The following is a 52,720-nucleotide window of genomic DNA, read 5'->3' on the forward strand; positions in this document are numbered from 1 at the left end:
CGGATGTTTGACAACCGGGGGAATCCATGTAGCCGCGTTAAGTAGTGAGCAACGCTACCATGAAACTTAACCAGACCACCATAAACACGGAAACCCAACATTAGCACCAAAATCGCCAAGCGTTGGGAATCTGTCTTAAACGCTTGTTATATTTTTTTTGACCTGTCAATTTCGGAAAATAGCGAAAAGAAAAAATCCTGGAATAACTGCAAGCAATGAAAACTAAAACCTTCTTTTATAAATACTTTAAAATCAGGTTTTAACTCTAAAAATTGTGACTGTTCAACGTAAGAGATTAACGATGTATTTCCTGACTTTACAGTTCCTTCACTGTGCACAAATGCATTTCTAATTTGTTGGATCCGTTGTATCTCTAACCAAACATCACTACAAGGAAAGTTAATCTGCACAACTTTCTCTAGATATTTTTTGGATTTATCTATTATTCCATGTGCTGATAAGTCTGAAAGTTTTATGGGATGCTCGATATTTTCTTCAAATATTTCACACACTTTATTTAAACCGTTTTCCAGAATCGTATATCCACTAATTAACTCAGACTTTCTCTGGATTAGTGGAAAGGTAACTGACAAGTCAAAAAAATCATCTTCTCTATAACACTTGAAGCCATTCGCATCCAACTCACTCAATTGTTCAGTTATTACTAAAAGCTCTTGGTTAAAAGAATCAACTTCAGACGCTAATAACAACTCAACTTTTTTAACATGATCTTTATAGAGATCTAATTCTTTTATTAAAAAGCTACAGATTGAAGAAAACTTCACATTATTTTGCATATTAGGCTAAATCCTCGTAAAAATATAACGCCTGCATAACACGTTTACTACCATGCAAATTAAGCCTAAAATTACCACTTAATATGGTAAACTCAAAGAAACCTAGAATGCCGAATGTAGAAAATCGTGTTGATGCATTTATTATATCGTGTACTTAATTTTTAACTGGTACTGCAAAAAGAGTATCAATATACGCGTTAACTGGCTCAGGTAATAAGTCTTGAGGATGATCGCCACCCAATGTTGCAAGTCCGCTTGAACCATCAATAATCGCCGAGCTTAGTTCAACATTATTTTTAATATCCCAAGTTACAATTTTCACTTCAACTTTATCAGCTTTAGCCGACCATTCCGTTGCACGATCTTCCCAATGCATAATTGTTGGGTAAAACAAATAATCTGAACCATTACTTTCAGCAAGCTTAATCGATTCTTTAAATGATCCAGCTTCGTTAGCAACAGTGATATCGTTCATTTTAGTGAGTAAGCCAGATTTAATAACATTACTTAATAATACGCCTGAACCTTTATAGTCTTTCTCGCCATAACGTCCATCCTCTGATAATGCGATATAAACAGATGAACTAGCTGGTATTTTATTAACTACTTCAGTATTAGAAACATTTAAATTATGAGAGTCAGCGCAGCCCGCTAGAGTAGCAATAAAACCTAGAACCAATAATTTTTTCACAATAGTATCCTTATAAGAATTAGGGTTAAATATTACCACACAATACAGTTACCCAAAAAACGATATAACATTTTAATATCGTGCCAGCACGAATTGGTGCATTCAGAACACCTAAAGAACTATATATAACCAACTGAAAATTATACATATAATTAATTTTAGAACTAATCCCTAGTTGAAAACCGTGCAAGCACATATTACTTCCGATTCAAGGCACATTATCAATCAAAAACCTCCCTGTAGTTCTCTACTATTCAATAGCTTAGAAATAGTTGAACAATATAACTGTCATACTCATAAAGTGCAATGCACTTTATTGTGAATTCTACATTTACTAACCAATTTAGGTCAAGGTGATTGGTAAGAAAAATCATATCTAGAAGATGTAAATTCGGTCTAACGTTGGCTATGAGAGCGTGGAAGTTGCGTATCTTATACACTTAAAAACACGCTCTTCAGACTCATTCTTCAGTGCTTTTATTTTGTCTATTAGTCCATCTAGCCCTTTGCGGGATGGAGTGATAGGTCCGCACGCTTTAACTGCTGCTTCAGTTTGAGTAGATTTGGCCATGATTAAGAAATGATATCTACGCTAGATCAAAGATATAAATGGGGTCAGGTCCCTTTTTTGCTCTGACACGAAAGGAGCATTTATAATGCTAAGGATTACCAACTGTCTCGACAAGTAATCACAAATTCAAGACTCTGACTTAAGCTGATTTTCGACATTTACTGGCGACATCGCAACTTGCAATGCGCAGGTTGCGATGTTAGTTAATACCTTGTTTTAAAATGGATATTAGATCTTTTTAGGCTAATTTCTCCCCAACCCTCCAGTACAAATAACATTTTAAAACGCCCTCCACAGTACAGAATTCCATGGAAGGCTTTTCATCTTAGCGTTAGGTTAGATGTTGTCAGATAAGAACTGAATGACTCTGTCGCTGGCATCTTTACTATCTGGACAGTGACCAAATTCATCAGATATATAGACTTCTCCCTTGCTAGATAGTGCAGCGGTTTTCTTCACATCGTCTGGCATCGCAACAGGGTCTTTTTTTGTGTTGATAGCGAGAAGAGGCACATCAATCCTCGTCTTTCCATCAAACAGCCCTTTGTTGTTAAGAGAAAACTGAGGAGCCATTAGTTCGAAGTAAGACATATCTGAAACATCGCCACCAATTCTCGCAATGAAAGAATCTGATGACATTCGCGGGATAAACTTGAGTGTTTCAGTTTTGCCGATTGGTCCATCGACTAATGCGCATCGAGCAACAACGGCCTTTAAGCCTTCCTGGTTAAGCGCAAAATCCAAAAGAGATGGGCCTGCGCCAGAGGAGCCTAAAACTCCGATACGAGTGCTATCCACAATTTTATTTGAACTAAGGAAGTTAAATGCCGCGACATGGGAAGCCCGCTCATAACCAACTTCTATATGGTTTTTATAATCTAGGCCTGCACCTGGGATATCAAACGTTAATACGGCATAGCCTTTGTCGATTAACGGCTTAATACTGTGTTTGTGTTCGATTAGTGTTTTATCAACGCCGCCCGACCACATTATTGCAGGCAAGTTATTGGACCTTGTCGTTGGAAGGTGTAAAAGACCAACGATGCTTCGTCCGTCCTCTCTCTTCATCATAACCTTGTGCACCTTTTCACCGCGTATTGCTGCAGCTGTTAGGTACATTTCGACCGCTTTTTCCATTGCGACAATTTCATTCGGGCGTTGAAGGTTTGGGTAAGCAGCAACCAGATAAGCCGTTGATGCTCGATCGTAACTCTCCGCTAGATTATCCAGACGAGCTTGAACCTCAATGGCTTCTGCCGACTGGGTAAATTCGTAAGTCCAGAAACCTTGTCTATTCTCATTGTTACTGTCTAGCAATCCATCTGCTGTGCTCGATTTAAGACGCTTCACAGTCGACGTAAAATCGGCCTTTTCTAATCCCATTTTTTCCCATTCATCAACACGAAGAGAGCGGTAAAAGTGGTCTTGGTTTTGCGCTAGATCCGACTTAAAAGCGGTATGCGCTGTCATATTGTCATCTTCCGCAAACACTGGTGTCGCTGCCGCGCAAGAGATAAGGCTCGCGAGTAGAATTTTCTTCATATCGATCTCCTAGAACTTATATGTCGCGCCAACACCAATAATGAGCTCAGATTTTTCGTAAAACTCGATGTTTGATGTTGTCACGTCGTAGCCTGCAAGCGCGTTGAATGAAACATTCTCCCAGCCCATTAATTTGTCAAATTCGTATGCAGCAAAAGTCCCAATTTTGCTGTCTTTTTGTTTTTTATTAAAAAAGGCGTGCGTACCATCGAAGCTGACTGAACTGTATTTTCCTGATAGAGCGAAAGCGTGGCGACCATAAAATGCTTTGTACGTTAGCTCAGTGCCAAACTCGGTATTAGACATCGCGTCACCATCGGCAGAGAATGTTTTATACAATAGAGAAGGTTCAAGGATCGAATTAGAACTTAACTGATGAGTGTATGAAATCTTTGAATAGATGCCATCGCCATTTCTATCCAAGGATTTAATGGCTGAGCCAGTTTGGGAAGAACCTGAACTTTCTTCATCAAGTTCAATTGTGTAATAGGCAAAGTCCGCAGAAAAATTTGAATCTAAAATGTTGTCGTACTTTGCACGATAAGCACTACTTGAGAAATCGGTCACCTCGCGGTCATCACCAACAATAAATGGGTCTGCCCATGTTTCGCCACCTAAAGATGGTAGATAAGAAAGTGCAATAGATGAGTTTTCACCAAAGCCGTGCTTGTAGCCTAGCTCTAAAACGAAATCACCGACTGCCACATCTTCTCTAGATGTACCAGCAAACACTTGGTGATTGTTGTCCAAACCGAATGTGTAGCGAATTTGCCCAAGAGGAGCGGCAGCCAACCCCGACTCCGATTCCCCTTTGGTATTCAAGTCGCCCGTTTTTTTCTTTGTATCAGTGTTGAAGTTTGATGTTTCAGAGGTCATTCCAATTAGACCTGACACCTCGCCACTGAACCCAGATTCACCAAGCTCGTTTGCGTTAACCGCAAAAGATACTGACAGTGCAGTAGCCGTCAAAATTAGTTTTTTCATACGTTCTTTTCTATCCTTTTTGAAATAAAAGTGCAATGCATTTTAAGTGAATGATGATAGGCAACGTGTTGTGAAAAATAAGTGAAATTAAGCGCATCTGATGACTCATTTAAAGTGACATCACCATAAAAATGTCCATCGCAACGTTTCGGATAAAAGGCACCTAGTTAAACTGCGTTATATGAAAACAACTCACATTGTCCCCATAAGTGGGCAGCTATGTTTCTATTGCTTCTCCGGTTTAGTTGTCTAACTGTTGAGAAAGCTAAAATGACTAAGCATTTTTCTTGACTTAGGTTGTCTAGATTTACCATTTTTCCCCTCTGGGATTTTTATTTAGTTGCATGTTTTTTAAATACACCTTGCTCTAAAAAAAACATTATTATAAGGTGCGATGCACTTTATGTTGGAGGGAGATTATAGTTGAACGAGCTTAATGAATTATTAGAATCACTGAAGCCCTTCAATACAGGAACCTCTGAAGCGCACGAAGAATTTCGGGCAAACAGAGTACTTTCACCGGAGGAGCTCCTGTGTTTGATTTATCACGATTTGAAATCTTGGACTAAGGTCGAGCCTAATTCGGCCTCTGAAAAGCTACGAGATGCGCTTTACGTGCAGCTTAAACAAGCGCTTCCCGGTATTGAAAAAACTGAAAAGCCTAAAGATGTTGATATTGGTTGGATAATACAAGAGCACATCTGCGCAGAAACGGAAGATTACTCTTTTGGTGTTTACGAAGAGCCTGCTCTACTGCGTGTTCTTGTTCAACCGGGTCAGCCGATCCTCCCTTGCTTGGAAGATGAAGCTGTAGATTGCCAAACAGAGACAGAGCGATTGATGTCTAATTGCCCAGCTTTTGATCTAACGGATTCCAACAATAACGTTGAACAGTGCTTATTGGCGTTCTTTGACTATTACGCCTCGGCGCCGAAGGGAACCTTTCACTTAGGCTCCAAGCTCATCGATGATGTGGAACATTACATTACCGGTGACCTGGGGGGAGGGCGTTTATTCACTACGCCAGATGGTGAAGGTGGAATATCTGACAGTGGTGTGGTTATTGCGACCTTGATCATGTTTGATTTAGCCAAGCTCACAGGCGTGAGTGTGGTTGACAGTGATGATGCCTGCTCGTTTGAATGTATAGAGACCGAAGTAGGCAGTTACTACGAATGCACAACTATTGGTGATATAGCGTGCATATTGAATGACGTAAAATACAGAGTAATGAAAAATGATGAAAACGACCGCAGATGTTAAGCAAGCAGGTCATTGCCTATTTAGCATCCCACATGACGATACCTATCAGTTGGAGTACCCATACTTTGTTGACTTCTTCGCCAACAAGTCAAACATAGGCTTACCAGAGTTAATTGTTGGCAGCAACATGGTTTATGGATGGATGCCAACCATACTGAAAATCAAGTCAATTAATTTTGAACCTGCACTTAAGGCTTTGAATAAAGCAAACGGTGGAGAAATGCTAACGGATGAGGACTTCAAAGCCATTGTTGCGGTTGTAAACAACTCTTTAGTTGGTACTTCTAAGTTGCTGCACTTTGTAAATCCTGCCATTTATCCGATATGGGATAGTCGTGTCAGCCTTTGGCTTTTAGGCTCTAAAAGTAGCTCTCAACTTAACAGTATTCCCAATTACCGGAGTTACATGAGTTTGTGTGAACAATTGACTAATGATGATGAATTCCTGAAATTAACCAGTCAGTTTGAACAACATATTGGTTATGCCGTTACGCCTGTTCGTGTTGCTGAGTTAATCATGTTTACCTCTGGCAGAGTGTAGGCGGCACTTTTTTGCGTCTCTGGACTTTAGACGCTGTTTGCAACAATTTTCCGAGTATTCAAGCGGAAGATGTCAGAGAGGATTGAATCTAAGCTTTCAAAAGGGAAGGCTTAGCTCTCTTGGGAAACTGAAGCGCCGGCGTCGTTTGATGACGAGAACCAATACGCAAAAGTCTCTCGTAGCAGCGATAAGCGAGGGCTTATGGTTGAGCTAAGCAGATTACCTGTCGAGGTGTACGATGAAATCGTCCAATTTATCTAAGTTTTATGGGTTGTGCCATTAAGTGAGATTTTACAGACGACGAGATGATGCAACAGAACCTATTACAATAAATATACATATAAATGCTTATAATTGGTTGGCTTTTTCATAATCTATTGCTTAGTGGTCATGAACATTTAACCATCGTACTAACCAATTTTTCCTTCAATCACTTGGTGTCAAAATAAATTTGAGTCAACGAAAATAAGTTTGACCGTTTATGGTTTAAGGGTTTATTATTGCCCACAAATAAAGTGCAGTGCACTTTATTTGTGAATGTAACACGATATAAGCCATTTAAACTAATAAAAAATAGTGAATGAAAATATCTAACGGCGGGATTAAGAAACGTTTTTTGTGCTATTGAGACCTCCTAGGTTCCGTTTGGGTTTGCACTATCTGGCAGTAATTACATTTCATTACAAGTAGTTACATGAAAGTCGTGCTAGATGAAGCCAGCAGTGAATAACTATTAATTCAACTAGAAACTATCGGAATACACACGGTAAAACGAGAAGAAAAGCAATGTTAAGACTCACTCGAAAGGTTGGCCAATCTCTAACCATCACTGACGAAAACGGCACAATCGTAATGGAAGTAACAGTGTGCAAGATGAGCAGTGGACAGGTTGGCCTTGGTATCAGCAGTGACCGCGAAAAAGTAAGATCTATCGCACCGAAACTATGACGTCAGAACAAACGGAAGCATTAAATAATAACGCTTTCCCCAATAGAGACTCCGGCCCTTTGGCTATTAAATCAAAGAGATGAAAAATGAAAAAGCTACTTATCGCACTTGCCATTATGGCACCAATGTCTGCTAACGCTGGTGCACCAGCAAACGCAGGTAAAACATTCGCTCAAATAACAGCCTGTCACTTGGCTAGAGAGCTTGATGGCGGTGAAAAAGCTGGAGCTAACTTTGCAGTTATTGAAAAGTACAAAGTTGGTAAAAAAGGCGAGTGGTGGAAAAACCAAATGAAAAAGGCTCAAAAGAAGGAATTTCGCCGCTTGGATGACACCAACAAGTTAGAGCTAGCGATTATGTGCGGCATCATCAGGGATAAGTACCTTTAATGACACTATATGAATGCCTATTAGCGCTAAACATGACAGTGGGAGTAATCGTTATCTTATCTATTGTAGCGCTTTACCGATTTATCAAATTAAACATTGAGAACAACAACAGACACTAGAATGGAAAAAGCGCTTATGTGAGTTGCAACAATTCCTTAAGTGGCCGGTAACTCCTTTTTTATTTGGCCATTTAAAGTGCAGTGAACCTTAAGGTCGGGTTTATGTAAAAATGACCGTATTTATCACTAGCGCTTTATCTACTCCAATCTCAACAGAGAGTTACCTGGTTAGTGGCAGTCACAAGAACGCAGACGTGAGCACGGTTAGCTTCGACGTCGACGACTGCTGGTAACAACAACAGGATGGTAAGGGAACACCATTCACCAAAATTATTATCAAGTTGGCAAGTTCACAAATGAAAAAACTAACAGTCGCAATCACCGTTCCTTTTCTTTGCCTGGTAGCAAGCCAAGTAAATGCAAAATCTAACAAAGGTGTGAGCATCTATGACGACACTTACGTCATGCAGACGTACACCACGGATATAAACCAAGCAGTTTATGACGAGGCCTATGGTAGCGATATGGATGAGCTTAAGGAAATGGAGATCAAATACCAATTCTCACTATCTATACCTGTAGTGCAACTCAAGTACAGTTCGCTAATGGCTAGCTATACACAATTGTCATTATGGCAACTTGGTAACAAAGAAGCTTCAGCACCGTTTCGTGAAACCAATTACAAGCCCCAACTATTCATGATGCACCAGGGGAACTACGGTCCATTCAATAGCATCGAGTATGGATACCGCCACCAATCCAACGGCAAGGATGAGGGTACAAGCCGCTCCTGGGATATGGGTTTCTTAGCTCTAGAGCGAGTGAATACAAAGCTCGAATACGGATTGCAAGGTTGGTATGCGGCAAGTCTTAGTGATAACCCGGATATTAAAGACTTCATACCTCCCTATGAGATTTGGGCGAAATACCACTCAGGCATTGGCTACATAAAGATCAAGTCGGCGTACAACTTCACTACTGATAAGGGCCATGTTGAATTGGGGTACACACTTCCTCTTAACAAGTTCATTGGCCTATATGCGCAAGTGTTCGAAGGTTATGGCGAGTCGCTTATCGATTACAACCACCGTCAAACAAGAATTGGATTAGGTGTGACCATAGCGCCGGATCTCAAGATTTTGTAAACACACAAAGTAACGGAATGGCTTCACCCCGCTATGGTCGATAGACCAAGCAATTGACTACTTACAGAACGGGAAGATCCACGAGTTTGTATCCAACCGTGACGACCAAAGGTTTGAGAAACGTTGAGCATTGAACGAATACACCGAAATTGGTGGGAGCGCATTCTTTTGACTGCGAAATTTAAAAACTCCCAAACGGGGGAAGTAATAAGGATTTGGCGCTTTTGAAATTAAATATCCATAAACCGAGCATTCAGCAAGACATTAAGAACGCAACCAGCTTTATGAACGGAGCTCTTAAAAATCAAGGCTTAACAGCGAGGGTTAACGGGCAAAGCCAGATTGAGGTTAAGACCAACAACGGCGTAGTTCTGAAGCGCATCGAGGGCGCGGAAGTGGCTAAGAAAATGAATGGGGTTAACATTTATGTTTAAACAAAAAAATAATGGCTTCACGTTAATCGAATTGATTGTAGTAATCGTAGTTCTTGCAGTGCTAGCCGTGTCAGCTCTGCCGCGCTTTCTAAATATTCAAGATGACGCGAAAGTCGCTGTCATGGATGGCGTTAAAGGTTCATTGAGTGGTGGAGTAGGCATAGCTTACGGAAAATTGGCAGCGAATGGACTGGAAACCAAAACTTATACAGGACAGCCAAGTGGTCTCGATCCAAACTATCCAGACCTAACTGATATATTCCCCGACTGCACTACCGCTAACTGTGCATTTTATCGTGGCTACCCAAGTGCAAGGCGGGAGTCTCTCGCTATTGTGATTGGTGGTGTTGGTGAGGGGGAAGACTTGAATTTTGCTGACCTCGATGAACAGTTCGTCAACATCGATGGTAAATTAGCAATGCAGATAGCGATTACTGACGCCAAAAACATCAATAACAAGAAGTTGGTGAGTGGGAGCTGTCACGTGCTATACGCAATGTGGCTTAATGCTAATGAGCCACCAATAATCGAATTGGTGGGGTGCGAGTAATGTACTTGTTGTGATATGTCACTATTTTTACTAGAAAAACCGCTCTTAGGATTAGAAGGCCCAACACTCAACCATTATAACGGACGATCCTGTTGAACAAGTTTTTATTCACAACTCCCTGTCGCCCCATACGCATACGCACTAGACAATACAACAGAACCATCGGTTGTCATCAAATATTATGAAGAGTATTACATCACCTTCAATACCTAGCACACCTGACGATCACGATATCAAACACGACTAAGTACCCTAAGCCAAGTATGTATCGAGCTCTAAGGTAGTTGTTTTTGCTTAATTTAATCATTTATAACTCAGAAAATGAATAGGTAAGGTTAGCTAACCAATCTAAGAAAACTTATGGTAATTGCTAAAATAAAGTACAGCGCCCTTTATTTTAAGGTAAGATGTACTCTTACAAACATGTATTACTCGCAAAACCAAAAGAAACATAAAAATGAACAAGACAATTTTATCCGTAATGCTTACCACAGCCCTCGTTGGCTGTGGCTCTAGCGATGAGAAGCACTCGACCCCTCCAACTCCAGCTCCAACTATTGTAACTGGCGTTGCTGCTACAGGTGCGCCTATCTATGGTGAGATAACAGTTTTAGATACGAATGGAACAACGCAAGAATACGCGGCAGTAGAAGGCGGTAATTTTAAGTTTGAGAAAAGCAGCATCGCAGCCCCTGCAATTGTTAAAGCTGTGGGAGCAGCTGGAGGTGGCAGTCATGAGATCTACTCTCTTATCTTAACTAATCATCAAGAGATTGGCGTATCGAACATTACCCCTTTCACGCACATCTTGATCTCGAAGATAACAGGTAAGCCCGCAGATGAGGTTTACTCTGAATTCAACACATACAAAGCAGAGCTAACTATTGAAGCTCTCCAATCTGCACAGCAAGAACTGAAACAAGTTCTCAAACCGCTTCTTGATGGTGCGAATATTGCTGACGATTTTGATCTTATAAGCTCAGAGTTTGAAGCTAACTACCAAGATATCGATGCTATTTTGGATTTAGTCGACATTACGATCTCTAATATCGGAGCAACGCTGACCTATAAAGGCGATACAGACTACTCAGTAACGCTGGCTTGGAATGAAAGCTGGAGCAATAAATCTTTTCATAACGGCGCAGTCGAATTAGGGCCTGAAGATATCAAAGAGCCGCTTACCTACATCGTTGCAGCTGACAGTATTCTTGAATCTATGGTTATGCAAGAAACAAAGGATGAGTACTTAAAGTACGTTCACGAGGATGCGTTTTGGTTTGGGCAACCAAAGGAAGGTATGTTTGAGCAGCTCAAATCCATGCTCCCGAATGAAACAGACCCGATGAACCGCTATCGTGACTTTGTGATACAAGAAGTTGCCGATGATGACTCTTATCAACTGGCTTACACTGAGTGCTATCAAGACTCTCCTTTTGCAACATGTGGTCGTGCAAAAGCATGGTTTGCTAAGAATAGTGATGGTCAGATTCAGTTTATGGGTCGTAAAGATAAGCTACCTGTAAGCGTATCAGCAATCATTAAAGTGGGATTCTTTAACCCACACGACCGTACTCAAGGTAACTGGGCGATTGAAGTAGATGCCTTTCCGGATGCAAACACCGTTTGTGGCAAGATTCCGTCTAATTATGACAATACTTCGTGGTTTGCGGGTGTTCCAAAACTCGCAAAGATTTCGGATTACATGGAATTAGAAACGGTCATTGTTTCTGGGGATGGCATTGATGGCAACATTAACTTGGATAGTATTTATAAAGAAGTGACCGACGGAAAAATCACTGGATGTCACCTTGTTGATAGTAATTACGGTTATGTTCGATGGGATAATCAGTTTATGCCATACAGTTTAGTGATTGATGGCTATAAAGTTGCTCCTAACTCAGTGATTAATGACAACGCGAAATACGAAGTCACATACAAATATAAAGATGGCTCACCAGACACTAACGAACAAATATCTATTGGTAAGGGAAAGCAATCGAGTGATGATATGAGTAAATACATTGCTGAGCTGACCGACAGCCGTGCGAGTAGCGGTGATTTCTATATGAGCTGGACTCGAGAGTCTAAACTAGCGACGGATATCGATGTATGGGTTCAAGAGGTTGGTCAATCTGGGACTCAACGAGTGGCAGTTCCTGACGGAAAGACATCTGTCAGTGCGACAACCTTCAATGAGATTAAGCAAGCTACATTAGTTACGTTTGACGAATATGGTCGAAGTATTAGTGTTGGGTATACGTTTGAAGAATAACACGTTATTCAATTAGGATAAGACGACTGTTGCTCACACCGACAGCATCTTGATTAAAGAAGCCTCCATACCGGAGGCTTCTTTGTGTGCAAGTACAGCAGAGAACTCGATGTAACAGACAACCACAAGGAAAGTCAAATGCCTTGTCGTTGTCTTCGATGGGTAGCTTGTTTGAGGAATTAAATTTTTTCTCTTTAGCCTAAACAACAATATCTATTTGATGTAGCATAGATATCATTTCTTAAAAATGTCGAATCATGGCCAAATCTACCCAAGCAGAAGCAGCAATTACCCGCCAGAAAATAATAGATGCCGCTTTTAAAATATCAATCGAGAAAAGTTTTGAGTTCGTCACATTGGGTGAACTTGCCAAGCTCGTTGGCATCACCCGCTCTGGCGTGAATTGTCATTTTAAAAAGAAAGAAGACCTCATAAAAGTTCTTGAACCTATTTTTGCAAAGATGCTAGTAGCACCCCTAGATTTTAGTTCGACCGACGCATTTTATAAGTCATGGACGCAAACTCTAGATAGTGACCCTAATTTTAAAGCAGCAGTTAAAGCGTGCGGGCCTATCATTCCATCTCGTAAAGGGATTGATGGGTTAATAAATAAAATTGAAGCGCCAAAAATAGAAGCAGAAGAGTGCGTTTTTAAATGTATAGGGTACGCAACCTATACGCTCTCATAATATTTGTCATTGGTTGCGTTCTCTAGTCGCAACGGTGAACGTAAAATGTTTCGTCACTCGCTGTTTTCATCGTTATACGTTCCAAGTAACTCTCGAGCTTCTCGTGTCTATGCTTATGGGCCGCAGAGTCCTTGATTATCTTTATGACCTGTTCTAAGGCTTTGATTAGATCGTCTTTGTTGAGCGTAATCCCCACTTGACCATCTTTGATTCCGTGAGTGTCAGCCATGAAAGTCAATACTTCTGCAGAGACACCTCCAATTCTCGCAAAATAGTGAAGTAAATGCTGACATGAGCTGTCACAAATCGAAAAGCTCAAGAACTCAGGGTGGCCAGAGTTTAGGTCAAACATCGATTAGGCAGCCTTTGTGGCATTAAATTTTTTTACCAGTTGTTGATGGCCACTTTTAGCTATCTCCCAGGTTGGGTAACGGTTATGTAATTTGATTTTGTTGCCACTGAAGATAATTGTTTCAAAGAACTCCGGCGTATAACCATCAGTTCTATGATCAAGGGATAGGAACGCGGTGCTAATCAGCACCTCGCCAATGCGATCTACAGCGAGAGCACAACCTAAACCGTTACCGCTTTCTCTTAGCCATGCCTCGTACTCTTCCTGAGTCGCTTGTATTACTTCCTTTCTCTTATCTAAAACGTGTAGCATTCAATTGCCTATAATGTTGGCCGAGCTTTTTACTCGTTCGCATAACTCTCTTGCAGATTAAAGTGCACTGTACTTTATTTGGGTGATTATGAACTTTAATCCCAAACCGGTCAAACAAATATGAATTGAGTATCGGTTCAATAATACCTTTATGGAGGCATCATTAGGTCAAGCTGATATCCAAATAACACAATTGGTCAAATCGTTCGATTCGTTTATAATGAACGAAAAGGAGAATGTTATGCAATCACTTACAGCTAATACAGCTAAAACCAAATTTGGCGATTTGTTGATGAAAGTTCAACGTGAACCCATACAAATCAATAAGAACGGCTCGCCAGTTGCAGTGATGATGTCTTGTGAAGAGTATGAGCAACTTGAAGCCATGAAATTGATGTTCGTTAAATCACGCTTCGAACAAGCAGAAGCCGATGCTTTATCAGGTAACCTAGTCGATGGTAACGACTTCATGAATGCACTGGACCAAGGTAAGTTTGATTAATGACGCACTATAAGCTTTCTTCTGCAGCGCAATCTGATCTCATTGAGATTCGTCGCTATACATTAGAGCGATGGGGGCAAACACAATGGACCGCTTATTTTTCAGAATTAAAGCAATCAATGGAATTACTGGCTAGCAATAAGTTGCTCGGCATAGCGGTTTCAGAGTTGAGGCAAGATTACTTCCGTTTTCCTTTAAAGCACCATGTGATTTATTACACTCGAAAACAAGAGCACATCATTATTGCAGCGGTTCTTGGTAAGCACATGTCTCCGGCTAAGCACTTTTCATAGCTATCTTAGCCCTTTAGATAACTTGGGGTTAATCCATTCTCTTCATATAATCACGCGGCGTACTCGACGCTTCATCGATTAGTTTTAATCTACCGAAAGTCACCCCCTAAACTAAAACGCCTTGCTTACCCCTTAAGGCTGTATCCGGAATTTGTTAACCACAGGTGAACAAATTGAGCAAGCAGATCTAGAAGCCTTGGATTTCAAACTGAATAAAGTTGTTAGTGTTGCTGTTCCTAGAAACCTCGATTTTAGTACCATCAAATAATTCCGAAGTAAGTTTAGTCTCGGTAACTATATGCTCAAATAAACAGCGCTAACTCCAATTGTTGGTGCTGTTTTTACTTTCCTCTTACACTCTTTTCTAACATCGAACCTAGTATCAAATTTCTCTTTGTTATACAGGCAAGTCTCTCATTATGAAGAACTTCTTCGATAGCGAACTCATGCTCTCTAGCTCTTTGAATTTCGTTTTGCTATCGCTTGGGCTAACGCTCCTTTTTCATCTTCCGATTTGGTGTGGGTTCAACTTGAGCCGACGCAAATGGAAGCTTATGGATTATTTATGGCCGTTCTTGGCGGGTATCGGGATGCTGGGTGCAGTGTCTGAGATTCGTGCGAAAGTAGCGGGTGATTGGGTTGAAACAGAACAAACCAGAGCGGTAGCGATTTTAGAGTCGGTTCAGCAGTTTTCTTTGGATAAGCTGAGAAGTGATACCTGCACCGGTCAACCATCTTTGGATAATCACGCTCAGCACCATGAAGCGTGTTTGTGGTATTTGAATACGGCAATCACGTTTAAAGATGTCGATTTCACCTTGCTACCGAATGCATTGGATTTTACGGTCCCTGCGCCGAGCGTGTCGCTGGTGGAAAGCGACGCCGTGTGGGTGGATGGTATGTTGAGCCAGTATGAGAAGCAGAAAAACCAATACATAAAAACCAGAGAAGCGCAGGTGAAGCAGCCATTAGAAAGTATCTTCTGGTATGTGAGTCCTTACTTAGTGTGTTTCGCTATTGCGTTGCGTTTGACGAAAGTGACCGCAGAGCTCAAATTAGATAAGTGCGCATAGTTTGAGCACCTAGTTCTTATACCCAGATAGAAAAGGTGAAGTAATGAATGTGAGTGAGTTTTCTCGGTTGGTGGGTTTGTCCGCCCATACGCTTCGCTACTATGAAAAAATCGGCTTGTTGAAAAATGTTCAACGGAATAGTAGCGGTCATCGAGTCTATACATCGAAGGACGTTACCTGGATTGAGTTTGTGAAGCGGCTGAAAGACACCGCAATGCCACTGGATGAGATTTTAGAGTACGCAAAGCTAAGGGAGTTAGGGCCAGAATCGGCTTCGCAGCGCCAAGTGTTACTTGAACAACATCAACAGAATTTGCGAGCCCATATCGAAGAGCAGCAAAAGCACATGGCAGCGTTGGAAGAAAAAATTAGTTTGTATCGAGATGGAAAAGTCCGTTGACTTAGAGTCGACTCTAACTTGTAAGGTGTTCCTGTGAACTATAAATACAGGAACAGACTCATGAATCAATCACGTTTCGACATTGGCTTAGAAAGACTTAATCACATCGACGGAGAAGCAGGGCAACAGGTTATCGAAAGCCTGCAAGACATTTGCCCTGATCTTGCCAAGTATACTATCGAGTATCCCTTCGGAGACATCTATTCACGCCCCGGTTTGGATTTGAAATCACGAGAGATCGCGACCGTGGCTGCCCTGACCGTACTCGGTAATTGTGCCCCTCAGCTTAAGGTGCATTTGAATGCGGCACTCAATGTCGGATGCAGTAAAGAAGAGATTAAAGAAGTGATACTGCAGATGTCGGTGTATGCGGGATTCCCTTCGGCATTAAATGGCATGTTCGCATTTAAAGAGGTGCTTGCGGAGAGAAACACAGCTTGAGATAAATAGAAAATATAGTCTGAAAAGGGAGCGTCAACTTTGCTAAGTTGCGCTCCCTTTTTATTGATCGGCTGAGTTTTAAAAGTCGTAAACCTGAAGGTTCGCGGTTCTTTAAGACGACATAGACAGCGCGAACGACAACAAAATAGGCAAGGTGACCACACTCAGGAAGTTGCCGAACAACACCATGGACGCGACTTTAGGCGGCTCGACATTGAAGCGTTCTGCAAACAGGTAGTTCATCACGGCGGGTGGCAGCATGGTGAACAGCACCATCATTTGTAAATGCAGCGTTGGCAGTGGGATAAAGAAGTAGATGATGGTAAAGGCTATGGCTCCTGTAAACAGCGATTGAGCCGTACACAACAAGCCGACTTTTAATCCGCTTAGCCTTAAGTTGACCATTTGCGAGCCCAACGACAACAGCATGATAGGCACGGCAGCTTGGCCGAGTAGCGATGTCGCTTCATAGATTGGATTCCACACTGCAATGCCAGATAGGTTGAGCGTCATCGCTAATGCAGCCGCTAAGAATATCGGCATCTTGAGGATCTGTTTGATCGGATTACCTTCACTCAACAGCGCCAAGCCAACACTAATGTGCACGCATGCCGACACCACGAATAGCAATACAGCAGGGGCTAATGCGCTCTCGCCAAAGGTATACGTGAACAGGGGAATTGCAAGGTTGCCACTGTTGCGGAACATGTGTGGCGGAGCCCAAGCTTTGAAGTTGAGCTTAAAGATCTTACAGATTGGAATCATCAATAGTGCTGGCACCAACACCGCAACCAAAGAAGCGGTGATGAGTGGCAGTTGTTCGGTGTCGAGAGGCATGGTGGTCAGCGAGGCAAACACTAGCGCAGGAATACAGACATCCATGTTGATGCGATTGATCGGTTTGAAATCGGGCTTGAGCCAACGACCCACCGCAAAGCCAGCACTGGCTAAAGCAAAAACGGGAAACAGAATGCTGACGACCTGTTCGAACATAGAATTCCTTTCTAGATTGAGTGCTTCCATTTAGCTGAGAAACGAATGTTTTAGAGAGACGCTAAAGTGAAGTATGAAGTCGAGATGTATAAACATTAACCTATCAATATAATGACTTGGCGTCACCGAAGATCGTTGTCTGTGAGCGGTTAATTTATATTTCTTTGAATGAAGCACAAAAAAGACCAGTGGCATCAGCAACTGGTCTTTAAAGGCTAGATAAATCTGGACGGATTTTTAATTAACGACGGCTGTCGCTGTCTAGCGATTGTTACTCGGTTTTCAGTCTAGCTAACGAGCTTCTTGTAGTCTTTGAAATTCACATCGTAGGCTTTCTCACCGTAGATGTAAGTCTCGCTGACGGTTCTGTCGTCACCCAAACTCATTAGTACAAATAGTTTTTCTTCAAGCTTGGTGGCTTGTTCCATTCTGAAGCGCATCAGTTGGGTGGCGTGTAAGTCGAGTACCACGAAATCTGCTTCTTTACCGACTTCTAGGTTACCAATCTTGTCTTCTAAATGGAGCGAACGTGCGCCGCCTAGAGTTGCTAAGAACAGTGATTTGGCTGGGTGCAGTTTCTCTTGTTGAAGCTGCATGATCTTGTAGGCTTCGCTCATGGTTTGCAGAATTGAGAAGCTGGTGCCTGCGCCTACATCGGTACCCATGCCGACACGAATGCCGTGCTCTTCCATTTTCGGTAGCTTGAATAAGCCCGAGCCCAAAAATAGGTTTGAAGTTGGGCAGAAGGCGATGGCAGAATCGGTATCCGCGAGGCGCTTACACTCGCAGTCTGATAAGTGAATGCCGTGCGCGAATACCGAGCGTTTGTGCAGCAGACCATAGTGGTCATAGACATCTAGGTAACTGTCGCGCTCTGGGAACAGCGATTTCACCCACTCGATCTCTTTTTCATTTTCTGAAAGGTGAGTGTGCATGTATACGTCTGGATATTCTTCTAGCAGTTTGCCAACGGTAGCCAATTGCTCTGGTGTACTAGTTGGCGCAAAGCGAGGCGTCACTGCATAAAGCAAACGGCTGCGGTTGTGCCATTTCTCAATCAGTTCTTTGGAGTCAGCGTAGCCAGATTCTGGAGTGTCGGTGAGGTAATCAGGCGCGTTGCGATCCATTAGCACCTTACCTGCGATCATACGTAGGTTGCGCTTCTCAGCTTCTTCAAAGAAAACGTTAACCGACTCTTTGTGTACGGTACCGAACACGAGTGCTGTCGTGGTACCGTTGCTCGCCAGTTCGTCTAGAAATAGCTTCGCTACCTTGTGTGCGTAGACTGGGTTTTTGAAACGTTTTTCTTCTGGGAAGGTGTAGTTCTCTAACCAATCGAGTAGCTGCTCACCGTAAGACGCGATCATCCCCGTTTGAGGGTAGTGGATGTGCGTATCAATAAAGCCAGAGGTGATCAGCTTGTCTTTGTATTCTTTTACTTCGAGTGTTTTAGGTTGGCGAGCCAATACCTCATCGGCAGGGCCTAAGTCGACGACATGGCCGTTCTCAACCACTAAAACACCGTCTTCAAAATAATCGTAAGACTCATCGATACCGACGTCTTTTGGGTCGGCTACGCTGTGTAAAATGCTGGCGCGATAAGCTTTGCGTTGCGTTGTCATGTTTACTTCCTTTTAATGACTTCAGCGACTTAATGGCCACTGAAGCTTTGCGACTTTTATTAGGCGATCTTCTCTTCCAATGGTGGTTCGCCTACATCGCTTGGTTGACTGTGTTGATCGGTCAAATCCTGATTTCGATATTGTTTGGTTGGGCGCTTTTGTTCAAGCGCTTGGCCTTGATAGTGTGCGATCAGTTCACCCGCAACCGATACCGCAATTTCGGCGGGATGTTTGCCATTCACGGCGCTAATGCCAATCGGGCAAATCATGGTTTCGATTTGTTCTTGGCTGTAGCCACGTTGCTCTAAGCGGAAGTCGAACTTTTTACGCTTAGTGAGCGAGCCGATCATGCCGAAGTAACGGCTGTCTTCACGGTCGATAATGGCTTTAGTTAAGTCGAAATCAAGCTGGTGGTTATGCGTCATCACAAGGTAATAGCTGTTCGGCGGCATGTGTTTTACTTCGCCGACTGGATCGTCTGAGACAAGCTTTTTCACACCGTGCGGTAGCGTTTCAGGGAACACTTCTTCACGTTCATCAATCCAGGTCACGCGGAAAGGCAGGGTTGCGACAATGTGCAGTAGCGCTTTGGCAACATGGCCAGCGCCGAACAACACAAGGTGATTCTGCTGAGTGCCAATCGGTTCAAAGCTTAACGTTGCCATTCCGCCACAACATTGGCCTAAACGAGCACCGAGGTTGAAGCGTTCCACTTTGAGCGATTTTTCGCTGGCAATCAGCATTTCACGCGCCATTTTAGTGGCCACATGTTCAAGGTGACCACCACCAATCGTAGCGATGATTCGGTCACGAGTGACAAGCATCTTGGTACCCGCATCACGCGGCACTGAGCCTCTGTCTTCAAGCACTGTCACCATCACACATGGTTCGTAGTTCTCTTCCAGTTTTGCCAGTTCGTGAATCCAATTATCCTTAAACATATGTCCTCCTAAATCCCTTCTGTATTTCCTACGCTAAACGAGCGATATGAGCCCTAAGCCGTTTCTGATTGTGCATCGACCGAAGTCGGGGCCGTTTCAGTCACTTCCTGAATCGCCATCAGAATGCGTTCTGGCGTTGCAGGAGTGTTGAGCTTAGGAATCGCACCATCTACAGCGACATAGCTAATCGCATCTTTCAGTGCGCTCCATACCGACATACCCAACATGAAAGGGGGTTCACCCACGGCTTTCGAGTTGAAGACGGTGTCTTCTGGGTTGCTGCGGTTTTCCAAAAGGTGCGTTCTGAAATCAATCGGCATATCAGCAATCGCTGGGATTTTGTAACTCGCTGGGCCATTGGTCATTAAGCGGCCTTGCTGGTTCCATACCAGCTCCTCTGTCGTCAACCAGCCGACACCTTGCACAAAGCCACCTTCAACTTGGCCGATATCAATCGCAGGGTTCAGTGAAGCGCCCACGTCATGCAGAATATCGACTCGCAGAATCTTGTTCTCGCCCGTGAGAGTATCGATGATGACTTCTGAACAAGAGGCACCATACGCGTAGTAGTAGAACGGGCGGCCGCGCGCTTTCTCGTGATCGTAATAGATCTTTGGAGTGCGGTAGAAGCCCGTGCTCGATAGCGAAATTTGGTTAAACCAAGCCAGTTCAACAAACGAGTTGAAGGTCATGATTTCATCGCGGATCTGTACCATACCGTTCTTAAACACCACTTCTTCAGGCCACACTTTGAAGTGCGAAGAAGCGAAGTCGATCAGGCGCTGCTTAATGGTTATTGCGGCGTTTTGCGCGGCCTTACCGTTGAGGTCGGCGCCCGATGAGGCTGCGGTTGGTGATGTGTTCGGAACTTTGTCTGTGTTTGTAGCGGTGATCTGGATACGTTCGACATCGACTTGGAACTCCTGTGCAACGATTTGTGCCACTTTGATGTTCAAGCCTTGCCCCATTTCCGTACCTCCGTGATTCAAATGAATACTGCCATCGGTGTAGATATGGATGAGCGCACCTGCTTGGTTCAAGAAAGTCGCAGTAAACGAGATGCCGAATTTCACTGGCGTGATCGCTAGACCTTTCTTCAAGATAGGGCTTTGCTTGTTGAACTCAGCGATTTCTTTACGACGTGCGTGATAGTCACTGCTGCGTTCAAGCTGTTCGGTTATCTCAGGTAAAAAGTTGTCTTCAACGGTTTGGTAGTAATGGGTTACGTTACGGCCTTCTTCGCCGTAGTAGTTCGCCTTACGTACTTCCAAAGGATCTTTTTTCAGGTAACGCGCAATCTCATCCATGATGTGTTCGATAGTCATCATGCCTTGCGGGCCACCAAAGCCACGATACGCAGTGTTCGATGCTGTGTTGGTTTTGCATCGATGACCAACCACAGTTGCATCGCCTAAGTAGTAAGCGTTGTCTGAGTGGAACATTGCACGGTCGACGATAGAGCTTGATAAGTCTGGCGAGTAACCACAGTTACCTGCAACGGTAATGTCGGCACCTTGAATCACACCATTGTCGTCAAAACCGACTGTGTATTGGTTGTAGAACGGGTGGCGTTTACCGGTTTGCTGCATGTCTTCACTGCGCAGCAGACGCATTTTGGTAGGTCGGCCTGTAAGGTGGGCAATCACCGCTGCCATACACGCAGGAGAGGCTGCTTGAGTCTCTTTACCACCGAAACCACCACCCATACGACGCATATCAATCACGACTTTGTGCATCGGTACGCCAATTACTTCTGCAACCAGCTTTTGAACTTCGGTCGGGTTCTGTGTAGAGGTGTAGACGATCATGCCGCCATCTTCGGTTGGCATTACGCTACTGATTTGGGTTTCTAGGTAGAAGTGCTCTTGGCCGCCGATCTCTAGGTCACCAGAGATCACGTGTTTCGCTTTTTTCAGTGCTGCTTTTGAGTCACCACGCTGTTGAGTGTGGCTTTCTGTTACGAAGTGCTCTTTCTCTAGCGCTTCTTTGACATCAAGAATGGCAGGTAGCTCTTCGTATTCAATAATCGCTGCGTGTGCGGCTTTGCGTGCGGTTTCTAGATCGTTGGCTGCTACAGCAATCACGGGTTGGCCGTAATATTCTACTTTGCCGTCAGCAAGCAGTGGGTCACCCGGTAGGATTGCACCGATATCCAGCTCACCCGGAACGTCTTTGGCTTGGATAGCAATGGCTACACCATCAAATTCGTAACACGGTGAAACGTCGATCTTAGTGATCTTCGCGTGTGCTTGAGTACTCAGGCGTGCGTACACGTGCAGTTGATTGGGAAACTCTAGGCGGTCATCAATGTATACCGCTTCGCCCGTTACTTGTTTGGCTGCACTGTCGTGTTTAACGCTCTTACCCACGCCAGTTTTTAGGTCTTGTTTTGCAATGGTAACCATCTCTTCGTGGGTCATCGCATGCTTGTTTGAATTAGACATAAGACGTTACCCTTGTTTCGATTTGGTTGTTTTTATTCTGTTGTTCAATGAAGTAGCGACGCAGCATGTTTGCCGCCGACAATGAACGGTATTCTTGGCTTGCACGGAAATCAGATAGCGGTTCAAAGTCGTTATACAGTTCTTGCATCGCTAACTTAATATTAGCGTCTGTCCATAGTTTGCCTAATAACGTATTTTCACAACGGGTTGCGCGCTTAGGCGTTGCAGCCATACCACCAAAGGCGATACGAGCGTGTGTTACCTTGCCATCTTCGACTTGAATATCGAACGCGCCACATACTGCAGAGATGTCATCGTCTAAACGTTTAGATAGCTTGTAAGCTCGGAAACTGTCATTGGCTGGTTTAGGGATGATGATTTGCTCAATGAATTCACTCTCTTTTTGAGCTGTCACCTTGTAGCTGATGAAGTAATCTTCGATCGGCATGATGCGAGACTCATCCCCACAACGCAGTTTGATTTTTGCATTAAGCGCAATTAGCAGGGGAGGCGTATCACCGATAGGAGAAGCATTGGCAACATTACCGCCGATGGTGCCTTGGTTACGTACTTGCAGTGAAGCAAAGCGGTGTAACAGCTCACCAAAATCTGGGTAGTGTTTTTTCAGCAGTGAGTAAGAGTCACTGATTGGAAGGTTGGCACCAATGATTAAGTCGGTGTCTGTCTCTTCACATACCTTCATGTCTTCAACAAGGTTTACGCTGATCAGTGTTTCAATCTCACGATGGAATTGCGTTACTTCCAGTACTAAATCCGTGCCGCCAGCTACCAGCTTAGCGTTCGGGTGGGCTTGAAAAAGCTTGGCCAGCTCATCAGTGCTTTTCGGGGAAAAAGCGGTGAGGTGACCAAGGCGTAGGTTGGCTTCGGTGTCTTGAATACCTTCTAGCTTCTTGATGGTGTTGCGTTCAAGTTCAGCAAATTGGTCGATCAAAGGTTGGTCTGTTGAGAGCGACATCGCGGCATCAACAATAGGTCGATAGCCTGTACAGCGACATAGGTTACCCGCCAGTGATTCCATGACGTCTTCTTTGCTCGCATCGGGTTTGTTCTTGCCTAGCGCAAACATTGACATGATGAAGCCCGGCGTGCAGTAACCACATTGTGAACCGTGAAAATCAACCACAGCTTTCTGTACAGGGTGCAGTGACTTATCTCGGTTTTGTAGATCTTCTACTGTGATTAGCTGTTTTCCGTGCAGCGCTGAAACGAACGTAAGGCAAGAGTTCACCGAGCGGTATTGCAGCTGTCCATCCACCACTTCACCTAAAACGACGGTACATGCGCCACAGTCACCCGACCCACAACCTTCTTTGGTACCGGTTTTATTAACCTTGGTACGAAGGTAATTGAGCACTGTCATATTCGGCGACAGATTGTCTTCACGTCTTATTTCCTGATTGAGCAAAAAAGTAATCAAGAGACCTCCTTGTAAATCGACATTGTTCCATGTGTATTCTTTTTGACTTCTAGGTCAATAATTATCCATCCTGACCCTGCGGTCAACTATTTATTTACAAAAATGCAACAACAAAGCGCCAGTTAGGATTGTATACAATCTTATTTTATTTTTAGGGCTATGTTTTATATGGGGTTTTACTAGAGGCGTTCAGTTTTATGCTGTGAATTAATTGTTGGCTATGTATACAAAATAAAGGCAAGGTTTGTGGCGATTGTGGAATTGTGTAAACGAGAGCAAATTCGTCATTTAGGTCTGAATGGGTGGTAGTTAGAGGTGAAAATGAACCGATCTTTTTCTTTATTCTACTGGGGAAGGTATAAAAAAGAGAAGTAAACACAGAGGCTTACTTCTCTCCCGTCTTGTTAACAAAAAGTTGTCAACAAAAAGATGCTAAAAGAAGGTTGGTAACAAACAATTGCCAGCGGTTCGTTAGATAGGTCGCTTGTTACGATTTGCTTTTAAGTAGATCTGAGAACACAACATGCAGATCACTAGACGCTGTGCTGCTGTCTAGGTTGAGCTTAGATCGGATGTGACTTAAATGTTCTTTCATTAAGTCAACCGCCTGTTCTTCATCGCCGGACTCAATGGCATCAAGCAACCCTTCGTGTTCATCCAAAGAACAGTTTGAGTGATTACCTGTTTCGTATTGAGCGATCAGCAGTGAGGTTTGCGACACTAGGCTGCGCTGGAAGGCAAGCAGTGGTGCGTTTTCTGCCATTTCTGCCAGTTTGATGTGGAACTCACCAGACAAACGTAATCCAGAGCCGTAGTCACCTTGGTCAAAGGCGCAGTTCTCTTTTGCGACCAATTTTCTGCACTCGTCGATTTGAGCTTTGGTTGCGTTTTTTACGGCAAGCTCTGTGATTGCAAGCTCCATAACTTCACGTGCTTTAAATATCTGTTTGGCTTCGTCTACCGTTGGTGCTGCAATCATGGCCCCTCGATTTGGACGGATCACCACAACTTGTTCTAAAGAGAGGCGCAACAAGGCACGGCGAATGATAGTGCGGCTAACGCCAAAGATTTCTGCTAGTGCTTCTTCGCTTAATTTGGTGGCTGGTGGCAGCCTTTGTTCTAGTATCGCGTCGAAGATATGGCAGTAAACAACATCGTCTTGAGTCTGGCCTGTTACTTTTGTTTTTACACCTTTGGAGACAGAATTTTTGAGAGCTGTCATAGAGATAAGGACCCTTGTTTAGTCGAGTTGGGTTGGTCGAGAATAATTCATGAGTGTTACTCTATATTGTATACATTTATCTATACAATGCCACCGGATGAAAGTGCGATGCACGCTTATTTGTTAATGACTTATAACATTTAGTTTGCAGTGAACTGTGTGCAATCTAAAGCTTTAAGCCATTCTTCTTGAACTAGACGCGATTATCGCCACAGCTGTAGGCGACGATCTGGCTTATTTCACTCAGGGTACGACCTGATTGCTGCTGCCACTCGTTGAAAGCCTTACTTGCCGCGACTTGTGCTCGCTTGGTATTGCGACCGCTATCGACCACATCAGTGCTGCGTAGGTGCGCTTCCACGTCAGAAGATAAGATGAATGTGTCTTTGCCCATTTGGCGCAAGGTGTAAGCACCTGTGTTACCACCTAATCGCTTGCCGTGTTTCTTCAGGTAATCCCACAGTTCTGTAATTCGCTCTGATGGCCAGTCGGCAACCATTTGTGAGAAGGAATCTGCCTCACGCTTGGCATTGTGGATCATCATTGCGTTGGCAGGGATGGTCATCACCTTAGTGAGGTGGCGAATAATGCGTGGATCTTGCGCTTTCTGCTCCCACATCTCATTCGGCAGCATCAGCATCTTTTCGATGTCGAACTCAAAGAACACTTCTTCAAATTGCGGCCATTTCTTCCTCACTACATTCCACGAAATACCACACTGGAATACCTTTTCGGTAAAGGCTGCTAGCCAACGGTCATCGGTGATTTGTGATAGCTGGGCTTGCGATAGAGGTGCTCGAACAATCTTTTCGAGCTCTGCTGCGCCACCTTTACGATGAGCTGCTCGTTGGTAAATGGTGTCGAATTTTTCTTGGGTCATGGAAGGTTCCAAATTAATACGATTTTCTAAGATATAGGGTCGAATCTGGCAATTAAAACGATTCTGTTAACTAAAGTAAGTCTGTTAATTAAAACGAACAAGCCGACTAAAACACGCTAGCTGAGCTTTAATTCCATTTGATACAGAGGCCAGGTGTTGCCATTGAATTCTTTGCATTTTGGTTCTTTGTCGACCACTTGAAAGCCCGCTTTGTCGTAGCAACGTTTTGCACCGATATTCTGTTGAAATACCGCCAAGCTGATTGTGGTGACATCAGGGATTTGTTTCGCAGCTTCTAATGCACTTTCTATCATGGATTGCCCAAGCCCTTTGCCTCGTTGGTTTGGGTGAATAGCCACTCGGCAGAATCGAAGTTCACTGTCTGACATACGTTGAAACTCCATAAACCCGATCAGTTCTGAGTTATTGCCGTTCGAACTCAGTTCAGAGAGAGCACTAGACACAGAGAAGGTATATAGCTCAACTTGAGGCTCTTGAGAACGTTCGATGATGGAGGCGGCTTCTAACGGCCAACCAAATGTTCGTCCGCCCCATAGTACGTAGTCTTCGAGTGATGTGAACCAAGTGACGATCTCGTCGGCATCGGAGGCTTTAAAGCGGTTTATGTCCATATCCTTGTCTCTTCCTTATCGCGTGTCTCTTTTTCTAAACCGTTAAACTTCCGCACCCAACTGTTCAAGAAAGCCACGCATGTAGTCGGTGCGCTTGTTGGCTTCTAACTTAGCAGATTCTGTATTCATGGTTTCTGCTAGCTTAAACAGCTTCACGTAGAAGTGGTCGACGCTGTAATGCTTGTCATCTAAGTCACGTTGGTTCGCAAACGGGTCTTCGTGATTATACAGCTCTGCGTTAAAGCTCTGACCCACGTACAGGCAGCGAGCAATGCCAATCGCACCGAGAGAATCAAGGCGATCGGCATCTTGGACTATCTGAGCTTCTAAGGTTTCAGGTGTGATGTTAGCGCTATAGCTGTGCGTGACAATGGCATGATGGATCTCATCCAGATAGAGCGCGGGATAGTCGATAGACTTGAGGAAAGAGATCGCTTTGTCTGCTGCCATTTGCGAGCTTTGGGCTCTGTCTGGGTGGTTCTTAGGAAAGGTGAAGCAATCGTGAAGATAAGCGGCGGGTAAAACGACTTCAAGCTTAGCCTGTTCTTGTACACACAAAGCCTTAGCTGTTTTGACGACGCGCTTAATGTGGCTAATGTCGTGCGCGGCATCTTGTGTCATTTCTTGTTGTGCAAAATCAAGCAGTTGGTCTTCAAACTTTTCCTTCACGCGTCTCTTTCTCCCTATGTAGACGTTAGCAACCTTGTTGATCACCTAAGCATTTATGTCACATCGACTTTAACAGTTTCAAGCGCGAGTTTTTATCTTTTATAAAAGGAATGGCAACAAAAATACCGACTCTGTGAGTCGGCTTAATAGAGAGGCTTGTCTACGTATTTTAGGACGAGACAGATAAAAGCATTATCAACGGTAGCGAGAGCCTAAGCTGCAGCTTGTTGAAGCTGTGCTAACACATCATGCAGAGAAGGGCTGATGGTGTGTCCAAGCGCTTTTACTTCGTCACATGGCTCTACTAAATCAGGGATCTGGAAACTGATCATGTTAGCTGCCATCGATGCGCGAATGCCATTGTTTGAATCTTCAAATGCTAGGCAGGTTTCAGGTGCAACACCTAGGCGCTCAGCCGCCAGCAAGTAAATCTCTGGGTGAGGCTTGCCGTGAGTCACTTCGCAGCCTGTGCTTAGTGAAGTGAAGTAAGAATCTAGGCCTGCTAGCTCAAGCTTCTTCTTGGCGATATCTAGCTGAGTGGAAGTTGCCACCGCGATTGGAATGTCATTTGACTTTAGCCATTCAAGCAGCTCGATCACGCCATCTTTTACCGGGATCGCTTGGTTTTTAACAATTGCACTGTAGCGGGTGCGCCATTCATTATTCAGTGCTGGGTAGTCTAGGTTTTCACCGTAGCCATTTCGAAAAATCTGTTCGATGGTTTTTGCGTTACAGCCAATGATGCCAAGATAAACATCTTGCAAAAACGGAACACCTTGCGCGTGACATGCTTCTTCAAATACCTGCATACAAAGTCGCTCGGTGTCAAGCAGCAGTCCATCCATATCAAAAATAGCAGCTTGAAAATTCATATCTGTGGTTCTTAATGTGTTGTCATCGTAAGGGCGGGTATTTTGACACAGTGTTTTGGGATAGGCGAGTTAGAGTTCAGTAAAACAGCGATAATTGTATTACAAAATTTTAAGGGGACAGGCGCAATCCGTTATTGGCTTCTGAATGGGTGATAGCGTTTAGTTATGATATTTAAATTTTATAGATTCAGGCGTTCTAAAAGAAACAATGAACATCAGAATGCATAACAATCCTTGAGTTTCACCTGAGTGAAAAATTACATTTTCGATACTTAATCGCCCGTTATCGTGACCCTAATCTTATAAAAAACAATCCATTAAAACGCTCAATAATTGTGTGACATACCAATAAGTAAAGTACTGAACATACAGACAAAATATCACTAGTCCACATTTTTTAGCAGGGTTGCTTATGTTGTATTTTGAGTTTCTATTTTTACTTGTCGTTCTCTATATCGGTTCTCGGTATGGCGGTATTGGTCTAGGGGTTGTTTCTGGTATTGGTTTGGTGATTGAGGTCTTTATCTTCAAGATGCCGCCAACATCCCCACCTGTTACCGTAATGCTGATCATTCTCGCGGTGGTAACCTGTGCTTCGATCCTCGAAGCGGCCGGTGGCTTAAAATACATGCTCCAAGTGGCGGAAAGGGTACTAAGAAAGAACCCGAAACGCGTCACCTTGATAGCTCCGTTTGTGACTTACTCGATGACTTTTCTATTGGGTACTGGCCACGCGGTGTATTCCATTATGCCTATCATCGGTGATGTGGCATTGAAGAACGGGATTCGTCCTGAGCGTCCAATGGCAGCGGCTTCAGTCGCCTCGCAACTTGCGATTACCGCATCGCCAATTTCGGCGGCAGTGGTGTACTACCTAGCACAACTTTCAGATATTCAACATTCCATTACTTTGCTTTCGATTCTGTTAGTAACGGTGCCTGCAACCTTGTTCGGTACGCTGTTACTTTCTCTGTACAGCTTGAAACGCGGTAAAGAACTGAACGACGATCCTGAATACCAAGCGCGTCTAAAAGATCCTGAGTGGAAAAAACGCATTGAAAGCACTACTGCGACTTCTTTGGATGAAGTTCTGCCTACTTCGGCTCGTAATGCGGTATTGATTTTCCTACTTTCAATTGTCGTGATTGTTATCGTGGCGATGGTACCTGAGATCAGAACCATCGTAGACGGCGACAAGCCAATCAAGATGTCGGTGATCATCCAAATGATGATGCTCTGCTTCGGCGGTATCATCTTGCTGGCAACCAAAACTGACCCTCGTGATGTACCAAATGGTGTGGTATTCAAATCGGGTATGGTGGCAGCAATTGCTATCTTCGGTATCGCTTGGATGTCGGATACTTACTTCCAATACGCAATGCCTCAGTTCAAATCTGGCATCGTGGAAATGGTAACCAACTACCCATGGACGTTCGCACTAGCGCTATTCATCGTATCGGTTGTGGTGAACTCGCAAGCAGCAACGGCACGTATGATGTTACCTGTTGGCCTTGGCTTAGGATTAGATCCAGCACTGCTTATCGGTTTGATGCCAGCAGTTTACGGCTACTTCTTCATCCCGAACTATCCATCAGATATCGCAACGGTTAACTTTGATGTGTCTGGCACCACCAAGATTGGTAAGTGGTACTTCAATCACTCATTCATGTCGGTGGGTTTAATCGGAGTGGTCGGTGCATGTTGTTTAGGCTACGCACTGGCTCAGATTTTTATCGCTTAATCTGTTAACTAAGTAAAACGAAAAACAGCGCCTATTTGGGCGCTGTTTTTGTTTGTTCTGTATTAATTCACTACTGTGCTTCGAAGTTAGGTTTCGAACTAATAACCAATATTAACGTGGCTCAAAAGCCAAAGACTGAATAGCTTCTTCGATCGTTAGGAAGTGGATCTTCATTAGGCACACTTCTGCTTTCTGGAACTCGTGATTTCGAATCAGTTTGGTCACGCTTTCAATCGAATACTGGTCTGCTCGTTTCGCTAGAGACAGTTGGTTTGAGCTCGATTGAAGTGCGTAGCTGTCACCTTCAGAATCGATGAGGTAATCCTCTTCGCCCAAAATCATGTCTGAGCATTCGGCTTGAAAATCTTGTTCGGACGCGACGTAAATAAGCTCATCATCACCGTCGAGTTTTACCAAAGATGGCCAACTGATCATTACTGCCTCTAAATCATGGATGTTGAAGTTTGATTTCCGACTATAAACACTTTTCGTTGATGGATCATCTCTAACCTCTAACCTCTAACGACTCGAAGGTTACTTACTTAAAGATCGGCCCAACGGCGCGAAGTAACCTTGCAGCGCTTGATAAATCTCTTTGCGATGCTTGAGGTCTGGATAGATAGGGAACATATCCGGCTTGGTCGTGCCATCGACTAAGTAAGAATTCTCGATATCTGAACAGGATTCAATCGTAGCTTCAAAGGCTCGCGCCATCATTTCTGTTGGTAGTGAGAAGTAACGAGCCGACGTTGCCTTGTCTGCAATGACACTGCGTGCAACGTAGTCGTGTTTATCTAGGTTGTTGTCACTGAGTAGTGTGGCATCGAATACAGACATCAAACTCTCGTTTAATGGATGAGGTCGCACCTTTCTATCGTGTAGCCAGCAGTCACTAGCAAACAAGATGTGTTTTCTTGGGCCTGAGGTATCACCAATCTCAAACGCCTTTTCGGCAATGTAGTGGTCAAATGCATGCCAGAACTCATGCGCTAACGCACCAGCACCTGCGTTTTTAGCGAGGGCTAACTCTCTTTGGTTTGGCGCGTAGTGTGCTTGTACACCCTTTCTGCCACCACTGCCGAACGCCAAACCTAATGTGCCACGCAGGCCAATCGCTTCTGGTGGCAAAGCCAAGATGTAAGCCAAGTCGGCTAGCGAGTCGAATATCAGATTCGCAGCGAGCTCTTTCTCTTCTTTCGTCAGTCAAGCTCCCACACGAATGCTGCCCATACCGAAGGTCTGTTTGATGTCCATGAAAGACACCTGATCGCCATGCCGATAATCTGGGCCTTTGCGAGTCTTGTACTTAAAGTGAGTTAACTTCAAAAGAGTCCTTAGAAATGGCGGTAGATGTAGCTCAGATCGTTGTGTGCGCACTGAGTTAAGCTGAGAAAGTTAACACCTTTGTGACTAAATTACCGAACAAAATTAGCTTAGATTGAGCTCACGAGCTTCCCATGAGGTTGGGTTTCCTTCACGAGTCAGCGGAAACAGAGACTTGTCTGGTTTGGCATAACTTAAGCGGTGAAGCCTTTGAGTGACATGGTAGCTGTCTAGCCCTGAAATCGTGACTAAATCTAGCGCTTCTAAATCAAGGTAGCCATCCGGCATCACGGCACGTTTGGGTGCTTGAATCGTAATGACCTCTCCAATCAACATTTGCGTTTGATTGCTTTCAATCGATATCTGTTCTTTCAAAACTAACCCTATTTTGAGACTGCTTTCTAAAACAAATGGTGCGGGGAACATGTCGTCATAGTAAGGGGTGAGCCCGACGGCTTTGAATTCGGATGCCGACTTTGGATAACGAGCCGAAGTTTGATGCGCTTTCTGAACAAAATCAGCGCCGATACTGTTGATGGTGAAGTGTCGAGTTTCTAGGATATTCTCTAATGTATGGCGACGGCTTTCTGCTGGCCGAACTATGAAGCCAAACAAAGGTGGATTCGACCCTAGATGAACCACAGAGCTCACCACAGCAAGATTTTCTAACCCTTGTTTATCACACGTACCAATCAGGTTTGCGCTCTTGAACCCCGATAAGGAGTTAATTAAGCGAGCGCGCTCTCGCTGATCCATCGTTTGTATATCTTGTCTTGAAAGGGTCATATCCTTCATATCTTCTCTTCTTCTCATTTTTGTTTTCGACGACTTGTTCACTAACCAAACCATATTTACGCGGAAGCCCCCTCTAACGATCAGCTGAGCGTGTGCCTTTGCATAGATTTACGTATGTTGACGTCGCTTTACATCACGCAAGCTAAAGTAATGATGTCGTCTTTATGAGTGTTAAAAAATGAAAACAGTCCGCAATATCCTCTGGGCAATGATTGCCATAATGTCAGCCTTTTGGTTTGCGATGGAACCGCAACTCTTCGCTTCAAGCAACGTATTTGAATGGCGCTCCGCCATGATTCAGTACTCGGGTATTTTGTCTCTGATGTTAATGTCCATCACCATGGTTTTGGCGATGCGTTTGCCTATGGTCGAGAATTGGCTCAAAGGTATGGATAAAGCGTATCGAGTGCATAAATGGCTTGGTATCGGTGGTGTAGCGATGGGTGTCACGCACTGGTTGTGGTACCAAATCCCTAAGTCACTGGTGACGTCTGGTGTATTGGATAAGCCTGTTCGACACAATGGTTCAGGGCCACAAGCTGTGTTGACTGGTTGGGAAATGTGGGTCAACGAACTGCGCGATATTGCTCAAAGTATCGGCGAGTGGGGCTTTTATCTATTGCTGGTTTTACTTGTGGCGTCACTATGGGCGGCAGTGAAATACAAACCGTTCAAATTGTCACATCGCCTGATGTCGGTCGCGTACCTGTTTATCGCTTTTCACTCGGTAATACTGCTTAAACGAGCGTATTGGGGAGAGCCGATTTATTACCTAACTGTGGCATTTGCTTTGGTTGGATCTATCGCTGCGATTTACAGTTTGTTGGGTTTGGTTGGACGTCGTAATCGTCACTCTTCGACCATTGCTTCGACTCGCTACTTTCCACAGGCTGAAGTGATGGAGCTGGTGTTAAAGCCGGATGCATCTTGGCAAGGTCACAAAGCAGGACAGTTTGCTTACTTGCGTTTCGGTAATGAAGATCCGCATCCGTTTACCATTGTTTCTGGCAGTGAAGATTCAGAACTGCGTTTCTTGATCAAAGAGTTGGGTGATTTTACCAATGGCCTTTATGAGCGAGTGCAAGCGGGCGATGCGGTTACGGTTGAAGGACCCTATGGTCGACTTGATTTTGACCTAAGCAAACCTCAAATTTGGATTGCGGGTGGTGTCGGGATTGCTTCTTTCTTTGCTACGCTTGAAGCGCTCAAAACAGAGCAAGATCATCCGCGTATCGAACTGTTTTACTGTACTCGCGGTGTTGATAAGCAATTAATCGATGAGTTGTGGCACCTGGCACATGAGGTTGGTGTGAAGTTAACCGTGATAGACACTTTACATTCACCGCGACTGAACGCCGGAAGAATTGTCAATCAATGCGGTGACCTCAACGAATACGAGGTGTATTTCTGCGGGCCAGAGTTGTTCTCAACATCGTTGAAAAAAGAATTAGACACTTATCAGTTTGATATTGAAAAGCACTACCACGAAGAGCTGTTTGTGATGCGCTAATAGTTGTCAGTTGATGAATTGAATGGGGAAGCATCTCTGGGGTGAGCTGTGGCTGAGAACAGACGGTTTAGATTTAATGTTTGATAACTGATGTTTGATAGTCATAGCCACAAGCTTCCGACCAAAAAGGTGCGAACTCATTCAATTTACTATTGCAGCGGTTTGCTATTGAGCGATACCATATACGGCTATTTCTTTGGTAAAGATTCGAATATGTCAGATGAAGAACTCGCACTAGAGTGGATGCGCCAACAAGCTCATAAAGTTGATCCCTACGTTATAGATCCATCTTTTGATGAATGCGTTGAGTTGCTTGAACCTGCTTTTAAGAAGGGCAAGAGTGTCGCGCAACTAAAATATCTGTTATCAGAAGCGGATCGTAGAGCTGGGGCGGCAGAGCGTAAACATGCAGCCTTAAAGTATGCCAAAGAGAAAAGCCCAAATGCAGGTCAGATCCTGCGTCTGCAAAGCAAGCTTCAACAAGTTCAGCTGGCACTAAAATTAGCGACCGGCGACAACAATATGACCATATCCCAGTTCTGTGCGGAGTACGATGTTTCCAAGCGAGACGGTAATACGGCATGGAATGAGAAGTTAGTTGAACAGGGTAAAAGAAAGTAGCGGCATCAACGAATTTATGCCTTTTCAACCACGGCCAGAAAAGCTAACCTGACTTCGAAAACATTCCCACTGTTGGTGAGAATGCTCTGCATTTAAAAAGCCTGAAACTTCATCTCAGGCTTTGCCTCTGTTTTTCCTAATTGATGCTCACTTAATGGTTACCTTCGCTTCAATGGAAGACTTTAATACGCTTAAGCTCAATCATAGGCTCGTTTTTATTCGTTGAGCAATGTGCGCGATACACTATTTTTCGCCCATTAATCAATTTCACTTGTGACAAAGTTATCATAATTATGCACTTTCGGTAACGTTCCCGAAAGTATCGATCTATCATCCACCCAGATACAAAAGTGAAGTAATCAACACGACTGATTTCTATTTCTTCTTCGATATAGAGCTTGTACATCAAAAGTATAAGCCGAAATGCGCTTACGAATTATTTTGGGAACGTTTGCAAACAATCCAAAACAATTAACGTGAGAACATTAGAATGAAACTACACACTTTAGCGGTTGCTGTAACAATGGGGCTAATGACTACATCGGTATTAGCAAGTGAAGACGTTGCAGCATTAGAGCAACGTATTAATGAATTAGAACAAAGAGTTGCACAAACGGAGCAGGTTTCTACCGAAGCCAATGAAAAGGCTTCTTCGTTTGAGTTTCACGGCTATGCACGCTCTGGGTTATTGATCAACGACGACCTAAACGGCGCGACAGGTACTGGTCCTTACATGACAGCGGCGGGTGCGATTGGTGCGCCTATTGGACGACTTGGTGTGGAAGATGATCATTACGTTGAAGCGAACTTGATTCATAAGCGTTTTGCGGATGATGGCTCTAGTGCCTTGTTTCGTATCATGTTAGCCGACAGTACTGAAACAAATAACGAATGGACAGCCAGTGAAAGCCAGTTGAATGTACGACAAGTGTATTCCGAACTGAACCGTCTGAGCATGTTCTCTGAATCTGAAGCGTTTTCTGAAGCAACGTTTTGGGCGGGTAAACGATTCGATCGCGACAACTTTGATATTCACTTTTTCGATTCGGATATTGTCTTCTTATCAGGTACTGGTGCGGGCGTTTACGATATTCAGATGAGCGATAACTGGAAAGCGAATTTCTCAATTTATGGCCGAGATTTTGGCGAAATTGATAGCTCATCAACAGATGTAGAAAACTACATTGCAACCATGAATAACCGCATTGGCCAATGGCAAGTGATGTTGAGTGGCATGACCTCAGCAGACAACGATAGCCGCTTAAATGGCGCAGCTGAAAGCGGTGTACACGCAATGTTTGCGTACCATGGAGACAACTTCTTTGGCCTGAGCGAAGGCTTCTCTAAAACGGGCATGTTAATGGGTAGCGGCTTAGGTGCTGAGCTAAAAGGCATAGGTTCAAATGGTGATCTACTGGATGACGCGAAAGCCGTTCGCCTGTTTAGCTACGGTGTTACTCGCATTGGCGACAACTGGCGCTTAGCGCCTGCATTAATGGCAGAGCATAGCCAAGACCGTTTGAAGAAGAATGACGAGTTCACATGGGCTTCTTTAAACGTTCGATTAGCTCAAGAGTTCACAGAAAACTTTGAGATGGTTTACGAAGGTTCATTGCAGTACATGGATTTAGACAACTCGACAGAGCAAGCAAGCGGCGGTTTCTACAAAGCGACAGTTGCACCAACACTGAAGCTTTCAACTAGCACTGGTTTCTTTGACCGACCAGAACTGCGTTTCGCTGTGAGCTATGTGGATTGGAGTGAAGACCTGAATGGTTACTCGATCAGCACTGAAGCAGATGCTGCAACGATGGGAGAGGGCGGCGAGGTTCTGTTTGCACTGCAGATGGAAACTTGGTTCTAATTGCCTGATATATCGTTTAGATAGAGAGTGTTACTCATGATGTGATAGTCGCATCATCAAATGCCAACCTTATCGTTTCAACTCGAAGGTTGGCATTTTTTCATCTTGGGATAACTTGATCTCTGAAATAAATCGCTAGCAAGACTCTCGGTCAATAGTGGTGAAGGTCAACACCATCTTACTCATTTCAAAGCCTTTTTTCTCAATACGGTCGAGCAGCAGCTTGGCTCCATTTTCTCCGGCTTTATCAAATGCATAGTTAAACGTAGACAGCGTTGGTGTGCATACTGAAGCAAGTTCATCGTCACCCACGCCGAGTACCAAGACATCCTTTCCTGGAGCGAGGCCAGCTTCCTGAATGGCTCTGATCGCACCGATTGCGATACGGTCAGTTGCGCAGAACAGGCCATCGAGCTTGGTGTGCTCTTTTAGAGACTGTTTAGCCAGTTGGTAACCTGACTCTATGGTGAAGTCGCCACGGGCGTGAAATTGCAGTGTGAGGTCGTTAAATTGAAGCGATTGAGCGAAGCCTTCCGATCTCATCTTATCAACCGCAATATCATCGCCTTGCACGCCGATGAATCCCATATGCTTACAACCTTTCGCTATGAAGCGATTACCCGCTTCAAACCCTACGCGAGTGTCGTCGTGCACAATGCTTGGGATGTTAAACATTGACCCATCTTGACCAACCAATATTACCGGCACAGCAGAGCTTTGAATCGCTTTGACTAGTTTGTTGTCGAGGTGGGTCGCGTACAGGATGATACCTTCAACGCGTTTTTGGTTAAATATCTGAATATATTCAAGTTCTTTATGGTGTGTTTGATGTGTGCTCGCTAATAAAACATGCATGCCCGCTTGCTCTAAGATGGCGGTTAAACCATCGACACCTTGAGAGGTGGCATGGGAAGAAACCCTAGGAACAATCACGCCAACCAGGTTGGTTTTTTGAGACTTTAAGTCTTTAGCGACTTGGTTTGGGAGATAGCCACACTCTTCAACCGCTTTACGCACCTTCACCTTGGTCGCGTCTTTTACGCCATACTCATCGTTGATTACTCTTGAGACCGTCGACTTGGAAACTCCAGCGAGACGAGCGACATCATGAAGACTAGCCATTATTCATTATCCATTTGTATTTTTAGTTTTGGGATTGTTTGCAAACAGAGCATCAAATTTTCCTGTTATTAGGAGATTTTAACCCTGTCTTCTTATCCTAGGGAGATAATTTGAAGATCATTCTCACAGTATTGAGCAGTTATCTTTGATCATTTGTTATTTCTAGGCAAAAATTTGTTTTGCAAACGTTCCCGAAAATTCAAAAGCTCAAATGATAATCCAATGGGGTATGTAATGAATTATCCAAAAATAGCAAAAGAGCTGCTTTCTCTATTAGGTGGTAAAAGTAATATCACCGCACTTGCACACTGTGCGACTCGTCTGCGTCTTGCAGTCGCAGACCAAGATAAAATTGATGAACAGGCGATTGATAACCTAGAAGGGGTTAAGGGCCAGTTTAAAGTAGCAGGTCAATATCAGATCATCTTTGGCTCAGGTATCGTAAACCAAGTTTATGCTGAGTTGGCTAAGCTGACTGAAATGACGGAAATGTCGACCAACGATGTGGCGTCTGCAGGTGCTGATAACCAAAATATCCTGCAACGTGCGGTGAAAGGTCTGTCTGATATCTTTGTACCGATCATTCCGGCGATTGTTGCTGGTGGTCTTTTGATGGGTATCTACAACCTATTGACGGCTCAAGGCTTGTTCATTGATGGCAAATCTTTAATCGACGCTAATCCGGGTTTGACCGACTTAGCAAACATGATCAATACATTTGCTAATGCTCCTTTTGTGTATTTACCTATTTTATTAGCATTTTCAGCGAGTAAGAAGTTTGGTGGTAACCCATACCTTGGCGCGGCTTTAGGTATGTTGATGGTTCACCCAGACTTGCTTAACGGCTGGGGCTTCGGTGGCGCATCGGTTTCGGGCAGCATTCCAGTTTGGAACATTTTAGGTTTCGAAATCGAGAAAGTGGGCTATCAAGGTTCAGTACTGCCCGTTCTTGTTTCTGCGTTTATTCTAGCGAAAGTGGAACTTGGCCTACGTAAAGTTATTCCTTCGGTTCTGGATAACTTGCTAACGCCGCTACTGGCTATTTTCGTGACTGGCTTACTGACATTTACGGTTGTGGGTCCATTTACACGTGATATCGGCTTCCTACTAGGTGACGGTCTTAACTGGCTATACAACAGCGCTGGCTTCATTGGCGGTGCGGTGTTTGGTTTGATTTATGCGCCGTTCGTTATTACTGGTATGCACCATAGCTTTATTGCTATTGAAACTCAGCTGCTTGCGGATATCGCAACGACTGGCGGTACGTTCATCTTCCCTATCGCGGCAATGTCTAACGTGTCTCAAGGTGCAGCGGCACTGGCGGTTGGTTTCATGAGTAAAGATAAGAAAATGAAAGGTATCGCGATTCCTTCTGGTGTGACCGGTTTGCTTGGTATTACTGAACCTGCAATGTTTGGTGTGAACTTGAAGCTTCGCTACCCGTTCATTGCTGCGGTTTGTGCTGCTGCGGTTTCAAGCGCATTTATCACGATGTTCAATGTGAAAGCACAAGCACTGGGTGCCGCGGGTATTCCTGGCATCATCTCAATATCGCCAGAAAAAATTGGCTACTACGTGGTAGGTATGATTATCGCGTTCGTGACTGCCTTTGCACTGACCGTTGTTTTAGGTTTGCGTGAGAGCAGCAAGCAAAACATTAAAGCAACAGCGTAACGTTTCTCCCTAGAAGTGAAGCCCCCCTTTTCACTTCATTTCTTAAGCTTTGGGGTGCTAGCTAGGTGATTTGGCTTAGCTAGCCTTTTTAAATTTTTACATGACAGCGTGAAGTGTCACCTTGCTTTTGGTTGCTACTGCTTTCGGTTGTCATGATTTTCAGTTTTAAGGTAAGAAAGATGAATCAAGTTTGGGTAACTGGAGACGCCGTCGTCGACCTCATTCCGGAGACTGATGCGACATTATTGAAATGTCCGGGTGGTGCGCCTGCCAATGTCGCGGTAGCGATTTCTCGCCTTTTAGGCAAAAGCGCATTTTTCGGCCGAGTGGGTAACGACCCGTTTGGCACTTTTATGGAAGTGACTCTGCAAAAGGAAGGTGTGAATACCGAGCGTTTGGTGAAGGACCCTGAACAACGCACATCAACCGTGGTGGTTGATCTTGATGACCAAGGCGAGCGCAGTTTTACGTTTATGGTTAAGCCAAGTGCCGACCAGTTTATGTCTGTTGAAGACATTCCCGAATTTAAGAAAAACGAGTGGCTACACGTCTGCTCAATCTCTTTGGCTAATGAACCAAGCCGAAGCAGCACCTTTGAAGCGATCCGACGCATGAAAGCCGCGGGCGGTTACATCAGCTTCGATCCAAACCTTCGTGATGAAGTGTGGCAAAACCCATCTGAAATTAAGTCTGTGGTCATGAAGGCGGTCGAGCTGGCTGATGTGGTTAAATTCTCAGAAGAAGAACTGGATTTCTTAACCGATTCAACGTCGATGGAACAAGGTTTGGCTAACATTGCAGATCTTAACAACACGCTTGTTCTGGTTACACAGGGCGCGAAAGGCGTTTGGCGAGTATTTGAAAACCAAGGTGTATTGATTTCAGGTCGCTCAGTGACGCCAGTGGATACTACAGGCGCTGGCGATGCTTTTGTTGGCGGTTTACTTGCAAAGCTTTCTCAACATGAAGAGTGGAATAATCAACAAGTCGTTGATTCTGCAATCCTGTGGGCGAATGGGTGTGGTGCATTAGCAATCACGCAAAAAGGTGCGATGACGGCACTTCCAACGCAAAACGCTCTTGCTCAGTTTATTACTCCTGATCAAATTGTCATCTCGGCTCAGTCTAATAAACAAGGCATCTCAAGTGCGACAAACACTGAGGAGAATGTATGAGTTTGAATTCGAACTGGACAGTAGAGCAAAGGTACTGTCGCGTAGAGCAGATTTCTCAAGACAGTATGGATGCGATGGTAAAACAGCGTAAGCAAGATTCTGGATACCCTGGTTACCATATTGCTCCCAAATTTGGCTTGCTGAATGACCCGAATGGTTTGTGTTATTTCAACGGCGAGCATCATATTTTTTACCAATGGACGCCGGTTGGCCCTGTTCATGGCATGAAGTATTGGTATCACTTGTCGACAAAAGATTTTGTTCACTTCGAAGACCATGGCATTGGACTGCATCCAGACCAAGACTACGATTCTCATGGGGTTTATTCTGGTGGAGCTCTCGTTGAAAACGACGAAGCTATTTTATTCTTCACGGGAAATCATCGTGATGAGAACTGGGAAAGGTCCTCAACTCAGTGTTTTGCAAAGATGTCTGTCAAAGGGCAAATAGAAAAGCATGGTGTGGTTATCGAAAATGAACACTACACAGAACATTTCCGCGACCCAAAAGTGTGGAAGGACGGTGACGATTACTTGATGGTTGTTGGGGCTCAGACCCAAGAAAAACGTGGTTCAATGGCGCTGTACAGAAGTCGTGACCTCATGAACTGGCAGCATAAAGGTTCTATTCAAACTCGTTACAACAATCTTGGCTATATGTGGGAATGCCCTGACTTTTTCGAGATAGATAACCAGTCAGTGATGTTGTTTTCTCCACAAGGTGTCTCTAGCGATAATCCGTACGATTTTAAAAACATTTACTCAGTGGCTTACATTGTTGGTGATTGTTTGAATTTAGATTCGATGGAATTTGAAAACCATCAAGATATCGCGCAGCCTGATTACGGATTTGATTTTTACGCTCCTCAGACTTACTTAGACGATTCAGGTCGTCGGATCTTGATTGCTTGGGTAGGCCTTCCTGATATCGACGCTCCATCTGTAGTGCACCAATGGGCGGGTATGTTGTCATTACCACGCGAGCTTCACATCCAAGATGGCTATCTGGTGCAGTCGGCTTTACCTGAATTGAAAGCGCTGCAAGGCGAAGCTGTCGTGGTTGAGAGCGTTCTTGAACTGGATACAACCAGCTTCATGGTTGAGCTCGAAACAGGTACGGACGAATTTGAGTTTACTCTTGCCAACATCACGGGCGAGAATATCGTGTTCAGTGCCACAGAGACGGAATTCATGCTTGATCGCAGCAAGATGTCTCAACTCTACGCGGAAGAGTTTGGCTCTGTGAGAAAAGCACCGAGGTTGAGCACCAAGCAAATCATCGAAGTTTATGTTGATAAGTCAGTGATCGAGATCTTTATCAATGGCGGTAAACATACAATGACCAGTCGTTTCTTCATCGATGATTTGAGTTCATTGTCGATGACCGGTGATGTAAAAACCGTTTACCGCTCGATGAGCCCAATTAAAGGGTTGGACGACTAAGCTCCGTTTATCTCCATCAAAATAGCCGCTGATCAACAGCGGCTTTTGTTTGGTCTGCGACATCACTATTGTGCTAACTCTCTGACTTTGCCCATTCCTCGCACATAAAGTTCATTTAGATCGAGCAATCAACGCTAAGGTCGAATGTTATTAAAGCTGACCTTCTGCGTACCATCTCCAGTGTTCTCTAACTCCACTACATCACCTTGATAGTAATACGGCTCCATTGGCATCTCGCTATTGGTTGGCCTTGCGTAGTGAAGTACAGCGGGTTTACCTTCCTCTTGTCGAGCATATAAATAGCCAATCAAAGCGTGTTCAAATTGATGGTAACCATTGCCCCAATGAAAAGCCTTTGTGCGTTTAGGTTCAAGCCCTACGCCGCCATATTTGTGGTCGACCCATACATCATGAAACGTCGGTAGCGTGTATTGCAGGATTTCTTTCATCGAACCATCGACAAGCGATACCGTCATCGCAGCTTGGTCGAGCTCTGCCCATTCCCATGATGACGCCCAATTTGTGTTTGGTCTGCTTTGCCAGCCTGTAATCTCTTGTCCTTGCCAAGCTTGCTGAAGTTCATCGCCAAAGTATTGAGATACGCTCACAAACTCTTTTTGATATTGAGCTTGGGCTAAGGTGTGCTTCATCCCTTTGATGCCAAACTCTTTCCATTCAGAGTTATCCAGTGTTTGTCCAGTAAGGTAAGTCATCCAATATGCTTTGATAGTGTGTCCAAAATCGTTGTGATTGGCATTCGGCATCTTGGCTGCTTTGCTGTGAATGGCACCGTAGAAGCGTTGTTCATCTTCAGAGTGGTAGTGCTCGACCATGGTTTGCGTGAGCCAATTCAGGTCATCAAGCCATTGTGTCTTGGTGGGCTCTTTTAGCAGGGGAGCGACTAACAGCATGTAACCGTTAATCTGATCAAGTTGCGCGACCAATTCACGCTGTGTGGCTTTGCCATCTTCACCGTCAGCAAGTACCCAAGCAAGACCGCTGTTGTCGTTAAGTCGATATTTATCAAAGATAAACGTTTGTTGGGCAATGAGCGCTTCCTCTACCTGTTTGTCTTGGGTCAGGTAGTAGTACATCGCTAGGCCAACTAACGCATACGCTTGATCTTGAGCCGTTCGCTGTTGCCACTCAAGTCCCGCTTTGCCGTCTTTGGTGAAGCTTATAAAACCGCCATTTTGCTGATCTTCTAAGTGTTCAATGAGGTAGTAAGCCCCTTGTTTAGCGAGCGCTAATGCTTGTTTGTCTCCGGTCAGATGGTAGAACACGCCATAGGCATAGGTTTGACGTGATTTCATCCGTGTGAACTCTTTGCCAAAGTGCGGCGTGATCCATCCTTTGTCTAACTCAGGACAAACGTTGGCCACATCAAGCAATGTTCCATCATCACAGCGGAAAGTGGGGAAGTTGCCTATCAGTTCTCCCTGAGCACTCGGCATTAGCCAATAAGGTGCAAGCCCTTCTGAAGCATGATTGATCCAGTCTTCGCCAGAGGGAAGGGTGAGATTGGCAGATACAGCGAAACTGGTAACGCTGAGTAATGCGATAGAGGTTCGTAACATGATGTTTATCTTAACGAATTGGATTTTGTTGAATATAAACAATCAGGTCTGCACATTGTGGTTCGGTGATCACAATCGACTACATTATTGTGGTTTATAGGAAGGCTCACAGAGTAGTGAGCCTTGAAAGGGAGCGGTGTTTTACACAGGTTCGCCCGCTTCGTCTTCTTCAACCACATCAGTTTCTAAACTCGCCTCGGCCAACCATTTCTTTATCGGCGGACTATTCAACACACGTTGTTGATACTGTTGGGCTTTTTCTGAAAGCTGGATGCCATAGGTTTCTACGCGTAGCGCCACAGGTGCAAACATGGCATCGGCGATCGACCATTTACCGAACAACCATCCCTCTGGGTATTGTTCCATTTGTGCAGACCATATAGCGTCGATGCGAGCGATGTCTTTCAATGCGCCATCACTGAGCGTGAGCTTTCTTTTGGCTCGGCAGTTCATTGGTAACTCATTTCTGATGTTAAAAAATCCAGAGTGCATTTCTGCCGAAATTGCACGGGCGAGGGCGCGTTCAGCAATGGAAGTTGGCCATGCCGCACCATTCAAATAGGCATCGTTAACGTATTCGAGAATCGCCAATGAATCCCACACCGCAACATCACCATCGACTAGGGTTGGGACTTTGGCTGTCGGTGTCACTTTCGCTAACGTGTCGTAAAAATCTGAGGTGAACAGCTTGAGTTTAATAATGTCTGCATCGAGGTTGTAATGGTCGAATATGAGCCATGCACGAAGTGACCAAGTTGAGTAGTTCTGGTTTGCGATATAAAGCTGCATAAGTGCTTCCTTGCGTTTAGTGGGTATGCATTTGAGCTTAGGGGATTGTATTGCGGCGCACTAACGGATAATTTTGATGACAGACATTAATAAAAACGATGGGTGGTGATTTCAATATGGATATTGATGCTTTGCGAGGCTTTCTCGCGTTCGTGGAAACAAGCAGTTTCACGCGTGCCGCAAAACAAATTAATCGTACCCAGTCGGCATTCAGTGCGCAGATGCGTAAATTAGAAGAAGAGCTTAACGTGACCCTTTTTCAAAAAGAGGGGCGTAATTTAGCGCTTACTGAAGCGGGCTTAGCACTGCGTTCTCATGCGGAGCAGCTAGTCGCACTCCACAATACGGCATTAAAACAAGTGAAGCGTTATGAGGATAAACAGCCCTTGAGGTTAGGTTGCCCTGAAGACTATAACGACACCATTCTGCCGAAAGTCATTCGTGTGTTGCAGAAAGCAGAACCTACCTGTTCCATTCAAGTATTCAGCTTACCAAGCATTACGCTCAGAGAGTGGTTGGATGATGGCCGATTAGATGCCGCGATTGTGACCAGAGCACCTGACAGTGAAGAGGGTTATTGGCTGACCCATGATGTCGGAGTGTGGATAAGCAGTTCTGATTATGTCTTGGATGACTCCAAGCCTGTTCCATTAGCTCTATTTCAGACTGACTGTAAATACCACGCTGCGGCGGTAAATGGTTTAACTAAGCAGGGGATACCCTATCAATTATTAGCCTGTAGTAACACGGCTTCAGCTCAGCGCGCTATCGTAAAAGCAGGGTTGGCGATTGGAGCTATGGGTAAGCTCAGCGTCACTCCGGATCTGAAAATTCTTGATGATATGCCACCATTGCCTTCGGTCGATATTGTGTTGATCCTAGCGAGCAAGCACCACCCAGTATTGGATAAAGAGGTGCTTAATCAACTTGTGGAGTTGGACTCTGATTAGGATTCTTTTTCGACGGCCTGACATGGCGAGCCAAAATACGGCTTCGCTCTTGTTTTACCTCGGTCAGTTTTCGCCATGACCATAAACGCACCCGCGCTTCTTTTGCGCTAGTGTCGAGATTGACGACCGGATTAAGGTAAGGGGAATCTGGTTCAAGCTCGTACATCATGACTTCCATAGGCGTCATCTTCCAAGGCTCAAACAGAAGTGGGGTAGGTATGCCTGAAAGCTCTGGTACCCATTTACGGATGAAGTCTCCATCCGAGTCGTGCTCTTGTGCTTGCTTGGTTGGGTTGTAAATCCGGATGGTGTTGATGCCGGTTACTCCAGCTTGCATTTGAAACTGTGGGTAATGAATGCCGGGTTCAAAATCTAGGAACAGCTGCGCTAAATGAGTGACACCATCACGCCAGTCCATATTCATATGATGAGTGAGAAAGCTCACCAACATAGAGCGCATGCGAAAATTGATATAACCCGTGTGATGTAGGCAGCGCATACAGGCATCGACCAATGGCACGCCCGTTAATCCCACCTTCCATGCCTTCAAACATGCTGGATCTTTCACCGTTCCCTTCTGTAATAGTGCTTCGTAAGCGTAATTGATGCAGCGAAATTCCATCGCGCATTCCGATTCAAACTTCTGCATAAAATGACAGTGCCAATGAAGCCTTGAGGAAAGAGCAATCAAGCTGCGACGAAATCCCGCGACTTGCCAGTGCCCCAATAGGTGTTGATAAACCTCACGCAGCGATATGTTGCCCCAAGCTAAATATGGAGATAGACGTGTACAGGCATATCGCGAGGCTTCTGGGCTTGAGATGCTGCGGTAGTAATCTCGACCACGGCGATCAAAGAAGTCGTGTAATGTTGTCCATGCCAGTGCACTTCCACCCGTTTGTATGCCGTTAACTTTGGTTAACCATGCTTGTGGAGGTTCCATAGCGAGTTCAAGTTCTTCAGCATCAAGGGTATGCAGTGATTCTGTCGTTAACTGACTTTCTTCTATGGGAGCACGCATCACACTGTTCCAATGCTTGTCCCAACCGATTCTGTCTTTCGACCCTCTAACCACAGCGCCCTGTGCGAACTCTTGCCAATGGATGTTGTGCTCTTGAAACCAGTTAGATATTTGCTTGTCACGCTCAAAGGTGCAATTTAAACCTATCTCTTGATGGGAGAATACACTTTGGATGTGGTAACGAGTTTGGATCGTTTCGAAGCAGTCTATAGCACTGCCATGAAGTATTGAAATCTGATGTCCATGCTTTTTTAATGACTGGTTCATGCATTGCAGCGACTGCCAAACAAATCGCCAATGTCGCTCAGAATAGTGAGCATTGTTTAACAGCATGGGTTCGAAAATGTAGAGCAATATCGTTGGGTGTTGATCTGATAAAGCGTGTTGTAAAGGTGCGTGGTCGGTGAGTCTTAAATCGCGCTTTAGCCACACTATGTTGATTGTTTGCATTTGAGCCCTCATTCGTTTTGAAGCATTACGAGTCAGAGGGCAAAATGTCTCACTGGAAGTGAATTTATTTATTGATAACGAAAGGGCAGATTAGGATCTTCCATGGTGATTATTGGAGGATGCCCAAGCTTTTCAGTTTTCGATAAATGGTATTTCGGCTGATGCCAAGTATGCGTGAAGTCTTGCTGATGTTGCCTTGGTTGGCTTGATAGGTTTGCAGCAAGGTTTCTTCAACGGTACTTTTTAAATCAGCATTTGGCTTACCTTCTATGATACGAGAAGCTGTAATCTGATGATGTTGATTATCTTGCGCTAACGACGTGAGGTGTTGAGCAAGATGGCTAGGTACATGTTCGAGTGTGAGTAGCGGTTCATCACTCGCCAGCAGAGCGGCGACCTTAAGTAAATTGTCTAATTCACGTATGTTGCCCGGCCAAGAATAGGCGCACAGTAAGCTCATTAAGTGCGGGCAGATTGTTTGCTCATCTTCGGCGTATTTACGATGAATGTGCTCGATTAAGGCGTGTTTGTCTTGTCGGTGTTGCAAGCTTGGCAGAGTAAAGGCCAAGCCATTCAGGCGATAAAAGAGATCTTGTCGAAACTCTCCAGTTGCGACTAACTGTTCTAGGTTTTTATGCGTCGCGGCGATGATCTGACAATCGACTTGGTAGCTCTGATTTGAGCCAACAGGCACTACGGATTTGTCTTGCAGAACATGCAGCAATCGGCATTGAGCTTCCAAAGGCATGTCGGCTATCTCATCTAGAAATAAGATCCCTTTATCTGCCTGGCGGATCTTGCCTTGGAATCCTTTGTGGCTCGCGCCAGTAAAAGCCCCCGGCGCATAACCGAATAGTTCAGATTCAATAAGATCTTTAGGCAGCGCACCGCAATTCACCGCCACCAAGGGCGATGATTTACGTTGGCTCTGCTTGTGTAACGCCTTAACAAACTCGCCCTTGCCGACGCCTGTTTCTCCTAGGATTAATAGGCTAATTCCTTTGTCGATGACCTTATTGGCTTGCTGCCAAGCGTGTTCTATTTGTTGCTCGCCATGGTGTAAATCACACGATGCCGAAATAGAGCGCGTGCGCTTGGTAGTAGTTCGTTTGAGGTGCTGTTTTTCAAATACAAAGGGTGCATCTAATGAGGTTCGGTTGAATAGAGTGTCGATGCACTCACCGACGATCGAGGTTTGATCCAGCAGTTGAGAGGCGACCTGATTGTGCGCTACCACTTCTCCGGCTTCATTGGCTATCACAATCCCTTGCCAGCCACTGTGTAATAAGGACTTTTCACATGCAAGGTCGATTCGAGTAGTGCCTTGTGGGATATGACTTAATAGCTGATTTTCAATAAGCTGAACCATATTTTGAACCAGCAGTTGCACCGAACTGTCGTGTTGCTGCTGCTCGCTAGTGATGTCCAATACGCCAACCATTTGCCCTTGATGATCAAATACTGGGCTTGCTGAACAACTGATAAACCGATGCTGGTGGATGAAGTGCTGCTCGCCAATGATGGTCACGGGTTTGGCTTCCACAATCGCAGTGCCAATGGCGTTGGTGCCCTTGAGTTGTTCCTGCCAACACGCTCCAGAGCTTAGCGCAATCGAAGTCAGCTTTTCCTTAAACCGCTCTTGCCCCCAACTTGCCAGAATCACTCCTTCAATATCGGTCAGAATCAAACGACTGTCGGTGCGTGCAAACATCTGGTTAAACAGAGGCAGTGCATTGCTCTCGACGATTTGAATCAAGCTCGATGATTGTTGGCGTCGCTGCTTAAGAATCGACTGTGGCAGGCGAATATCTTCGGGTAGTCGCCTCTGTTTTAGCCCCGCTTCTGTGCTGCGGTGCCAAGAGGACGAAAGCCAATCTGAGGTGTTTGCTTGTTGAAGGTGCATGACTGTTCCATGTCGTAACAGTGAGGGTGTACCAAATTGGAACAGTTGAACACTGGAGTGGTTTCCATACGGCCGTTCAATGCCAACTCACTTTGGGTTGTAAATGTTTGGTAATCATAGTTTTACAATTTATTAACAACAAGTTTTGAGGTTGTGGCGTGTGATTTGCGTTGTTCTTGCTGTGAAGAAAACACGAAGTATCAGTGTTTTAAACAGAAAGAATAAACATGGGCGTCTTGTCATGAGTTCTTTTTTCAAGAGAAGTCGCCATAAAATTAAGACAGCTCTCGCTCAATAACGAACAACAAATCAAAGAAGGATCTAACTATGATTTACGCACAGCCGGGTAGTGACAACGCAGTAGTGAACTTTAAAGCCCAATACGACAATTTTATTGGTGGCGAGTGGGTGAAGCCTGTCAGCGGCGAGTATTTTGATAACACGTCCCCCGTGAATGGTCAGGTGTATTGCCAAGTCGCGCGCTCAACCGAGGCAGACATTAGCTTAGCGCTCGATGCGGCGCATACAGCTCGTGCAAGTTGGGCTGCGACGAGCGTTACTGAACGTTCGAACATCCTGCTTAAAATTGCCGACCGCATTGAAGCTAATCTAGAAGAAATTGCAGTCGCTGAGACGTGGGAAAACGGTAAGCCAGTGCGTGAAACCTTAGCGGCAGACATCCCGTTAGTTGTCGATCACTTCCGCTACTTTGCGGGTTGTATTCGTGCTCAAGAAGGCAGCGCAGCAGAGTTAGATTCAAACACCGCAAGCTACCACTTCCCTGAACCAATTGGTGTAGTAGGGCAGATCATTCCTTGGAACTTCCCGATTTTAATGGCGGCTTGGAAGCTGGCACCAGCACTGGCAGCAGGCTGTTGTGTGGTGATGAAGCCAGCCGAGCAAACACCGACATCGATCTTGGTGATGATGGAGAAGATCGCCGATCTTCTGCCTGCAGGCGTGGTCAACATCGTGAATGGTTTTGGTAGCGAAGCAGGCCAAGCGTTAGCAACCAGTGATCGTTTGGCTAAGTTGGCGTTTACTGGCTCAACTGAAGTTGGACATCATATTCTGAAATGTGCGGCTGAAAGCTTGATTCCATCAACGGTTGAACTGGGCGGTAAGTCTCCAAACATCTACTTCCCAGACATTTTTGATCATGAAGACGAGTACCTAGACAAGTGTGTCGAAGGTATGTTGCTGGCGTTCTTCAACCAAGGTGAAGTGTGTACCTGTCCATCACGTGTGTTGATCCACGAATCGGTGTACGACAAGTTCATCGCGAAAGTGGTCGAGCGCGCTCAAACCATCAAGCAAGGTAACCCGTTAGATACTGACACTCAGGTTGGCGCACAAGCCTCTCAAGAGCAGTTTGATAAGATTCTGAGCTACCTAGAGATTGGCCGCCAAGAAGGCGCGAAAGTGCTAACCGGTGGTGAAATCGCGCAGCAGCCAGATGATCTGGGTAATGGTTATTACATTCAACCAACCATGCTCGAAGGCAACAATAAGATGCGTGTCTTCCAAGAGGAGATCTTCGGGCCTGTTATTGCGGTCACCACCTTCAAAGATGAAGCGGAAGCGTTAGAGATTGCCAACGATACCGAATATGGCTTGGGTGCTGGCGTTTGGACGCGTGATGCAAACCTCGCGTATCGCATGGGTCGAAACATCGAAGCCGGCCGTATTTGGGTGAACTGTTACCACGCTTACCCAGCACACGCGGCGTTTGGTGGTTACAAGAAATCAGGCATCGGTCGTGAGACACATAAGATGATGCTCGATCACTACCAAAACACCAAGAACCTGCTGATCAGCTACGATACTAATCCGCTAGGTTTTTTCTAAACTAGGCTTTTCTAAAATAGACATGTTCTAAAGATAGCTTTCTGAATTAGAGAAAATTAACAACGCAGTCGGCTTAAGAAAAACAAAAAGTAAAAGTAAAACGCCCAATTCAGTGAGTTGGGCGTTTTTATGTTTGAAGTATTCTAGCTTTTCGAAAAGAAGATCTCGGGCTTGTGGGTTGGGCCGTAGTTGCCTTCGAGTTGAGTCAACTCCAGACCTTGTTTGCCAATCAAAGAACCAACCATTTGGCGGTTGAACGGGTAGTTTTCAACGTTGTTGATGAACTCTTCTACATCCACCCATTTTGCTTCTGCAATTTCATCGGTGTCTTGAATCGCAATCTCTTGAGTTTGGGCGATAAGGTGGCAAACAAAGTAGAGGTTCGATTTTCCGAACTGATATGGGTGGCGCGTTGCCATGCCAACTACAGACACGAACGTGGCTTCGATACCTGTCTCTTCTAATGTTTCTCGAACCACAGATTCTTCAATGCCTTCACCAAGTTCAATGTGGCCGCCAGGTAATTTGTAGCCTGTCATGCCATGCTCTTTGATCATCAGCACTTGGTTGTGCTCGTTGGTGATCAATGCGCCTGCGCCCAAGGTGTGGGTAGGGATGAAAGGCACAAACTCCACAATCTCGGATTTATGAATCAGCGTAATTTCGTTTTCTAAGCAGTTGTGAAACACAAAGCCAAGTTCGGTCGCTACCGGAATGAGGTGTGAAAGCGAAATAGGCAGACTAATCCAAATAATACCTTTGTTATTCTGCTTCGAAAATTGGGTGATCTCGCTAAGTTCGGCGTTGAATGAAGCAGCATCTTGAGGCGCTGTCTCTGGGTCAATGATGATGCCGTTAAATTTGTCGAGCGTAAATTCCACGGGTGATCCTTTTTTGTTTTTGATTTATTGGGAGTCGAGCATAGGTGGAGCTTATAACATCTGTAGAGCTTATGACACCTGCATGGTTTGTGAGATCTGCTTTGCTTGTAAAGCTGGGGGGATCGAAACAAAAACTGCGCTTGGAAGCCAAAGCGCAGTTTTAAAATAGGGTCTATTGGGGTTCGGCTCTAACGAATATAGTTTGCATTAATACTCACGTACCAGTGCTGAAGCTTGCCGTCCGATTTTTTGATCCACAAATCGTTGGTGTAGCTTTCGATCTTGCCGTTAACCGTTAGGCTGAATGTGTTCTCATCGAACTCACCAAGTTTTACGAACTGGTCTGTCGTAATCAGAAACGGATCCATGTCATCCACGCCAACCACATCTGAAATCACATAGTAGTGATAAGTGAGCGGCTTGCTCGCATCATTCGGATTGCTACGATACGCCACAAGCTTGAACGGTTCCGTTAATGGAACGTCGAGCGTTTGCTTGTCCATGGTCGCTGGAATCGGGATAAACAGCCAAGCGGTAAACAGACCGCTCAGTAAAACCATCAGGAAGAAAAGAGTCTTAATTGCTTTCATAGCAACCTTCAAAATATGGGGGATGTTAATGGGGCTATGGTAACTAGGGTGAGTAAAGATGCAAGCTCTGTTCTTACTCTATCTTATCTCCGCTTAACCTAGCGCAAAGAAAGCGGTTTGGTTAACTCGAAATGGAAACACGAGTGCTTAAGTATAGATTATGGCTCTAAGAAGATTCGTTATTTGAACCAATCGGTGGTTTTAACCAGTCTCTCGAAACTGTGTAAGTAACTGTCACGAAATGACCTATATAGAGAAAATTGAATGCGATAAGAATAACGCATGAATATTTTTTGAGCGTTTTCTTATGCATTTAAACCCAAGGTTAAGCGGTGACTACCATTCTTATGTCGATCATTCATTCCGCATCGATTGTTCACTCGGCTCTAATCCATTTGGCGCACCAGAAATCCCTGAACATGTGGTTAAAGAGATAATTCACGGTATTGATAAATACTACTGTCACAGGGAGCTTTCAGAGCTGACTTATTTAACTCGTCAGTTTATTGGGATTGAAGACTGTCGTATTACCTACACTACTGGCTCTCTCGGGGCGCTAGAACTTATCTTCAATAAACTTATCGATCACAGCAATCGCACCATGATAGGTATTGGTCCTCAGTTTGTTGAAGCAATATCAGAGTTCAATTTGGTTGGCGGAGAATACCAGTCCATCAACATGTTTGATTATCAAAACGAGTCTGATCTGTTTGGTGTGCTGGCCTCAAAAGTCAGCAGAGAAAGGCCAGCCTTGGTTTATATCGATAATCCCAACAATCCAACGGGTCGAATCTACGACAGAGCTCATCTGGTCGAGATAGCAAAAGTATGTGAGCGTTCTGGCTCTATTTTGATTGTCGACGAGGCCTATGGTGAGTACCTGAGTGCAGAACAGTCTATGCTCGATCAAACCTTGGTCTTGGATAACTTAATTGTTTTACGCACTTTTTCTAAAGGTTTAGGCCTAGCTGGGATTCGATTAGGTTACTTGGCTAGCAGTGAAAACCTAACTTCAGCGATAGAAGCCGCGGTGAGCGTGTTTACGCCCACTTATCCTTCGATAAAAATCGCATCGGCGACCCTACCCAATGCGAAACACTTCCTAGAAACCAACCGCAGCAAAACCGAGTATTTTAAACAGCAAATGATCGGCTTGTTGTCTGTACACAATATTGATGTGCTGAGTACATCAATATCAACGCCAATTATGTTGTTGAGGAAAAAGGGAGCCAACCTTTCGAAGCTATTTGAGAAGATTGGTATCAAGACATGTTCCGGTGTCGACTTTGCCATTACGTGTGATGCGATGACCGAAGAGTATGTTCGATTACGAATTGTTGGAAATGATGTGGATTTAGAGGAGTTAAAGCAGCGGATTCAGCAGCTATAAATCAATAGCTATAAATCAACAGTTATAAAATCCGTAGGCACAAAAATGTATGGTCCGCCCCGTTATTGCAACTACAATTGAGTAATAACGGAG

Annotated in this window: 49 protein-coding genes and 1 pseudogene; 24 read left to right on the forward strand and 26 right to left on the reverse strand. The window is 44.5% G+C overall.

Translation table 11 applies throughout. The features are described from left to right. Positions 1–146 precede the first annotated feature (146 nt). The 4 genes from OQJ75_RS19195 to OQJ75_RS19210 all read right to left on the reverse strand — a co-directional run bounded on the left by OQJ75_RS19195 (position 147) and on the right by OQJ75_RS19210 (position 4,585). Positions 147–797, reverse strand: coding sequence for a hypothetical protein (locus tag OQJ75_RS19195; RefSeq protein ID WP_265974516.1), 651 nt, complete (start codon positions 795–797; stop codon positions 147–149). Between the two features lie 154 nt (positions 798–951). Beyond that, a complete protein-coding gene (locus tag OQJ75_RS19200; RefSeq protein WP_265974517.1) occupies positions 952–1,488 on the reverse strand; it encodes a DUF4823 domain-containing protein in 537 nt (178 codons plus the stop codon). A 907-nt stretch (positions 1,489–2,395) separates the two neighbouring features. After that, positions 2,396–3,601 carry an alpha/beta hydrolase gene (locus tag OQJ75_RS19205; RefSeq protein WP_265974518.1) on the reverse strand — a complete coding sequence of 402 codons (1,206 nt, stop codon included), beginning with the start codon at positions 3,599–3,601 and terminating at the stop codon, positions 2,396–2,398. 9 nt (positions 3,602–3,610) lie between these two features. Continuing rightward, positions 3,611–4,585: a DUF2860 domain-containing protein gene (locus OQJ75_RS19210; protein WP_265974519.1), complete on the reverse strand. Its 975-nt coding sequence runs from the start codon at positions 4,583–4,585 to the stop codon at positions 3,611–3,613. A gap of 537 nt (positions 4,586–5,122) precedes the next feature. Here OQJ75_RS19210 and OQJ75_RS19215 point away from each other — a divergent pair. From OQJ75_RS19215 to OQJ75_RS19255, 9 genes are all read left to right on the forward strand, one after another. After that, entirely contained in the window at positions 5,123–5,848 is a 726-nt protein-coding gene (locus OQJ75_RS19215; protein ID WP_265974521.1) for a hypothetical protein, read from the forward strand. Next, positions 5,826–6,389 (forward strand): hypothetical protein, encoded by a 564-nt coding sequence (locus OQJ75_RS19220; protein ID WP_265974522.1) that lies wholly within the window; start codon positions 5,826–5,828, stop codon positions 6,387–6,389. Before OQJ75_RS19215 ends, OQJ75_RS19220 begins: the two co-directional genes overlap by 23 nt. A gap of 786 nt (positions 6,390–7,175) precedes the next feature. Continuing rightward, the gene (locus OQJ75_RS19225; RefSeq protein WP_265974523.1) at positions 7,176–7,337 is read left to right on the forward strand and encodes a carbon storage regulator; all 162 of its coding nucleotides are present in this window, start codon (positions 7,176–7,178) and stop codon (positions 7,335–7,337) included. 86 nt (positions 7,338–7,423) lie between these two features. Then, on the forward strand, positions 7,424–7,726 hold the full coding sequence (locus tag OQJ75_RS19230; RefSeq protein ID WP_048669466.1) for a hypothetical protein: 303 nt from the start codon (positions 7,424–7,426) through the stop codon (positions 7,724–7,726). Between the two features lie 415 nt (positions 7,727–8,141). Continuing rightward, on the forward strand, positions 8,142–8,930 hold the full coding sequence (locus tag OQJ75_RS19235; RefSeq protein WP_265974524.1) for a phospholipase A: 789 nt from the start codon (positions 8,142–8,144) through the stop codon (positions 8,928–8,930). A gap of 224 nt (positions 8,931–9,154) precedes the next feature. Beyond that, the gene (locus OQJ75_RS19240; RefSeq protein WP_114635717.1) at positions 9,155–9,364 is read left to right on the forward strand and encodes a hypothetical protein; all 210 of its coding nucleotides are present in this window, start codon (positions 9,155–9,157) and stop codon (positions 9,362–9,364) included. Further along, positions 9,357–9,914, forward strand: a complete 558-nt coding sequence (locus tag OQJ75_RS22545; RefSeq protein ID WP_323054485.1) for a prepilin-type N-terminal cleavage/methylation domain-containing protein — start codon at positions 9,357–9,359, stop codon at positions 9,912–9,914. Before OQJ75_RS19240 ends, OQJ75_RS22545 begins: the two co-directional genes overlap by 8 nt. A gap of 457 nt (positions 9,915–10,371) precedes the next feature. Next, positions 10,372–12,186, forward strand: a complete 1,815-nt coding sequence (locus OQJ75_RS19250; protein ID WP_265974525.1) for a hypothetical protein — start codon at positions 10,372–10,374, stop codon at positions 12,184–12,186. 257 nt (positions 12,187–12,443) lie between these two features. After that, entirely contained in the window at positions 12,444–12,875 is a 432-nt protein-coding gene (locus OQJ75_RS19255) for a TetR family transcriptional regulator (protein ID WP_265974526.1), read from the forward strand. Positions 12,876–12,897: 22 nt separating this feature from the next. Here the strand turns inward: OQJ75_RS19255 and OQJ75_RS19260 are convergent, their stop codons facing one another. Together OQJ75_RS19260 and OQJ75_RS19265 are read right to left on the reverse strand one after the other, a co-directional pair. Beyond that, positions 12,898–13,227, reverse strand: coding sequence for a hypothetical protein (locus OQJ75_RS19260; protein ID WP_155758796.1), 330 nt, complete (start codon positions 13,225–13,227; stop codon positions 12,898–12,900). Between the two features lie 3 nt (positions 13,228–13,230). Beyond that, positions 13,231–13,539: a hypothetical protein gene (locus tag OQJ75_RS19265; RefSeq protein WP_065206368.1), complete on the reverse strand. Its 309-nt coding sequence runs from the start codon at positions 13,537–13,539 to the stop codon at positions 13,231–13,233. Positions 13,540–13,780: 241 nt separating this feature from the next. Between OQJ75_RS19265 and OQJ75_RS19270 the strand changes: the two genes are divergently transcribed. The 5 genes from OQJ75_RS19270 to OQJ75_RS19290 all read left to right on the forward strand — a co-directional run bounded on the left by OQJ75_RS19270 (position 13,781) and on the right by OQJ75_RS19290 (position 16,248). Continuing rightward, on the forward strand, positions 13,781–14,041 hold the full coding sequence (locus OQJ75_RS19270) for a type II toxin-antitoxin system Phd/YefM family antitoxin (RefSeq protein WP_065206367.1): 261 nt from the start codon (positions 13,781–13,783) through the stop codon (positions 14,039–14,041). Beyond that, the gene (locus OQJ75_RS19275) at positions 14,041–14,334 is read left to right on the forward strand and encodes a type II toxin-antitoxin system RelE/ParE family toxin (RefSeq protein ID WP_265974527.1); all 294 of its coding nucleotides are present in this window, start codon (positions 14,041–14,043) and stop codon (positions 14,332–14,334) included. Before OQJ75_RS19270 ends, OQJ75_RS19275 begins: the two co-directional genes overlap by 1 nt. Positions 14,335–14,888: 554 nt before the next feature. Next, entirely contained in the window at positions 14,889–15,407 is a 519-nt protein-coding gene (locus OQJ75_RS19280; RefSeq protein WP_265974528.1) for a hypothetical protein, read from the forward strand. 43 nt (positions 15,408–15,450) lie between these two features. Further along, the gene (locus OQJ75_RS19285) at positions 15,451–15,807 is read left to right on the forward strand and encodes a MerR family transcriptional regulator (protein WP_265974529.1); all 357 of its coding nucleotides are present in this window, start codon (positions 15,451–15,453) and stop codon (positions 15,805–15,807) included. Positions 15,808–15,867: 60 nt separating this feature from the next. Beyond that, a complete protein-coding gene (locus tag OQJ75_RS19290) occupies positions 15,868–16,248 on the forward strand; it encodes a carboxymuconolactone decarboxylase family protein (RefSeq protein WP_265974530.1) in 381 nt (126 codons plus the stop codon). Positions 16,249–16,359: 111 nt separating this feature from the next. On the opposite strand, the gene OQJ75_RS19295 is transcribed toward OQJ75_RS19290, so the two are convergent. The 10 genes from OQJ75_RS19295 to OQJ75_RS19340 all read right to left on the reverse strand — a co-directional run bounded on the left by OQJ75_RS19295 (position 16,360) and on the right by OQJ75_RS19340 (position 27,961). Then, on the reverse strand, positions 16,360–17,241 hold the full coding sequence (locus OQJ75_RS19295) for an AEC family transporter (RefSeq protein WP_076667189.1): 882 nt from the start codon (positions 17,239–17,241) through the stop codon (positions 16,360–16,362). Between the two features lie 287 nt (positions 17,242–17,528). Beyond that, entirely contained in the window at positions 17,529–18,863 is a 1,335-nt protein-coding gene (gene guaD, locus OQJ75_RS19300) for a guanine deaminase (RefSeq protein ID WP_265974531.1), read from the reverse strand. 59 nt (positions 18,864–18,922) lie between these two features. Next, positions 18,923–19,804, reverse strand: coding sequence for a xanthine dehydrogenase accessory protein XdhC (xdhC, locus tag OQJ75_RS19305; protein ID WP_017630713.1), 882 nt, complete (start codon positions 19,802–19,804; stop codon positions 18,923–18,925). Positions 19,805–19,857: 53 nt separating this feature from the next. After that, positions 19,858–22,248, reverse strand: coding sequence for a xanthine dehydrogenase molybdopterin binding subunit (xdhB, locus tag OQJ75_RS19310; protein ID WP_265974532.1), 2,391 nt, complete (start codon positions 22,246–22,248; stop codon positions 19,858–19,860). After that, positions 22,241–23,686 carry a xanthine dehydrogenase small subunit gene (xdhA, locus tag OQJ75_RS19315; RefSeq protein WP_265974533.1) on the reverse strand — a complete coding sequence of 482 codons (1,446 nt, stop codon included), beginning with the start codon at positions 23,684–23,686 and terminating at the stop codon, positions 22,241–22,243. The genes xdhB and xdhA overlap by 8 nt, the downstream gene beginning before the upstream one ends. A gap of 487 nt (positions 23,687–24,173) precedes the next feature. Then, on the reverse strand, positions 24,174–24,908 hold the full coding sequence (locus tag OQJ75_RS19320; protein WP_265974534.1) for a GntR family transcriptional regulator: 735 nt from the start codon (positions 24,906–24,908) through the stop codon (positions 24,174–24,176). Positions 24,909–25,101: 193 nt separating this feature from the next. Next, positions 25,102–25,788 (reverse strand): DNA-3-methyladenine glycosylase I, encoded by a 687-nt coding sequence (locus tag OQJ75_RS19325; RefSeq protein ID WP_265974535.1) that lies wholly within the window; start codon positions 25,786–25,788, stop codon positions 25,102–25,104. A gap of 116 nt (positions 25,789–25,904) precedes the next feature. Next, positions 25,905–26,420, reverse strand: a complete 516-nt coding sequence (locus tag OQJ75_RS19330; RefSeq protein ID WP_265974536.1) for a GNAT family N-acetyltransferase — start codon at positions 26,418–26,420, stop codon at positions 25,905–25,907. Positions 26,421–26,462: 42 nt separating this feature from the next. After that, positions 26,463–27,089, reverse strand: coding sequence for an HD domain-containing protein (locus OQJ75_RS19335; protein ID WP_265974537.1), 627 nt, complete (start codon positions 27,087–27,089; stop codon positions 26,463–26,465). A 212-nt stretch (positions 27,090–27,301) separates the two neighbouring features. Continuing rightward, positions 27,302–27,961, reverse strand: coding sequence for an HAD family hydrolase (locus tag OQJ75_RS19340; protein ID WP_008221043.1), 660 nt, complete (start codon positions 27,959–27,961; stop codon positions 27,302–27,304). Between the two features lie 412 nt (positions 27,962–28,373). On the opposite strand from OQJ75_RS19340, the gene OQJ75_RS19345 reads away from it, so the two are divergent. Next, the gene (locus OQJ75_RS19345) at positions 28,374–29,702 is read left to right on the forward strand and encodes an anaerobic C4-dicarboxylate transporter (protein ID WP_265974539.1); all 1,329 of its coding nucleotides are present in this window, start codon (positions 28,374–28,376) and stop codon (positions 29,700–29,702) included. 111 nt (positions 29,703–29,813) lie between these two features. On the opposite strand, the gene OQJ75_RS19350 is transcribed toward OQJ75_RS19345, so the two are convergent. The 3 genes and pseudogenes from OQJ75_RS19350 to OQJ75_RS19365 all read right to left on the reverse strand — a co-directional run bounded on the left by OQJ75_RS19350 (position 29,814) and on the right by OQJ75_RS19365 (position 31,820). After that, on the reverse strand, positions 29,814–30,137 hold the full coding sequence (locus tag OQJ75_RS19350; protein ID WP_265974540.1) for a DUF4144 domain-containing protein: 324 nt from the start codon (positions 30,135–30,137) through the stop codon (positions 29,814–29,816). 99 nt (positions 30,138–30,236) lie between these two features. After that, a pseudogene (locus OQJ75_RS19355) lies at positions 30,237–31,028 on the reverse strand (CLCA_X family protein). A 102-nt stretch (positions 31,029–31,130) separates the two neighbouring features. Further along, a complete protein-coding gene (locus OQJ75_RS19365; RefSeq protein ID WP_265974542.1) occupies positions 31,131–31,820 on the reverse strand; it encodes a flavin reductase family protein in 690 nt (229 codons plus the stop codon). Positions 31,821–31,998: 178 nt separating this feature from the next. Here OQJ75_RS19365 and OQJ75_RS19370 point away from each other — a divergent pair, with 178 nt between their 5' ends. From OQJ75_RS19370 to OQJ75_RS19380, 3 genes are all read left to right on the forward strand, one after another. Continuing rightward, positions 31,999–33,330 (forward strand): ferric reductase-like transmembrane domain-containing protein, encoded by a 1,332-nt coding sequence (locus tag OQJ75_RS19370; RefSeq protein ID WP_265974543.1) that lies wholly within the window; start codon positions 31,999–32,001, stop codon positions 33,328–33,330. Positions 33,331–33,543: 213 nt separating this feature from the next. After that, the gene (locus OQJ75_RS19375) at positions 33,544–33,951 is read left to right on the forward strand and encodes a hypothetical protein (protein WP_239848950.1); all 408 of its coding nucleotides are present in this window, start codon (positions 33,544–33,546) and stop codon (positions 33,949–33,951) included. 490 nt (positions 33,952–34,441) lie between these two features. Then, a complete protein-coding gene (locus OQJ75_RS19380) occupies positions 34,442–35,815 on the forward strand; it encodes a carbohydrate porin (protein ID WP_265974544.1) in 1,374 nt (457 codons plus the stop codon). A 135-nt stretch (positions 35,816–35,950) separates the two neighbouring features. Here the strand turns inward: OQJ75_RS19380 and OQJ75_RS19385 are convergent, their stop codons facing one another. Then, positions 35,951–36,937, reverse strand: a complete 987-nt coding sequence (locus OQJ75_RS19385) for a LacI family DNA-binding transcriptional regulator (RefSeq protein ID WP_265974545.1) — start codon at positions 36,935–36,937, stop codon at positions 35,951–35,953. 234 nt (positions 36,938–37,171) lie between these two features. On the opposite strand from OQJ75_RS19385, the gene OQJ75_RS19390 reads away from it, so the two are divergent. From OQJ75_RS19390 to OQJ75_RS19400, 3 genes are all read left to right on the forward strand, one after another. Further along, positions 37,172–38,611 (forward strand): sucrose-specific PTS transporter subunit IIBC, encoded by a 1,440-nt coding sequence (locus OQJ75_RS19390; protein ID WP_102489883.1) that lies wholly within the window; start codon positions 37,172–37,174, stop codon positions 38,609–38,611. A 179-nt stretch (positions 38,612–38,790) separates the two neighbouring features. Then, complete coding sequence (locus tag OQJ75_RS19395) at positions 38,791–39,786, forward strand: aminoimidazole riboside kinase (RefSeq protein ID WP_265974546.1); 996 nt, start codon at positions 38,791–38,793, stop codon at positions 39,784–39,786. Further along, positions 39,783–41,228, forward strand: coding sequence for a sucrose-6-phosphate hydrolase (locus OQJ75_RS19400; protein ID WP_265974547.1), 1,446 nt, complete (start codon positions 39,783–39,785; stop codon positions 41,226–41,228). Before OQJ75_RS19395 ends, OQJ75_RS19400 begins: the two co-directional genes overlap by 4 nt. 134 nt (positions 41,229–41,362) lie before the next feature. Here the strand turns inward: OQJ75_RS19400 and OQJ75_RS19405 are convergent, their stop codons facing one another. Further along, complete coding sequence (locus OQJ75_RS19405) at positions 41,363–42,805, reverse strand: N-acylglucosamine 2-epimerase (RefSeq protein WP_265974548.1); 1,443 nt, start codon at positions 42,803–42,805, stop codon at positions 41,363–41,365. Positions 42,806–42,946: 141 nt separating this feature from the next. Continuing rightward, a complete protein-coding gene (locus OQJ75_RS19410; RefSeq protein ID WP_265974549.1) occupies positions 42,947–43,594 on the reverse strand; it encodes a glutathione S-transferase family protein in 648 nt (215 codons plus the stop codon). 98 nt (positions 43,595–43,692) lie between these two features. Between OQJ75_RS19410 and OQJ75_RS19415 the strand changes: the two genes are divergently transcribed. After that, positions 43,693–44,544 (forward strand): LysR family transcriptional regulator, encoded by an 852-nt coding sequence (locus OQJ75_RS19415; RefSeq protein WP_265974550.1) that lies wholly within the window; start codon positions 43,693–43,695, stop codon positions 44,542–44,544. On the opposite strand, the gene OQJ75_RS19420 is transcribed toward OQJ75_RS19415, so the two are convergent. Together OQJ75_RS19420 and OQJ75_RS19425 are read right to left on the reverse strand one after the other, a co-directional pair. Beyond that, positions 44,513–46,015, reverse strand: coding sequence for a cryptochrome/deoxyribodipyrimidine photo-lyase family protein (locus OQJ75_RS19420; protein ID WP_265974551.1), 1,503 nt, complete (start codon positions 46,013–46,015; stop codon positions 44,513–44,515). The genes OQJ75_RS19415 and OQJ75_RS19420 overlap by 32 nt on opposite strands. Positions 46,016–46,124: 109 nt before the next feature. Next, positions 46,125–47,918: a sigma-54-dependent Fis family transcriptional regulator gene (locus OQJ75_RS19425; RefSeq protein ID WP_265974552.1), complete on the reverse strand. Its 1,794-nt coding sequence runs from the start codon at positions 47,916–47,918 to the stop codon at positions 46,125–46,127. A 327-nt stretch (positions 47,919–48,245) separates the two neighbouring features. Here OQJ75_RS19425 and OQJ75_RS19430 point away from each other — a divergent pair, with 327 nt between their 5' ends. After that, positions 48,246–49,766, forward strand: a complete 1,521-nt coding sequence (locus OQJ75_RS19430; RefSeq protein WP_265974553.1) for an aldehyde dehydrogenase family protein — start codon at positions 48,246–48,248, stop codon at positions 49,764–49,766. A gap of 143 nt (positions 49,767–49,909) precedes the next feature. Here OQJ75_RS19430 and OQJ75_RS19435 read toward each other — a convergent pair whose 3' ends face one another. Together OQJ75_RS19435 and OQJ75_RS19440 are read right to left on the reverse strand one after the other, a co-directional pair. Then, positions 49,910–50,647, reverse strand: coding sequence for an NUDIX domain-containing protein (locus tag OQJ75_RS19435; protein WP_265974554.1), 738 nt, complete (start codon positions 50,645–50,647; stop codon positions 49,910–49,912). A gap of 188 nt (positions 50,648–50,835) precedes the next feature. Further along, entirely contained in the window at positions 50,836–51,237 is a 402-nt protein-coding gene (locus OQJ75_RS19440; RefSeq protein ID WP_057622999.1) for a hypothetical protein, read from the reverse strand. 307 nt (positions 51,238–51,544) lie between these two features. Between OQJ75_RS19440 and OQJ75_RS19445 the strand changes: the two genes are divergently transcribed. Then, complete coding sequence (locus OQJ75_RS19445) at positions 51,545–52,627, forward strand: pyridoxal phosphate-dependent aminotransferase (RefSeq protein WP_265974555.1); 1,083 nt, start codon at positions 51,545–51,547, stop codon at positions 52,625–52,627. Positions 52,628–52,720 lie beyond the last annotated feature (93 nt).

This window comes from Vibrio sp. 14G-20 (assembly GCF_026241515.1).
Classification (GTDB): domain Bacteria; phylum Pseudomonadota; class Gammaproteobacteria; order Enterobacterales; family Vibrionaceae; genus Vibrio.

Bases quoted from the DNA above. Each gene is read 5' to 3' on its own strand.
- OQJ75_RS19390 (WP_102489883.1), top strand. From the start codon at position 37,172: ATGAATTATCCAAAAATAGCAAAAGAGCTGCTTTCTCTATTAGGTGGT.
- OQJ75_RS19415 (WP_265974550.1), top strand. From the start codon at position 43,693: ATGGGTGGTGATTTCAATATGGATATTGATGCTTTGCGAGGCTTTCTC.
- OQJ75_RS19270 (WP_065206367.1), top strand. From the start codon at position 13,781: ATGCAATCACTTACAGCTAATACAGCTAAAACCAAATTTGGCGATTTG.
- OQJ75_RS19375 (WP_239848950.1), top strand. From the start codon at position 33,544: ATGTCAGATGAAGAACTCGCACTAGAGTGGATGCGCCAACAAGCTCAT.
- OQJ75_RS19445 (WP_265974555.1), top strand. From the start codon at position 51,545: ATGCATTTAAACCCAAGGTTAAGCGGTGACTACCATTCTTATGTCGAT.
- OQJ75_RS19385 (WP_265974545.1), bottom strand. From the start codon at position 36,937: ATGGCTAGTCTTCATGATGTCGCTCGTCTCGCTGGAGTTTCCAAGTCG.
- OQJ75_RS19420 (WP_265974551.1), bottom strand. From the start codon at position 46,015: ATGCAAACAATCAACATAGTGTGGCTAAAGCGCGATTTAAGACTCACC.
- xdhC (WP_017630713.1), bottom strand. From the start codon at position 19,804: ATGTTTAAGGATAATTGGATTCACGAACTGGCAAAACTGGAAGAGAAC.
- OQJ75_RS19320 (WP_265974534.1), bottom strand. From the start codon at position 24,908: ATGACAGCTCTCAAAAATTCTGTCTCCAAAGGTGTAAAAACAAAAGTA.
- OQJ75_RS19255 (WP_265974526.1), top strand. From the start codon at position 12,444: ATGGCCAAATCTACCCAAGCAGAAGCAGCAATTACCCGCCAGAAAATA.
- OQJ75_RS19285 (WP_265974529.1), top strand. From the start codon at position 15,451: ATGAATGTGAGTGAGTTTTCTCGGTTGGTGGGTTTGTCCGCCCATACG.
- OQJ75_RS19410 (WP_265974549.1), bottom strand. From the start codon at position 43,594: ATGCAGCTTTATATCGCAAACCAGAACTACTCAACTTGGTCACTTCGT.
- OQJ75_RS19430 (WP_265974553.1), top strand. From the start codon at position 48,246: ATGATTTACGCACAGCCGGGTAGTGACAACGCAGTAGTGAACTTTAAA.
- OQJ75_RS19405 (WP_265974548.1), bottom strand. From the start codon at position 42,805: ATGTTACGAACCTCTATCGCATTACTCAGCGTTACCAGTTTCGCTGTA.
- OQJ75_RS19350 (WP_265974540.1), bottom strand. From the start codon at position 30,137: ATGATCAGTTGGCCATCTTTGGTAAAACTCGACGGTGATGATGAGCTT.
- OQJ75_RS19195 (WP_265974516.1), bottom strand. From the start codon at position 797: ATGCAAAATAATGTGAAGTTTTCTTCAATCTGTAGCTTTTTAATAAAA.
- OQJ75_RS19400 (WP_265974547.1), top strand. From the start codon at position 39,783: ATGAGTTTGAATTCGAACTGGACAGTAGAGCAAAGGTACTGTCGCGTA.
- OQJ75_RS19440 (WP_057622999.1), bottom strand. From the start codon at position 51,237: ATGAAAGCAATTAAGACTCTTTTCTTCCTGATGGTTTTACTGAGCGGT.
- xdhB (WP_265974532.1), bottom strand. From the start codon at position 22,248: ATGTCTAATTCAAACAAGCATGCGATGACCCACGAAGAGATGGTTACC.
- OQJ75_RS19275 (WP_265974527.1), top strand. From the start codon at position 14,041: ATGACGCACTATAAGCTTTCTTCTGCAGCGCAATCTGATCTCATTGAG.
- OQJ75_RS19380 (WP_265974544.1), top strand. From the start codon at position 34,442: ATGAAACTACACACTTTAGCGGTTGCTGTAACAATGGGGCTAATGACT.
- OQJ75_RS19235 (WP_265974524.1), top strand. From the start codon at position 8,142: ATGAAAAAACTAACAGTCGCAATCACCGTTCCTTTTCTTTGCCTGGTA.
- OQJ75_RS19370 (WP_265974543.1), top strand. From the start codon at position 31,999: ATGAAAACAGTCCGCAATATCCTCTGGGCAATGATTGCCATAATGTCA.
- OQJ75_RS19265 (WP_065206368.1), bottom strand. From the start codon at position 13,539: ATGCTACACGTTTTAGATAAGAGAAAGGAAGTAATACAAGCGACTCAG.
- OQJ75_RS19250 (WP_265974525.1), top strand. From the start codon at position 10,372: ATGAACAAGACAATTTTATCCGTAATGCTTACCACAGCCCTCGTTGGC.
- OQJ75_RS19210 (WP_265974519.1), bottom strand. From the start codon at position 4,585: ATGAAAAAACTAATTTTGACGGCTACTGCACTGTCAGTATCTTTTGCG.
- OQJ75_RS19395 (WP_265974546.1), top strand. From the start codon at position 38,791: ATGAATCAAGTTTGGGTAACTGGAGACGCCGTCGTCGACCTCATTCCG.
- OQJ75_RS19225 (WP_265974523.1), top strand. From the start codon at position 7,176: ATGTTAAGACTCACTCGAAAGGTTGGCCAATCTCTAACCATCACTGAC.
- OQJ75_RS19340 (WP_008221043.1), bottom strand. From the start codon at position 27,961: ATGAATTTTCAAGCTGCTATTTTTGATATGGATGGACTGCTGCTTGAC.
- OQJ75_RS19290 (WP_265974530.1), top strand. From the start codon at position 15,868: ATGAATCAATCACGTTTCGACATTGGCTTAGAAAGACTTAATCACATC.
- OQJ75_RS19260 (WP_155758796.1), bottom strand. From the start codon at position 13,227: ATGTTTGACCTAAACTCTGGCCACCCTGAGTTCTTGAGCTTTTCGATT.
- OQJ75_RS19205 (WP_265974518.1), bottom strand. From the start codon at position 3,601: ATGAAGAAAATTCTACTCGCGAGCCTTATCTCTTGCGCGGCAGCGACA.
- OQJ75_RS19425 (WP_265974552.1), bottom strand. From the start codon at position 47,918: ATGCACCTTCAACAAGCAAACACCTCAGATTGGCTTTCGTCCTCTTGG.
- OQJ75_RS19325 (WP_265974535.1), bottom strand. From the start codon at position 25,788: ATGACCCAAGAAAAATTCGACACCATTTACCAACGAGCAGCTCATCGT.
- OQJ75_RS19345 (WP_265974539.1), top strand. From the start codon at position 28,374: ATGTTGTATTTTGAGTTTCTATTTTTACTTGTCGTTCTCTATATCGGT.
- OQJ75_RS19330 (WP_265974536.1), bottom strand. From the start codon at position 26,420: ATGGACATAAACCGCTTTAAAGCCTCCGATGCCGACGAGATCGTCACT.
- OQJ75_RS19220 (WP_265974522.1), top strand. From the start codon at position 5,826: ATGAAAACGACCGCAGATGTTAAGCAAGCAGGTCATTGCCTATTTAGC.
- OQJ75_RS19365 (WP_265974542.1), bottom strand. From the start codon at position 31,820: ATGAAGGATATGACCCTTTCAAGACAAGATATACAAACGATGGATCAG.
- OQJ75_RS22545 (WP_323054485.1), top strand. From the start codon at position 9,357: ATGTTTAAACAAAAAAATAATGGCTTCACGTTAATCGAATTGATTGTA.
- guaD (WP_265974531.1), bottom strand. From the start codon at position 18,863: ATGACAACGCAACGCAAAGCTTATCGCGCCAGCATTTTACACAGCGTA.
- OQJ75_RS19295 (WP_076667189.1), bottom strand. From the start codon at position 17,241: ATGTTCGAACAGGTCGTCAGCATTCTGTTTCCCGTTTTTGCTTTAGCC.
- OQJ75_RS19280 (WP_265974528.1), top strand. From the start codon at position 14,889: ATGGATTATTTATGGCCGTTCTTGGCGGGTATCGGGATGCTGGGTGCA.
- OQJ75_RS19230 (WP_048669466.1), top strand. From the start codon at position 7,424: ATGAAAAAGCTACTTATCGCACTTGCCATTATGGCACCAATGTCTGCT.